This is a genomic window from Rothia sp. ND6WE1A (assembly GCF_001683935.1).
Lineage (GTDB): Bacteria > Actinomycetota > Actinomycetes > Actinomycetales > Micrococcaceae > Rothia > Rothia amarae.
The window spans coordinates 1-41245 of sequence record NZ_LXTU01000071.1 but is presented as its reverse complement, the minus strand read 5'-3'; the positions used below and the strand labels follow the sequence as shown (position 1 = coordinate 41245).

37 protein-coding genes and 1 tRNA gene are annotated in these 41245 nt (G+C 53.0%); 31 read left to right on the top strand and 7 right to left on the bottom strand.

Translation table 11 applies throughout. From position 1 onward, the window contains the following. Positions 1 to 39: 39 nt before the first annotated feature. Positions 40 to 1149 carry a mannose-1-phosphate guanylyltransferase gene (locus tag A7E48_RS09855; RefSeq protein WP_068172922.1) on the bottom strand — a complete coding sequence of 370 codons (1110 nt, stop codon included), beginning with the start codon at positions 1147 to 1149 and terminating at the stop codon, positions 40 to 42. Positions 1150 to 1468: 319 nt separating this feature from the next. On the opposite strand from A7E48_RS09855, the gene sdhC reads away from it, so the two are divergent. The 21 genes from sdhC to A7E48_RS09750 all read left to right on the top strand — a co-directional run bounded on the left by sdhC (position 1469) and on the right by A7E48_RS09750 (position 25086). Beyond that, positions 1469 to 1846 (top strand): succinate dehydrogenase, cytochrome b556 subunit, encoded by a 378-nt coding sequence (gene sdhC, locus A7E48_RS09850; RefSeq protein WP_233126067.1) that lies wholly within the window; start codon positions 1469 to 1471, stop codon positions 1844 to 1846. A gap of 7 nt (positions 1847 to 1853) precedes the next feature. Continuing rightward, positions 1854 to 2339: a succinate dehydrogenase hydrophobic membrane anchor subunit gene (locus A7E48_RS09845; protein WP_068172899.1), complete on the top strand. Its 486-nt coding sequence runs from the start codon at positions 1854 to 1856 to the stop codon at positions 2337 to 2339. A 39-nt stretch (positions 2340 to 2378) separates the two neighbouring features. Next, positions 2379 to 4142, top strand: a complete 1764-nt coding sequence (sdhA, locus tag A7E48_RS09840) for a succinate dehydrogenase flavoprotein subunit (protein ID WP_068172896.1) — start codon at positions 2379 to 2381, stop codon at positions 4140 to 4142. 1 nt (position 4143) lies between these two features. After that, entirely contained in the window at positions 4144 to 4962 is an 819-nt protein-coding gene (locus tag A7E48_RS09835; RefSeq protein ID WP_068172893.1) for a succinate dehydrogenase iron-sulfur subunit, read from the top strand. Between the two features lie 217 nt (positions 4963 to 5179). Further along, on the top strand, positions 5180 to 6436 hold the full coding sequence (locus A7E48_RS09830; RefSeq protein WP_068172890.1) for an amidohydrolase: 1257 nt from the start codon (positions 5180 to 5182) through the stop codon (positions 6434 to 6436). Positions 6437 to 6634: 198 nt separating this feature from the next. Then, positions 6635 to 7711: a BMP family protein gene (locus A7E48_RS09825; protein ID WP_068172888.1), complete on the top strand. Its 1077-nt coding sequence runs from the start codon at positions 6635 to 6637 to the stop codon at positions 7709 to 7711. Between the two features lie 109 nt (positions 7712 to 7820). Next, the gene (locus tag A7E48_RS09820) at positions 7821 to 9458 is read left to right on the top strand and encodes an ABC transporter ATP-binding protein (RefSeq protein WP_068172886.1); all 1638 of its coding nucleotides are present in this window, start codon (positions 7821 to 7823) and stop codon (positions 9456 to 9458) included. Then, entirely contained in the window at positions 9455 to 10771 is a 1317-nt protein-coding gene (locus tag A7E48_RS09815) for an ABC transporter permease (protein WP_068172884.1), read from the top strand. Before A7E48_RS09820 ends, A7E48_RS09815 begins: the two co-directional genes overlap by 4 nt. Further along, complete coding sequence (locus tag A7E48_RS09810; RefSeq protein ID WP_068172881.1) at positions 10772 to 12055, top strand: ABC transporter permease; 1284 nt, start codon at positions 10772 to 10774, stop codon at positions 12053 to 12055. Between the two features lie 89 nt (positions 12056 to 12144). Next, on the top strand, positions 12145 to 12543 hold the full coding sequence (locus tag A7E48_RS09805) for a cytidine deaminase (protein WP_068172880.1): 399 nt from the start codon (positions 12145 to 12147) through the stop codon (positions 12541 to 12543). 156 nt (positions 12544 to 12699) lie between these two features. Beyond that, entirely contained in the window at positions 12700 to 14010 is a 1311-nt protein-coding gene (locus A7E48_RS09800) for a thymidine phosphorylase (RefSeq protein ID WP_068172879.1), read from the top strand. Between the two features lie 58 nt (positions 14011 to 14068). Then, positions 14069 to 15889 carry a hypothetical protein gene (locus A7E48_RS09795; RefSeq protein WP_068172878.1) on the top strand — a complete coding sequence of 607 codons (1821 nt, stop codon included), beginning with the start codon at positions 14069 to 14071 and terminating at the stop codon, positions 15887 to 15889. A gap of 81 nt (positions 15890 to 15970) precedes the next feature. Continuing rightward, positions 15971 to 17173, top strand: a complete 1203-nt coding sequence (locus tag A7E48_RS09790) for an adenosine deaminase (RefSeq protein ID WP_068172877.1) — start codon at positions 15971 to 15973, stop codon at positions 17171 to 17173. A 60-nt stretch (positions 17174 to 17233) separates the two neighbouring features. Further along, positions 17234 to 17929 carry a MazG family protein gene (locus A7E48_RS09785; RefSeq protein WP_068172876.1) on the top strand — a complete coding sequence of 232 codons (696 nt, stop codon included), beginning with the start codon at positions 17234 to 17236 and terminating at the stop codon, positions 17927 to 17929. Positions 17930 to 18134: 205 nt separating this feature from the next. Further along, a complete protein-coding gene (gene eno / locus A7E48_RS09780) occupies positions 18135 to 19412 on the top strand; it encodes a phosphopyruvate hydratase (RefSeq protein ID WP_068172872.1) in 1278 nt (425 codons plus the stop codon). A gap of 171 nt (positions 19413 to 19583) precedes the next feature. Continuing rightward, entirely contained in the window at positions 19584 to 20189 is a 606-nt protein-coding gene (locus A7E48_RS09775) for a septum formation initiator family protein (RefSeq protein ID WP_068172871.1), read from the top strand. Positions 20190 to 20260: 71 nt separating this feature from the next. Continuing rightward, on the top strand, positions 20261 to 20899 hold the full coding sequence (locus tag A7E48_RS09770) for a DUF501 domain-containing protein (RefSeq protein WP_083147355.1): 639 nt from the start codon (positions 20261 to 20263) through the stop codon (positions 20897 to 20899). 33 nt (positions 20900 to 20932) lie between these two features. Further along, a complete protein-coding gene (locus A7E48_RS09765; protein WP_068172870.1) occupies positions 20933 to 21886 on the top strand; it encodes a Ppx/GppA phosphatase family protein in 954 nt (317 codons plus the stop codon). Positions 21887 to 22011: 125 nt separating this feature from the next. Next, positions 22012 to 23292, top strand: a complete 1281-nt coding sequence (locus A7E48_RS09760) for a S8 family serine peptidase (protein ID WP_233126066.1) — start codon at positions 22012 to 22014, stop codon at positions 23290 to 23292. A 228-nt stretch (positions 23293 to 23520) separates the two neighbouring features. Then, complete coding sequence (locus A7E48_RS09755; protein WP_068172866.1) at positions 23521 to 24906, top strand: NAD(P)/FAD-dependent oxidoreductase; 1386 nt, start codon at positions 23521 to 23523, stop codon at positions 24904 to 24906. A gap of 103 nt (positions 24907 to 25009) precedes the next feature. Beyond that, positions 25010 to 25086: transfer RNA gene (locus tag A7E48_RS09750), tRNA-Leu, on the top strand. A gap of 101 nt (positions 25087 to 25187) precedes the next feature. On the opposite strand, the gene A7E48_RS09745 is transcribed toward A7E48_RS09750, so the two are convergent. Next, on the bottom strand, positions 25188 to 26396 hold the full coding sequence (locus tag A7E48_RS09745) for an ROK family protein (protein ID WP_083147354.1): 1209 nt from the start codon (positions 26394 to 26396) through the stop codon (positions 25188 to 25190). A gap of 182 nt (positions 26397 to 26578) precedes the next feature. On the opposite strand from A7E48_RS09745, the gene A7E48_RS09740 reads away from it, so the two are divergent. The 4 genes from A7E48_RS09740 to ilvA all read left to right on the top strand — a co-directional run bounded on the left by A7E48_RS09740 (position 26579) and on the right by ilvA (position 31247). Next, positions 26579 to 27466 carry a Cof-type HAD-IIB family hydrolase gene (locus A7E48_RS09740; protein WP_141669445.1) on the top strand — a complete coding sequence of 296 codons (888 nt, stop codon included), beginning with the start codon at positions 26579 to 26581 and terminating at the stop codon, positions 27464 to 27466. A gap of 120 nt (positions 27467 to 27586) precedes the next feature. Beyond that, positions 27587 to 28492 carry a Bax inhibitor-1/YccA family protein gene (locus A7E48_RS09735; RefSeq protein ID WP_141669444.1) on the top strand — a complete coding sequence of 302 codons (906 nt, stop codon included), beginning with the start codon at positions 27587 to 27589 and terminating at the stop codon, positions 28490 to 28492. Between the two features lie 171 nt (positions 28493 to 28663). Beyond that, a complete protein-coding gene (locus tag A7E48_RS09730; protein WP_083147358.1) occupies positions 28664 to 29917 on the top strand; it encodes an AI-2E family transporter in 1254 nt (417 codons plus the stop codon). Positions 29918 to 29978: 61 nt separating this feature from the next. Next, entirely contained in the window at positions 29979 to 31247 is a 1269-nt protein-coding gene (gene ilvA, locus A7E48_RS09725; protein WP_068172859.1) for a threonine ammonia-lyase, read from the top strand. An 87-nt stretch (positions 31248 to 31334) separates the two neighbouring features. Here the strand turns inward: ilvA and greA are convergent, their stop codons facing one another. Continuing rightward, positions 31335 to 31835: a transcription elongation factor GreA gene (greA, locus tag A7E48_RS09720; protein ID WP_068172857.1), complete on the bottom strand. Its 501-nt coding sequence runs from the start codon at positions 31833 to 31835 to the stop codon at positions 31335 to 31337. A gap of 168 nt (positions 31836 to 32003) precedes the next feature. Continuing rightward, positions 32004 to 32417, bottom strand: coding sequence for a DUF4307 domain-containing protein (locus A7E48_RS09715; RefSeq protein ID WP_158004418.1), 414 nt, complete (start codon positions 32415 to 32417; stop codon positions 32004 to 32006). A gap of 186 nt (positions 32418 to 32603) precedes the next feature. Between A7E48_RS09715 and mca the strand changes: the two genes are divergently transcribed. Together mca and A7E48_RS09705 are read left to right on the top strand one after the other, a co-directional pair. After that, on the top strand, positions 32604 to 33527 hold the full coding sequence (gene mca / locus A7E48_RS09710) for a mycothiol conjugate amidase Mca (RefSeq protein WP_198924145.1): 924 nt from the start codon (positions 32604 to 32606) through the stop codon (positions 33525 to 33527). Between the two features lie 94 nt (positions 33528 to 33621). Then, entirely contained in the window at positions 33622 to 33951 is a 330-nt protein-coding gene (locus A7E48_RS09705; RefSeq protein ID WP_068172849.1) for a hypothetical protein, read from the top strand. Positions 33952 to 34083: 132 nt separating this feature from the next. Here A7E48_RS09705 and A7E48_RS09700 read toward each other — a convergent pair whose 3' ends face one another. Further along, entirely contained in the window at positions 34084 to 34785 is a 702-nt protein-coding gene (locus A7E48_RS09700; protein WP_083147352.1) for a hemolysin III family protein, read from the bottom strand. Positions 34786 to 34961: 176 nt separating this feature from the next. On the opposite strand from A7E48_RS09700, the gene A7E48_RS09695 reads away from it, so the two are divergent. The 4 genes from A7E48_RS09695 (at position 34962) to A7E48_RS09680 (ending at position 37398) form a co-directional block, all read left to right on the top strand. Then, on the top strand, positions 34962 to 35723 hold the full coding sequence (locus A7E48_RS09695) for an isoprenyl transferase (RefSeq protein ID WP_068172846.1): 762 nt from the start codon (positions 34962 to 34964) through the stop codon (positions 35721 to 35723). Between the two features lie 14 nt (positions 35724 to 35737). Further along, positions 35738 to 36265, top strand: coding sequence for an A24 family peptidase (locus A7E48_RS09690; RefSeq protein ID WP_068172845.1), 528 nt, complete (start codon positions 35738 to 35740; stop codon positions 36263 to 36265). A gap of 16 nt (positions 36266 to 36281) precedes the next feature. Then, positions 36282 to 36767 (top strand): NUDIX domain-containing protein, encoded by a 486-nt coding sequence (locus A7E48_RS09685; RefSeq protein WP_068172844.1) that lies wholly within the window; start codon positions 36282 to 36284, stop codon positions 36765 to 36767. A 67-nt stretch (positions 36768 to 36834) separates the two neighbouring features. Further along, the gene (locus A7E48_RS09680) at positions 36835 to 37398 is read left to right on the top strand and encodes a cadmium resistance transporter (protein WP_083147357.1); all 564 of its coding nucleotides are present in this window, start codon (positions 36835 to 36837) and stop codon (positions 37396 to 37398) included. A gap of 85 nt (positions 37399 to 37483) precedes the next feature. Here the strand turns inward: A7E48_RS09680 and A7E48_RS09675 are convergent, their stop codons facing one another. Both A7E48_RS09675 and A7E48_RS09670 read right to left on the bottom strand, forming a co-directional pair. Beyond that, positions 37484 to 39235 carry a pyruvate dehydrogenase gene (locus A7E48_RS09675; RefSeq protein WP_068172840.1) on the bottom strand — a complete coding sequence of 584 codons (1752 nt, stop codon included), beginning with the start codon at positions 39233 to 39235 and terminating at the stop codon, positions 37484 to 37486. Positions 39236 to 39425: 190 nt separating this feature from the next. Then, positions 39426 to 40832, bottom strand: coding sequence for a class II fumarate hydratase (locus tag A7E48_RS09670; RefSeq protein WP_068172837.1), 1407 nt, complete (start codon positions 40830 to 40832; stop codon positions 39426 to 39428). Positions 40833 to 41245 lie beyond the last annotated feature (413 nt).

Sequence of the window (41245 nt, the reverse complement as noted above, 5' to 3'; positions counted from 1 at the left end):
CCGCCACATGGCCAGTGGCGGGTTGAAATCGAAAGTATTCTAAAGAAGCTCAGTGAGGTCGCGAGATTTTAGCTCGGCGACCGTATCTTTTACTTTCTGGGCATCTTTGCGGTTGGTGACCAAGAGAGCGTCTTTGGTATCAATTACCACCACGTTTTCCATGCCGATGACCGATATGCACCGCTGGGTATCCGAAGAAATAATGCCGGTAGAAGTTTGGGTCAGAATATTCTGATTATCACCGAGAATAGTCATGGTTTCCCCGCTCTTTTCTTGGCTCAGGCGCGTGACGGCATCGAAATCTCCCACATCATCCCAGCTAAAGGATCCGGGAACCATGGCGACGTCGCCTGCAGCAGCGGCAGGTTCTGCGACGGCATAGTCAATGGCAATCTTGGGTAGAGTAGGCCAGACGGCGTTCATGACATCTTCTCGCTGGGGGGTATCCCACGCTTCGGAAATGCGTGAAATACCTGCAAATAATTCAGGCTGATTCTTCTCTAAGTGAACAAGCATGAGCTGCGCAGGAGCTACAAACATGCCTGCATTCCAGGTGTACTCGCCCGACTTGACATACTTTGTAGCAGTTGCGGCGTCAGGCTTTTCGACAAACGAATCAACAGCAAGGGCAGACGGCGCGCCCTCAATTTTGAGCGACGTCCGGGCGCGGATGTAACCAAATGCGGTCGATGGTGCGGAGGGTGTGATACCAATGGTTACGATTTTTCCGGTAGCAGCTGTTTCCACTGCCTCGCGAACAACTTTGTGAAATTCAGCGACAGGATCAATCACGTGATCGGCTGCAAAAGAGCCAATAATCGCCTCTGGATCCCTCTTGTAAAGGATCGCACAGGCAAGACCAATAGCGGCAGCGGAATCCTTGGGGGAGGGTTCCAAAACGATGTCGGAACCGCGCAGTTCACTAATCTGCTGGGTGACTGCGTTCGCGTGCGATTCGCCGGTCACGACCATCACGGTATCGGAAGCCAAATCCACTAGACGGTCATAGGTCTGGCGAATGAGGGAATCGCCACTTCCGGTGAGGTCAAGCAAGAATTTGGGGGCTTTTGCGCGCGACATGGGCCAAAGGCGGGATCCAACGCCTCCGGCTGGAATCAGCGGGTAAAATCGTTCTAGTGGAGTTCTCATCATGTAATAGAATACAGAGCTTTACGTCATAAACCTGAAAAAACAGCTTTTAATACACTCATTACACTCATGGGCTAGCTCACTCATCGCCGACTAATCCCCGCTATTACGAGCAAAAATACAATTCGCGAACAATTTAATGGCCTAATTTCCTGAATTTTAGCGGAATTTATAGTGTACAGGGTGTCAGTAAAGGTCAATCTGACCTGGTAATCTTTGACAGTAGTAGACAGTCCTTTCTTGCTGTTTAGGGAATCACATGCACCCCCATACAAAGGCGTATGTGGGTCCCCATAGGCAACTCTCAGGAGGTTATTCAGTGCCTAGCAACTCCAAAGGCACCCTATATCGCGGCCGTGAAGGCATGTGGTCATGGGTAGCCCATCGCATTACCGGTATTGCGATTTTCTTCTTCCTTTTGGTGCACGTCCTAGATACCGCAATGGTTCGTGTGTCCCCAGAGGCTTACAACGCCATCATGAGCATTTACAAGAACCCCGTGATGGGGCTTGGCGAGGCAGTGCTCGTAGCTGCCATCGTGTACCACGCATTCAACGGCGTCCGTATCATTCTGATTGACTTTTGGAAGAACGGTGCAAAAAACCAGAAAGGAATGCTCTGGGGCGTTCTTGTTCTGTGGGCAGTCGTCATGATTCCTTTCCTCATCCGCCACCTCATGAACACTTTCGGAGGTTAATCGTTCCATGGCTACTCCTCTTAAACCCCGTATTTCCGCGCCGCGTAGTAATGACAATGTGGTCAACGGCATCAAGTACAACCGCTCCAATTCAAAGCGCAATAACTTTGAAATGTTGGCTTGGTTGTTCATGCGCGTCTCTGGCGTTATTCTCGTAGTCCTCATCTTCGGTCACCTCTTTGTGAACCTGATGTTGGGCGACGGCGTTCATAGCATCGACTTCGGCTTTGTGGGCGGCAAATGGGCCAACCCCTTCTGGCAGGTCTGGGATGCGTTGTTGTTGTGGCTGGCAATGTTGCATGGCACCAACGGTATTCGCACCATCATCATGGATTACGCAGAAAAAGACAGCACTCGCTTCTGGCTCAAGCTGATTCTCTTCCTGGCAGCGGCATTCGTTCTGCTGGTTGGCACCTTGGTGATTTTCACCTTTACCCCCTGCCCCACCGGTAGCCCCGCAGAACTTCTTCCTTCGTTCTGCCCCGCACCGTAATCCGAGAGTCGAAAAAGATTTAGAAAAGAGCATTATTCAATGCAGGTACATAAGTACGATGTAGTGATTGTTGGCGCTGGTGGCGCCGGTATGCGCGCGGCTATTGAGTCCGGTCAGCGTGCCCGCACTGCTGTTCTCACCAAGCTTTACCCCACCCGTTCACACACCGGTGCAGCGCAGGGCGGTATGTGCGCAGCACTTGCAAATGTTGAAGAAGACAACTGGGAATGGCATACCTTTGACACCATCAAGGGTGGAGACTACCTTGTTGATCAGGATGCCGCAGAGGTCATGGCTAAAGAAGCTATTGACGCTGTGCTGGATCTTGAAAAGATGGGTCTTCCCTTCAACCGCACCCCTGAGGGTCGTATTGACCAGCGTCGCTTTGGTGGCCACACCCGCGATCACGGTAAGTCGCCGGTTCGTCGCGCATGCTATGCAGCGGACCGTACCGGACACATGATTCTTCAGACTCTTTATCAGAACTGCGTCAAGCACAACGTTGAATTCTTCAACGAGTACTACGTACTGGATCTGGTCATGGTTGACGACGAAGACGGAAACCGCCGTCCTGCTGGCGTCGTAACGTACGATCTGGCAACTGGCGACGTTCACGTTTTCCAGGCAAAGTCTGTTGTCTTTGCATCTGGTGGTTGTGGAAAGATTTTCAAGACCACTTCGAATGCTCACACCCTCACCGGTGACGGCATGGCGATTGCGCTACGCAACGGCATCCCACTGGAAGACATGGAATTCGTTCAGTTCCACCCGACAGGTCTTGCCGGTTTGGGCATTCTGGTTTCTGAAGCAGCCCGTGGTGAGGGCGGTATTCTCCGCAACTCCGAGGGTGAGCGCTTCATGGAGCGTTACGCTCCTACCATTAAAGACCTTGCTCCTCGTGACATCGTGGCTCGTTCGATGGCTAACGAAGTTCGCGAAGGCCGCGGTTGCGGACCCAACAAAGACTACGTTCTGCTGGATCTTACCCACCTGGAACCCGCTCATATCGACGCAAAGCTACCCGATATTACCGAGTTCGCCCGTACTTATCTGGGTGTTGAGCCCTACACCGAGCCCGTTCCGGTATTCCCCACGGCTCACTACGCAATGGGTGGTATCCCCACTAACATTGACGCCGAGGTTTTCGCTAACTCCGAAGAGACCATCCCCGGTCTCTATGCCGCTGGTGAAGTAGCGTGTGTTTCTGTCCACGGTTCAAACCGTTTGGGCACCAACTCCCTGCTCGACATCAACGTGTTCGGTAAGCGCGCCGGTATCAAGGCAGCGGAATATGCAAACACCGCTGAGTACTTGCCCGTCCCCGAAGACGCCGCAGATAAGACCTTGGCTTTGCTCTCCATGCTGCGCGATGGCAATGGCACTGAAAAGGTAGGCGAAATCCGCAAGGAACTGCAGGACGTCATGGACGCCGACATGCAGGTCTTCCGTACCGCTGAGACCATCCACAACGCCATCAACACCATTACCCGTCTTGAAGAGCGTTACAAGAACATCTCCATTCAGGACAAGGGCAAGCGTTTTAACCTTGACCTCCTGGAAGCAGTTGAACTTGGCTTCTTGCTAGAGCTGGCTAAGGTGATGTCGGTTGCTGCTCTGCACCGCCAGGAATCTCGCGGTGGTCACTTCCGTGAGGATTTCCCTGACCGTGACGATGAGAACTTCATGAAGCACTCGATGGTTTACTTGGACGAAGAAGCCGAGCTTGAGGGTATTGCAGGTCTGCGTTTTGACACCAAGCCCGTAATCTTTACTCGCTACGAACCGATGGAGCGTAAGTACTAAAATGGCATCAACAGCAGCAAACACAGCTCCCAAGAGCGATTTTGAGGCACGCGAGCCTGAGTCAAAGGTTTCGATTGCGTCGGAGAACGGCGAGGGTGAGAACGGTATCAAGTCCTACGACGTCACCGTTCAAATTCGTCGCTACAACCCAGAAATCTCTGAAGAAGCTCACTGGGACGAATTCAAAGTTCAGATGTTCGGCACCGACCGTGTACTTGACGTGTTGCACAAGGTGAAGTGGGAAATCGACGGTTCACTGTCTTTCCGTCGCTCGTGCGCTCACGGTATTTGTGGTTCGGATGCCATGCGTATCAACGGTCGTAACCGTCTGGCGTGCAAGACCTTGTTGAAGGATCTTGACTTGTCCAAACCCATCACTGTGGAACCCATCAAGGGTTTGCCCTGTGAGAAAGACCTTATCGTTGATATGGAGCCTTTCTTCCAGGCATATCGCGAGGTCATGCCCTTCTTGGTCAATGACAGCCACGAACCTGAGCGCGAACGATACCAGTCACAGGCTGACCGCGCGCGTTTCGATGACACCACCAAGTGCATCTTGTGTGCAGCGTGTACTTCATCGTGCCCCGTGTTCTGGACCGACGGTCAGTACTTTGGTCCTGCAGCGATTGTGAACGCCCACCGTTTCATCTTCGATTCTCGTGATGACGCCGGCGATATGCGTTTGGAAATCCTCAATGACAAAGAGGGTGTATGGCGTTGCCGTACCACCTTCAACTGCACCGAGGCTTGCCCTCGTGGTATTGAGATCACCAAAGCAATTGCTGAAGTGAAGCAGGCTATTTTAGCTCGCTCCTTCTAACGCATAGGCTTCTCACAGGTGCCCGCTACTCTTTGATGAGTGGCGGGCTCCTGGGTTTTAAGGGGGAGTGCTTTCCAACGCCATGCCGGGCGGAGGGTTGACCAATCGCGCCGCGGCATCCAGAAAAGCTACGCGTAACAATCTGTCATAAACTTTGCGGAAGTTAACAGATCTTCCCAAGCCAGCGAATGAAAAGCTTTCGCGCTATGGTATTTGAATGGCTCCAACATCTGCAGTAACACTTCTTGACGTATCTGGTTCGGCATTCGAATCTCGTGTGCAAGAGATTCTTCCCCAACTCATCGAGTTCCGCCGTGCCGTGCACCAGAACCCTGAGCTGTCTTTCATGGAGTTCAATACGACTGAACGCATTGTTGCGCAACTTGAGGCAGCGGGCATGAAACCACAACGGTTTGAGGGCACCGGTTGTTTCGTGGACATTGGGGGCGGCCCTTATGCGGTCGCTCTGCGCGCGGATATAGATGCGCTACCTATCCTCGAAACCACAGGGTTAGAGTTCACCTCGCAGAACCCCGGCGTCATGCATGCATGTGGGCACGATATTCACCAGACCGTCATGTTGGGAGTTGCGATTGCTTTGCACCAGCTCAATGAGGAAGCTCCGCTGGGTCGCACCGTGCGCGTCATTTTTCAACCCGCAGAAGAGCAGTTACCCGGTGGAGCAGTTCAAGTGATTGAGCAAGGCGTGCTCAAGAATATTCCCCGCGCATTCGCTCTTCACTGCGAGCCGAAGGTGGACGTAGGAAAGATCGGTACGCGCATCGGTGCCATTACCTCGGCATCAGACACCATCAAAATTAGACTCAGTGGCCACGGTGGGCACACCTCCCGCCCGCACCTGACCGAAGACCTCATCTACGCCATGAGCCAGATAGCAATCAACGTGCCTGCGGTTCTCTCGCGTCGCATGGATGTACGTTCGGGCGTATTGGTTGCCTGGGGACAGATTGAAGCGGGCGTGGCTCCCAACGCAATTCCTTCCGAAGGCTTTATGGCAGGGACCATGCGCTGCCTCGACGCCGATGCTTGGTACCGCGCAGGAGAAATCCTCGACGACGTCATCGAACAGGTTGCCGCGCCCTATGGCGTGAAGGCGGAGGTCGAGCATATTCGCGGCGTCCCTCCTGTAGTTAATACAGAAGATGAAACCACCATGGTAGAGACTGCCTCACGCGCTGAACTGGGGGAGGACTCTGTGGTGCTGGTAGAGCAGTCGATGGGCGGAGAAGACTTCGCTTGGATGTTGCAAGAAGTACCTGGATCGATGATTCGCTTGGGCACTCGTACCCCTGGCGGCCCGACCTACGATTTGCACCGCGATGACTATAATCCCGACGAGCACGCCATCAAATGCGGTGTGCAGGTCATGGCATCGACTGCGTTGCGGGCGGTCCGCTGGGAAATTGCCAAGCTCTCTGCAGAGCAGTTTCGTTCATCGAGCTACTACGGATAGAAAAAATCAACGATAAAAGGTGAGGCCAGATTACTAATCGGTATTAAAAAGATGAATAGTGGCTGTACAGAGGCGATTCACCCATTACTATTAACGTGTATCTCGAAACACAGAATGCAACTGAGCAGGTAGAGCACATACTGCCGGCATCAGCTACTCTGCACTTCTGTATCACACACACGAAGGGATAGTTCTCACATGGCTACTCGCTCACGTTTTGCAGCAACAGGTACCGTACTCGGTATTTCAGCACTTCTCTTGGCAGGTTGCGGTGCCGCACCTGAAGAATCTTCTTCCTCAAACAAAGAAGCTTCAGACTACAAGGCATGCATTATCTCTGATGAGGGTGGCTTTGACGATAAGTCCTTCAACGAGAACTCCTACAAGGGCGTTACCGCAGCTAAAGAAGATTACGGCATTCAGATGTCTGAATCACAGTCTGAATCAGCTGCTGACTTCAACCCCAACATGAGTAAGCTCGTTCAGAGCAACTGCAACACCATCATCAGCGTTGGCTTCGCTCTGGCTGATACTACCAAGCAGGCCGCTCAGGATAACCCCGACATTCACTTCGCGATTGTCGATGATGGTTCTATCGAAGCGGACAACGTTCGCCCCATCGTTTACGATACGGCTCAGGCAGCTTTCCAGGCAGGTTACTTGGCAGCAGCTCAGTCCAAGACAGGCAAGGTAGCAACCTACGGTGGCGCTGAGATGCCTACCGTTACTATTTTCACCCAGGGTTTCAAGCAGGGTGTTGACTACTACAACAAGGAAAAGAACAAGGACGTCAAGGTTCTGGGTACCGATTCCTTCACCGGTGACTTCACCGACCAGACCAAGGGTAAGACTCTAACCCAGAACTTCCTTGATCAGGGTGCAGACATCATTATGCCCGTTGCTGGTCCTGTGGGCGCCGGTACTCTCGAAGCTGTAACCGAGTACAATAAGTCCCACTCAGATGCACCTGCATCTGTTATTTGGGTTGACTCCGATGGCTATGAGACTAACCCTAACTACCAGGACATCATCCTTACCTCTGTTCAGAAGAAGATGAAGGAAGCTGTTGAATCCACCATCAAGGACGACATTGACGGCAAATTCACCAACGAGAAGTACATCGGCACCCTCCAGAACGACGGCGTTGGTCTAGCTCCTTTCCACAACTTCGAGGATAAGGTTTCCTCCGAAACCAAGTCCGAGCTCGATACCATCAAGGACAAGATTGTCTCCGGTGAAATCACCGTAAAGACCGACGGCACCCCCACCAAATAAAGTGTGAGTTCCTTATCGAAGCGGCTCGACCGGCAACCTTTTGCGCGGTCGGGCCGCTTTGATACGCTCATGCTAAACACCTCTTCCTGCTGAACAAGAAAGCGCGTCGATGAAACTCGAATTGCGACAGGTCACCAAACGTTTTGGTGATTTTACCGCGAATGACCGCATTGACTTAGTGGTTGAACCTGGAACTGTCCATACCCTCTTGGGTGAAAACGGTGCGGGTAAATCAACCCTGATGAACGTCATCTATGGTCTCTACGAGCCCACTGAAGGCCAGATTTTTATTAATGATCAGCCCGTAAACTTTAAGGGCCCCTCTGATGCGATGGTTGCTGGAATCGGTATGGTGCACCAGCACTTTATGCTCGTTCCCGTTTTCACCGTGGCTGAAAATATTGCTTTGGGCGCTGAGGAGACCAGCGGAGGCCGTCTCAACCTTGAAGCAACTCGCAAGAAAATTCGGGAAATTTCTGACCGCTACGGTTTCGCAGTAGACCCTGATGCAATCGTCGAAGACCTCCCCGTCGGCGTCCAGCAGCGAGTGGAGATTATCAAGGCGCTCGTGCGCGACGCCGAGGTCTTGATTTTGGACGAGCCCACGGCTGTATTGACCCCCGCTGAAACAGATCAGTTGTTGGGAATCATGCGTCAGCTACGCCAAGACGGTAAATCTTTGGTGTTCATTTCGCATAAGTTGCGAGAAGTGCGTGAAATTTCAGATGAAATTACCGTTATTCGCCGCGGCAAGGTAGTGGGAAACGCTGATCCCAGCGCATCAACGAACGAGCTCGCCGCACTGATGGTGGGCAAAAACGTCCAGTTGGTCGTTGATAAAGACCAGCCACACCTCACCGACCAAGCTTTCTCGGTTTCAAACCTTAATCTGGTATCAGACCAGGGCGTACCGCTGCTGAAGGACGTTAATTTCACCGTCCGGGGTGGCGAAATCCTTGCGATAGCAGGCGTGCAGGGCAACGGGCAGACAGAGCTGACCGAAACCATTATCGGTATGCACCCCAAAGCTACCGGCTCGATGAAGATTAACTCCACCGAACTGCTGGGGCTTAACACCCGTCAAGTTCTTCGCGCTGGCGTGGGATTTGTCCCCGAAGACCGTAGCACCGACGGGCTGGTCGGGTCCTTCTCTATCGCAGAAAACCTCATTCTCGATCTTTTCGACCGCAAAGAATTCTCCTCAGCAGGAACTCTCAACCGCTCTGCCATCGCTCAAAACGCTGACCATGCGGTTCAAGAGTACGACATCCGCGTGGGAAATAAATATGACGCGGCATCAACCCTCTCCGGCGGCAACCAGCAGAAGATTGTGGTCGCTCGTGAACTTACCCGCGATTTGCAACTTTTTGTTGCCTCGCAGCCTACCCGCGGCGTCGACGTCGGCTCTATCGAATTTATTCACAAACGCATTGTGGCGGAACGAGATAAGGGTATTCCCGTTATTATCGTCTCCACCGAACTCGATGAGGTTTACGCGCTAGCAGACCGTATCGCAGTCTTTTTCCACGGTGAGTTGATGGGTATTGTTCCCAACGACACTCCCCGTAACGTTTTGGGGCAGATGATGGCTGGGGCAACCTACGAAGAAGCCCGTGAATCTGTACCGGCAACTGACGCGGACTTAGAAACAACCACACCAGAGACAACAGGTTCTGTTCGAGCAGATAAAGCAGAACACACCGCTGATCAGTCCGTACTTCCCTGGGCAGAAGGAGATACCCCATGAGTACAGCAAATTCATCTGTTCCCCTCGATTCTGCGGCATCGGTAGCGCAGAGCGCTACCACCTTAGGAACTGAGAGCCAGCCAACTCCTTCTACCCCCAATCCGCAGATGCAGGAGCACGAAAAGCCTTCGCTATTTACTCGGATTGCCGGTGGCGGTATTGGTCTCTCCATTGGTGCAATGGTTGCCGCGTTGGTAGTGGGCGGTTTGCTCATTGCAATTACTGACCCTGCTACCCAAAAAGCCGCAGGTTACTTCTTTGCTCGCCCCATGGACACTCTCTCTGCAGCGTGGAAAGCAGCGTCCGAAGCTTACCTAGCGATGTTCCGCGGTTCCATTTTCAATTATGAAGCAAAATCGTTTACTAAAGCGATTTACCCTTTCATGGAAACTCTTACCGTGGCGACTCCGCTGATTTTGGCTGGCCTGGCGGTTGCAATTGCTTTCCGTACCGGCTTGTTCAACATCGGTGCGCAGGGTCAGATTATTTTGGGCGCTATCGTTTCAACTTACGTTGCGATTACCTGGCAGCTCCCCCTCTTCATTATGCTTCCGCTGATCGTTCTCGGTGGTATCCTCGGTGGCGGTCTCTGGGGCGGTCTGGTGGGCTTGCTGAAAGCAAAAACCGGAGCTCACGAGGTTATCCTTTCGATTATGCTCAACTACATTGCGGTCAATCTTCTGCTCTATTTACTCAAGACCCCGCTTTTGCAGCGCCCCGGTAACACCAACCCTATTTCACCGAGCTTCGAAGATTACGCTATCTTCCCCAAGCTCTTCGGACACAGTTTCCGGCTCAACTGGAGCTTCGTCATTGCAGTGCTGGCAGTTATCTTTGTGTCCTGGTTGATGAATCGCTCCACCATTGGTTTCCGCCTTCGCGCGGTCGGTGCTAACCCCCACGCGGCTAGAACTGCCGGTATCTCGGTAGCATCGGGTTACATTTTGGTGATGGTTATTGCCGGTGCACTGGCTGGTCTTGCCGGTAGCGCGCAGGTGGCAGGCACCGAGCGTGTGCTGACCACCGGCGTCGCGGCATCCTTCGGATTCGACGCCATTACCGTGGCGCTGCTAGGGCGTTCGACCCCGTGGGGTACTTTCTTCGCAGCTTTGCTCTACGGCGCATTCCGCGCCGGCGGTGTCTCCATGCAGGTAGAAACAGGAACTCCAATCGACCTCGTGCTCGTCGTGCAGGCTCTGATTGTTCTCTTCATTGCAGCCCCGCCGCTGGTCCGGTCTATCTTTAGACTTCCCGATCCGTCCAAGCCCAAGAAAAAGAAGGCTTCTTCAAAAGCCGTAGCGGAGGCAAAGTAAATGAGTGCAGCAACTATTGATACTGTGCCTGTGGAAGAAACCGTTGTAGTGAAAAACTGGAAAAACACCATTATTTTTGGTGTACTCGCTCTAGTTGCACTCTTGCTGGTAGCTTTCAAAGCTCCCCACAACGACGTGACATTCCGCCTTTCAGACGGCATCACCTGGGCGAATATTCCCAACCTCACCTTCTCTGCGACCGCTTTCGGTTGGATTGCTATCCTCGTTCTGCTGGCTATCGCAGCGCTTTCAGCGGTACAGATGAACTCGGGCAAGAAACTCGGTAAGGGCCTCACCGCCGTCTTCTGGGTATTCTTTATCCTCTTCATCTTGGTCTGGGCGATTGGCTCCGCTAAGAGCTCTGAAGTTTCGCTGATCAACCTGCTCTCTGGCGGTCTAGCGCTATCGATTCCTATGATTTTTGGGTCAATGGGCGGTTTGCTGTGTGAGCGTTCAGGTATCGTCAACATCGCTATTGAAGGTCAGCTACTCTTTGGCGCTTTCTCCGCTGTACTGGTAGGTTCAATCACCCATAACCCCTGGGCAGGTCTGCTGGCTGCAATGCTCGGTGGCGTTCTCGTTTCTTTCTTGCTGGCACTGTTCTCCATCAAATACATTGTGGACCAGACCATCGTGGGTGTTGTGGTGAATGTCTTGGTATCCGGTCTGACCGGATTCCTCTTTACTCGCGTGCTCCAGCCCGATGCCCAGAACCTCAACTCGGCTCCTAAACTGCCATCGTTTGAGATTCCTGTACTCTCTCAGATTCCCGTGGTGGGCCCGGTTCTGTTCAACCAGTCGGTGCTTGTGTATCTCATGTACATTGTGGTTGCTCTCATTTGGTTTGCTTTGAACAAGAGCAAATGGGGCTTGCGCACTCGCGCGGTAGGCGAGCATCCCAAGGCAGCAGATACCCTTGGCGTCAACGTCAACCGTTTGCGCTTCACCAACGTTTTGTGGGCAGGCGCGGTTGCCGGTATGGGCGGCGCGTTCTTCACACTCGTTTCGGTGAGCTCCTTCAACGCCGATATGACGGCGGGCCAAGGCTACATTGCTTTGGCGGCTTTGATTTTTGGTCGCTGGAAGCCCATGGGGGCTCTATTTGCTTCAATCCTCTTCGGATTCTCGCTCCAAATGCAGTTCATCCTGTCTATCCTGGGCACAGCGATTCCGGCAGAGTTCTTGGCAATGCTTCCGTACGTCGTCACTATCTTGGCAGTTGCCGGCGTCGTCGGTCGCTCACGCGGTCCTGCGGCGTCCGGTCAGCCCTACATCAAGGGCTAATACCTTGATGAAAATAATGCCGCGCTTTCGGAACTCTTCGAAAGCGCGGCCTTTTACTCTCAGTCCTCAACCCGAAAGAGAGAAAACCAATGGCAGATACTCCAAAAATTGACTGGGATGAGCTCACCGCCGTAGCTACAGTAGCTATGAAAAACTCCTACTCTCCCTATTCGAACTATGCAGTAGGCGCAGCAGCACTGACGCAAGACGGGCGAATCGTAATCGGCTGCAATATCGAGAACGCCTCATTAGGCATTACCCTCTGCGCAGAGTGCTCGCTCGTTTCTGATTTATTTAGGACGGGCGGAGGCAAACTGGTTGCATTTGCGTGTGTTGACGGCGATGGTCAGGCGCTGATGCCCTGCGGTCGGTGTCGGCAGCTACTCTTCGAGCATGCGGCGCCAGGAATGCTCATTCGGAGCGTGAGCGGCATCCGCACGATTGAGCAGATGCTTCCGGACGCTTTTGGTCCAGAGAAATTAGCTTAGGAGTCTTTCACCAATCCTGTACTTGCTGAGCGGCTTGAAACCTTCTGGATAAACCTCAACCTGCGTTCTGGCACTGCTCCTCAATCTTTCGTACTCTAAAAGAAATGGTCGGGCACTCGATGGATCCGGTGAACGTACAGATAGAGGAGATTACATATGAGTAACCATGAGCCCTTCAGCGCTGTAGAGGTTATTCGAGCTAAGAGAGATCACGAAGTTCTCAGCAACCAACAAATTGACTGGGTTATCGATGCCTATACACGCGGCGTCGTTGCTGATGAACAAATGAGTTCCCTTGCCATGGCAATCTTTCTCAACGGAATGAACCGGGCAGAAATCTCTCGGTGGACTGAGGCGATGATTCGATCTGGCGAGCGCCTAGACTTCTCGTCCCTGGTCGGCCCGGGAAAGAAAATTGCGACCAGTGATAAACATTCCACCGGGGGAGTGGGCGATAAGATTACGCTCCCGTTGGCACCCCTGGTGGCGGTCTATGGGGTAGCGGTTCCCCAGTTGAGCGGCCGAGGGCTGGGTCATACCGGTGGAACCCTCGACAAGCTGGAATCAATTCCCGGGTGGCAGGCGAATCTATCGAATGAGCGCACGATGGAGATTTTGGGAAGTACCGGGGCTGTCATCTGCGCGGCAGGTTCGGGGTTGGCTCCTGCGGATAAGAAGCTCTATGCCTTGCGAGACGTTACCTCAACCGTTGAGGCGATTCCGCTGATTGCAAGTTCTATCATGTCCAAGAAAATTGCTGAAGGAACCGGTTCGCTGGTGTTGGATGTGAAGGTGGGCTCTGGCGCGTTTATGAAGGATAGTGAACGTGCGCGGGAGCTTGCTGAAACGATGGTTGCTCTGGGTATGGATGCCGGGGTAAGAACTTCGGCTCTTTTGACCAACATGAATACGCCGCTGGGTTTGGCAGTAGGTAATGCCATTGAGGTGAAGGAATCTGTGGAGGTTCTTGCCGGAGGCGGACCCGCCGACGTCGTGGAGCTAACCGTAGAGCTTGCCCGTGAAATGCTGGCGGCGTCGGGCGTGGAAGAGGATCCTGCTGAGGCCTTGAAGGACGGGCGGGCAATGGACGTGTGGCGCCGTATGATTACCGACCAGGGTGGGGATCCCGATGCAGCTCTGCCGCAGCCGAAAGAAACTCATACCGTGGTTGCTGAAGAGTCAGGCACTCTCACTGAGCTAGATGCGCTGGCTGTGGGCATAGCATCTTGGCGTCTAGGTGCTGGCCGAGAACGCAAGGAAGATACGGTTCAAGCGGCAGCAGGAATCAAGTTGCACGCCAAACCCGGAGACCCCGTCGAAAAGGGCCAGCCCTTGCTGACGTTGATGACAGACACCCCGGAACGTTTCGAACGCGCGGTGGAAGCGTTGGACGGCGCCTGGTCAATTGGCGGCGAATTTGTGCCTCAGCCTCTGATTCTGGGTAAGGTCGGTGCACCAGAAAAGTAGTCTTGCCTTATAAGCTTGAAGTTATCGATTGTTCTCAACTCACAGGAAGTGAAAAACTATGGGACTTTTTAGCCGTCGTAAACGAGAGGAACCACAAGAACCGCTGGTATCGGATCGTTCCGACCAGCCCGTTGGTTCCGCAGATGCAGCCCCCACTGCGCAGACCGCTTCAAAGGTATCAGCCCCCTCCCATACTTTGGAGAAGGGTTCTGGTCTCTACGCCGTCGCTCAAATGATGCGCAAAAAAGGCAGTGGTGAGCTGACTTTGGATTTGAAGCAAAATGGTAATGACATGAACCTGACTCTGCATGAGAACGGCCAGGAACTTGAAGAAACTGTGGTTGTTCCAGGCAATGAGTGGTTCGATGGCATTGCTCAGCTGTATGTAGATGAAGAAAAAGGCGCTCGCGGCCCCTTTAACCGTGCTCTGATTGTGCTGGACGGTTCTGAGGACTCAAACGTGCAGGCGTCCTTCTTGAACACCGAGATGGGCACTAGCCATAACTTGCAGTACACGGTTCCTGCAGGCGTTGTGTCTCCTTTCGACGAGCAGGACGAGACCGAACCGGCACAGGAGCATTCTCGTTTTGCTGTAGCAGATAAAGAAGAAGAGAAGTCTGCTTTTTCTGCACAGGATCGTTTGAGCCGCGTTTCTCAGCGAATTACTACTGAAGAGGAGCCTCCTGCAGCACAGGAAAGTTTCAAGGCTGTAGCTTTCGGCACCGAGAAAAACGATGTGGAGAACGACGAACGCACATCTACGGCTGATTCTTCGGATGCATCTGCGGGCACCACCGAGGATGTCGCGGATGAAGATAACCCGTTCGTCAGCGATGGTGAGCCTGAGGGGAACGCCGGTGCGTTGAATTCCTTGAGCCCTGCTGAAGAGGAAGCAATCTCTGAGGAACTCGAGGAGACCCGTTTCGTTCAAAGTCGCGATGTTGTCGATGAGCTGGAGGACCATTCCTCCCAGAACGCCCGCATTGAATCAACTGAACTTGATACGCACAGCGCATCACATGCAGAGAAGGACATTCAGGGATCAGAGCAAACCCGCAATGACCAGCGAAGCTCCTCTGAGGCACCTGCTGTGACCTCAGCCCCCGGTATTTCTTTGGCTACTGCCACTATGCCCGACTACGTGGATGATGAGTGGGAAGAAGAGACTGCATCTGAGCAGACGAGTCAAGCCCCTCGCACTCACCAGGATAAGAACACTGCTGGCGCTGGTGAGAAGACAGTCGCAACTTCTGCAGCAGGTCGATTCACAGTTATGCAGCCACACACTCCTGCCGCTTCGTCATCCTCACAGACTGTTGCTGCTGAGGTCCCTGAGGCTGCCAGCGGAGTGGACGTAGCGCCGTCCTTCTCAGCAACCGGTGGTACTTTCTCCAAGCCGTCCACCACCAATCTTGCCGAAGGCAACCTGGTGTTGACCGAAGCAGAGGTAGTCAACCGACTTGCTGGCGTTCAAAAAGCTCTCTTCGGAGAGAACGGTTCAGCTCGCGATGTCTCTACCGTGCTGATTCGTATTCGAACTCTGGGCTCGTACTACGATGCATTAACCCACGTCCGCCAGGGCGGTTTCTGGGATCAGAAACGAACCTTTGACCTGATTCCCGAAGACGAGCTCAACGTTCTGCAACTCAAAGCTGATTCCTACAAGGAAGGTTTTGGGTCGCCGCTGGCTATGAGCATCCGCCTGACCCCCGGCATTCCGCCGCAGGTAAAGTTCGATTACCAGAATGAAGGCGCTTTCGCTAAATACTCTGACGAACTACCCGCTCAGCAGTATGTAGAGGAACTACGTATGTTCCCCCGCACCGGGGCAAACATCCCCGACCACATGAACCGCGCTTTGGCCTCGTGGACTCTCTAAAACATAGATAAGAATGGTCGGGCTATCCTTGAAAGGATAGCCCGACCATTTTAGGTTAACCGGAACGATTAACAGGACGATATGAGCACCTCACCCTCGGCAGATTTCAGCTGGATTCAGACCCTCCCTAAAGTATGTTTGCACGATCATTTAGATGGGGGACTGCAGCCCCAGACCATGATTGAAATCGCGCAGGAAATTGGATACGAACTGCCTGCAACCGACCCCGCTGCCCTCCAAACTTGGTTTGAAGAGGCATCTGATTCGCGCTCGCTGGATCGCTATTTAGAGACGTTCTCCCACACCGTGGCTCTGACTCAACGACCTGAACATCTGCGTCGTGTAGCTAAAGAGCATGTTTTAACATTGGCGGGTGACGGTGTGGTGTACGGCGAGGTACGGTGGGCACCGGAACTTCATACCGCAGGCGGCATGAGCCTGGACGAAGCAATTGAAGCCGTTGCAGACGGTCTGATGGAAGGCATGGAATTCGTTGCCGAACACGGTGGCCGCGTCTTGGTCAACCAACTAGTTTGCGCTATGCGGCAAAATGACCGCTCGCTAGAGGTGGCGCAAGCAGCCGTGCGCCATCGCCGGATTGGGGTGGTAGGTTTTGATCTTGCTGGCCCTGAAGACGGTTTTGACTGCGCATATCATCAGAGCGCTTTGGATTATGTCGCAGAAAATTTCATGCCCGTCACCTTGCATGCTGGTGAGGCAGCGGGAATTGAATCTATTCGTTCGGCGCTCTTGCAGGGTCGTGCTCTGCGTTTAGGTCACGGCGTCCGTATTACCGAAGATTTCTCTTACACCACGGTTGCCGACGTCGATCCGATCGGGGAACTAATGCCGGGCATGAATCCCACTGATCCCATTTTGCAGCTGGGGCAGGTTGCTAGCTGGGTGAAAGACCGCCGTATTACTTTGGAAGTCTGCCCCTGCTCCAATCTGCATACCGACGCCGCTTATGCTGTGCATGAAGGCAAAGTAAGTCAGAGCGAGTTCGCTCGAACTATCAAGGAACATCCGATAACTCTCTTGCGAGATGCTGGTTTCTCGGTGGCAGTGGGACCCGATAACCGCCTGATGAGTGGCACCAGCATGACCCGCGAATTCACTGAACTGGCGCAAAATTTTGGATACGGAGCCAATGAATTTTTTGAGCTGACCATGAACGCAATCGAGGGTGCTTTTATTTCGATGGACGAGAAGCAGATGCTGACGCGTTCGGTGCAAGGTCCCTATCTGAAACTCATCCAGGCGCAATCACAGGGTCAGAGTTAAAAGCACAATACTGAGTGAGTAAAAAATTAATGTGCCGTACGTCTACCGGGGAAAGAATTGATGGAAAACCACGAAAAAGTTACTCAGCAGGCCGCTCAGGAGTTTGCCCGTTTGGTGGCGGTGATGGACCGATTGCGCTCAGCCGGTGGCTGCCCCTGGGATGCGGAACAGACCCATGAATCTTTGGTGCGTTACCTCATCGAAGAAGCGTATGAAGTGATCGAAGCAATTGAGGCTCCTCAGGGCGTAAATCGAAATCTGCTTAAAGAAGAACTGAGCGACGTGCTCCTACAGGTAGTTTTTCATGCCCGCATTGCGCAGGAAACGCCGGGGGATGAGCGGTTCACCGTGGTCGATGTGATTCGTGGACTCAACGAAAAGATGGAGAGACGCCACCCGCACGTCTTTGCGGGCGAATCTTCTGACATCGACGACGTCGTGGCTCGCTGGGACGAACTCAAAAAGCTGGAAAAACCGGAGAGAACGTCGGTGTTCGACGGTATTCCGCCTCATTTGCCCGCTCTATCTTTGGCAGAGAAAACTCTCTCAAAAGCAGACAAAGGTGGGGTGGAACTGCAGGAATCCAAGCAAGCGCCGATGCTGGATGAAGTAAGCAATGAAGAAGAGCTGGGAGCGTTTTTGTTTGTTGCTGTGCAACGAGCACGCGCTCAGGGGCTTGACCCTGAACGCGCGTTGCGAGCCTATACGCGAGGGGTAATCGCTCAAGCTGAAGACGGTCTTTCTGCTTCGGAATAAGGCGGGGTGTGTGGGTATGCGTGGGAAAAAGCTGAATTGAAGGAAAGAAAATCCCGATTTAGTCGGATGGAATCACTGCGAACCTGTGTGCTTATGTGGGTTTTTTGCTAAAATAAGAAGTGGAAGAGGCTCTCGTGGTTTTTGACAACACTTGCTACGGGTTAACCAATAGCCAATCTTTGTAAGCTTCTAAGGAGCGTTTATTATGTCTGAAATTATCTCAGTACATGCACGTCAGATTCTTGATTCACGAGGCAACCCCACTGTTGAGGTAGAGGTTCTTCTGGACGACGGTTCTTTGGGAACCGCAGCTGTACCCTCCGGCGCATCCACCGGTGAATGGGAAGCCGTAGAGCGCCGCGATGGCGACAAGAAAGTTTACCAGGGCAAGAGCGTCGAAGGCGCAGTTCAGTCTGTGATTGAAGAGATTGCTGAAGAAATCATCGGCATCGACGCTATCGATCAGCGCCTGGTTGACAGTACCATGATTAAGCTCGACGGCACCAACAACAAGGGCAAGCTCGGCGCAAACGCTATCCTCGGTGTTTCCCTGGCAACCGCAAAGGCAGCAGCCGAAGCATCTGCACTGCCCCTGTACCGTTACCTCGGTGGTCCCAACGCACACGTACTTCCTGTACCTATGATGAACATCCTCAACGGTGGCTCACACGCTGATTCCAACGTTGACATCCAGGAGTTCATGATTGCTCCTATCGGTTTCGACACCTACTCTGAGGCTCTTCGCGCAGGCGTTGAGGTTTACCACAACCTCAAGTCAGTTCTTCACGACCGCGGTCTAGCAACCGGTTTGGGCGACGAAGGCGGCTTCGCTCCTAACCTCGAATCCAACGCCGCAGCTCTTGACCTCATCGTTGAAGCAATCGAGAAGGCTGGCTACAAGCCCGGTGAGCAGATTGCTTTGGCTCTCGACGTCGCATCCTCAGAATTTTTCAAGGACGGCGCATACGAGTTCGAAGGTCAGAAGAAGACCGCAGACGAAATGTCTAAGTACTACGCTGATTTGGTAGCTAAGTACCCCCTCGTTTCTATTGAGGATCCCCTGGATGAGAACGATTGGGACGGATACAAGACCCTCACCGATTCCATCGGTGACAAGGTCCAGATTGTTGGCGACGACTTCTTCGTTACCAACCCCGAGCGTCTTGCAAAGGGCATCGAAATGGGCGCAGCTAACGCTCTCCTTGTGAAGGTAAACCAGATTGGTTCACTGACCGAGACCCTCGACGCTATGGAAATGGCTCAGCGCCACGATTACCGTTGCATGGTTTCCCACCGTTCAGGTGAGACCGAGGACGTCACCATTGCTGACCTTGCTGTTGCAACCAACGCAGGTCAGATCAAGACCGGTGCTCCTGCCCGCTCCGAGCGCGTTGCTAAGTACAACCAGCTTCTTCGCATTGAAGAGGAACTGGGCGATGCCGCAACTTACGCAGGTAAGTCTGCATTCCCCCGCTTCAAGTAAGCGAAACTTTCACGATAGATTCGTGAGATAACGGTAGTGCCCTCGACTCAGCTGAGTCGAGGGCACTGCTGTATCCAGCGCAGGTTCAGTTCTAACGGGTAGAATTTCAAGAAGCACCTTAGTTTTTCACAAGAGGTGCCTTATCAAAGCGGAGTAAGGGGTACAACCACGGTGGCTCAGAAGAAGAAGCGACGCGGACGCTCGTTAGCGAGTTTTTTTGGTACCGGAAGTAAGCCCGTCGATACCACAGGCGGCACTCCTGTTGCAGCTCATGCCTTTTCAGGGCGCTTTCTCATCGCGATGGTTGTTCTCTTCGTCATTATTTTGACCACTTACGCCTCGGTTTCTACGTTTTTCCGGCAACAGGCTGAGATTAATCAGGTCAAAGACCATATTTCCCAACTCCAAGCAGAGAATTCTGATTTGAAGACTCAGCTGAGCTGGTGGAAAGATGACAATTACGTCAAACAACAGGCGAAAAGCCGCCTCTACTACGTGAGCGAGGGAGAGACTCCCTACCTGGTGGTGGGCACCGACTTTACATCCAGTCTTGCAGACGACACCTCGGCTCAAGCACAAACTGCGCCCGAGGACTCCTGGGCTAATGGGCTGTGGAATTCGTTCCAGTCTGCTGCATTAGACGGCGAGAAGAGCGAGAATACGACGGTCGATCCGTCGTCGAGCACCACCACTGCACCAGATCAGCCTTCTGTCTCTGCTGACTCAACTACCAGTACCTCAACACCCGCGGCTACGACTTCAGCATCTACCCCGTAGTAATCTTTACTTTCTAACGATTTATCCCATTTCTCAGCACTGGAAGGTGCTGAATACATTTCAAGGAAATGATGAGCACCGAACACACTAGTACTTCGCAGGAAAATTCGTCTGCGGCAGCCCTCTCTACCTCGGATACCGGTTCTCCCGGTGGATTCGGAGTGACCGCAGAAACTCTGGCCCCCAGTGCACTGGATATCCACGTACTATCGCAAGAATTAGGTCGGCAGGTACGCGACGTCGCAGAAATCCCCGCCCGTTGCGTTTGCGGAAATCCGCTGGTGGCGGCAACTGCACCGCGCCTTTCCAATGGCTCGCCTTTTCCTACCGTGTTTTACCTTGCTCACCCCGTCATTACAGCGGCAGCTAGCCGCTTTGAGGCAGAGGGCAAGATGTATGAGATGACTGATCGCATTGCAGAGGATCCAGAAATCGCCCAGCAGTATCAGGCGGCGCACGAAAATTACATTGCCGAGCGTGAGCGTATTCGCCTCCAGACTGGAACCGAAGAAGTCCCTGAGATTGACGGTATTTCAGCCGGTGGCATGCCCACCCGCGTGAAGTGCTTGCACGCCGTATTAGGGCACACCCTTTCTGTGGGTCGCGGCATCAATCCTTTTGGCGATGAAACCCTTGATTTGATTGCTGAGTATTGGACACCCGAGCAATGCGCTTGTGATCCCGCCTGGCGCGAATCATTTGAGGGCTAAAAACTACCGGCTGACAACGAAAGAGGTACTACGGTGCGTATCGGTGCCATTGACTGCGGAACTAACTCCATTCGATTACTCATTGCCGAGGTGGAGCAGACTGAAAACGGCCCTCAGCTCGTCGATTTAGAACGAATCATGAAGATTGTTCGGCTGGGCGAAGGCGTGGATGCCACCGGAAAATTCGCAGAGGCTGCACTTGAACGTACTTTTGCTGTTGCTCGTGAATACGCGGAAGTACTGGCTCGGTATGATGTGCAGAGTCTGCGCTTTGGCGCAACTAGCGCCACTCGCGACGCCCAGAATCGGCAAATTTTTATCGGGGGTATTGAAGAAATACTGGGAGTACGCCCCAAAGTCATTGCCGGAGAAGAAGAGGCAGCTCTTTCGTTTGCCGGTGCGGCGTCTGCGGTTAATAACTCGGATCAGCGCACCGTTGTGGTCGATTTGGGTGGCGGTTCTACCGAATTTGTATTGGGAAACCAACAGGGGATTGTAGCGGCGCGTTCGCTGAACATCGGATGCGTGCGGCTTACCGAACGTTATGCGGCGTCCTCGCCTCTGACGGCGGAACAGCGGGAGCAAATTCTCCTCGATGTCGATCGTGCAATTGATGAAGCCGCAGAGACAATTGACTTCTCTTCGGCTGAGCGGCTAATTGGCGTGGCGGGAACCGTCACCACAGTGACCGCCCATGCCCTCAAGCTTGATACTTATGATTCGCAGGCAATCAACGCCACCTACCTCCCGGTTAAAGAAATCGAAAAAGCAGCGCGTTCGCTCTACTCCATGGATAGGGAACAACGCGCGGCTCTGGGGTTTATGCATGAGGGCCGCATCGACGTTATTGGCACCGGTGCGCTTATCTGGGCACGTATCGTTGAACGCCTCTCGCAGCTCAGCGGGGGAAAAATTGACGGTGCCATCGCCAGCGAATTCGATATTTTAGATGGCCTGGTGCTCTCTCAAATAGATTCAACCCGCTAACCTCTCGACGCGTCCCCCCCATGTTTGATTCATTTCCCCGAAGCCACCGAACGTTACCTGCCCTTTTAGCTACGGCGGGGCTCACCTGCGCGCTCAGTCTGTCAGGTACAAGTGCAGCGCTTGCTGTGCCTACTCCTTCAGCGCCGCCGTCTTACCTGCCTTCGATTCCAGCTATCGACACTCCGCCGGGAGATTCGATTCGTGCACGCGAATACTGGCTGACTGACTATGGTTTCGATGACGCGTGGAAAGAAAGCACCGGTGAAGGTGTCACGGTAGCGGTCATTGATACAGGGGTAGACGCCACCCATCAAGATTTGAAAAACAACATGGTAAAAGGGTGGGACGCCTCCGATAAAGGTGACGACAACGGCGGCGAAGGTCTAGGCGTAGAACCGGAGCACGGGACGCTGGTGGCCTCAATGATTGCAGGACACGGGCACGACGACGGCATAACTGTTGGGGATTCCTCCTGGCCAGGGAAGCCGGCAGGGATGTTGGGCGTGGCGCCCGACGCTAAAATCATGCCTATTTCGCTTGAAATTGGAACGGTGGGGGAGAACCACAAGTCGATCGACGAGCAGATTCCTCAGGCAGTGAAATATGCGGTCGATCATCATGCCAATATTATTAACCTCTCGGTGGGGTCTAATAACACCTCCTGGCCGCAGTCATGGGACGAGGCATTCGCTTATGCCGAAGAAAAAGGAGTGCTCATCGTAGCTTCTTCGGGCAACCGGGGTTCGGGCGTGACCCAGGTGGGTGCCCCTGCCACTATCCCCGGTGTGCTCACCGTCGGAGGTGTGGACGCGCGGAGGAAGGATTCGTGGTCTTCCTCCTCGCAAGGTATTTCCATTTCAGTTGCTGCGCCCAGTGAAAACTTGATGGGGGCAATACCCGGAGATAACTACGCGGTGTGGTCTGGTACATCGGGAGCAGCCCCTCTCGTGACCGGGTTAGCAGCTCTTATTAAAGCTAAGTACCCGAACCTGACTTCCCATCAAATTATTCAGCGCATTATTGAATCTGCCGATGACGGGGGCGAACCCGGGCGTGACCCCATCTATGGATTTGGAATTATCAACCCCTCTAAGGCGCTAGGGGAGGACGTTTCCGACAATGCATCGCAGAATCCTCTGGGTTCTGTTAAAGAATGGATTGCTGTACATCGCAAAACGGAAAACCAGGAAGTTGCCGATGCCTCTGCCACGCCAACACCTGTCCACCAAAAAGGCGAGCAGGTGCACGACGTTGCTGCCCCTACCCCCTCACGCCCGGCTGAAGACTCGGGGATTCTCCCGTTTATTGTGCTCGGAGGCTTTGCTTTCTGGGTAGTTATTATCACTGCAGGAACGGTTCAGTGGCTCAAGGGCGGCAAAAATCGCGAGCCACGAAGCATAAAGTAAGAATATGTTGTGAAGTAAGGTTATCTTTCAGCTAAATCTGTGCCGCTCTTCCGCGGTGCAAATGTTATTTGTTGCTTTAAGATGGCAAGATAGCCTATGAGCAAATGTACTCATCTGCCCGAGTACACCACTATCTAAAAGGTGTTATTTTTAAAGTAAATATTTTCGGCGCAGACTATGGTATGTGCTGTCTAAAGCACCACCTAGAAGACAAGGAAGAAGCATAATATGGCATTCACCAAATTGGCTCAGGATCGTCCTCGCGTACTTATCGTAGGCGGCGGTTACGTGGGCTTCACCGTGGCACAGAAGATTCAGAAAGCTGTGAAAGAAACCGGCGGCGTTGTTACCATCGTTGAGCCTAACCCCTACATGACCTACCAGCCCTTCCTTCCCGAAGTTGCAGCAGGTTCCATAGAAGGACGCAACGCTACCGTTCCTTTGCGCCAGCACCTGCGCGACACCGAAATCGTTGGTGGACGTATCACCAAGATTAACCACGCTACCAAGACCGCTACCGTTGAGCCTATCGACGCTGGCGAAGCTTTTGACATTACCTATGACGAGATTGTTTTGGGCGCAGGCGCTGTAACTCGTGCGTTCCCCATCCCCGGTCTTGCTGAAGTAGCTATTGGCATGAAGAGCGTTGAAGAAGCTGTTGCTGTACGCAACTGGGTTCTTGAGCGTATCGAAGTTGCTTCTTTGGAAGAGAACGAAGACGCTCGCCGTCGTGCGTTGACCTTCGTTATTGTCGGTGGCGGTTTCGCAGGTATTGAAACCATTGCCGAACTCGAAGATATGGCCCGTGAAGCTGTTAAGCGTAACGATCGTCTGCGCGTTTCAGATTTGCGTTTTGTATTGGTTGAAGCTGCTCCTCGCATTATGCCTGAGGTTCCTGCTGACCGTGCAGAGAAGGTTGTTGCTGAACTTCGTGCCCGCGGCATCGAGGTTCTGTTGAATACCTCTCTTGCAGACGCAACTGATGGCCACTTGGCGCTCATCAACATGGGTGATAAGTCCCCTGCCGGTGAACTCGACACCGATACTTTGATTTGGACTGCAGGCGTTGCCGCTTCACCCATGCTCAAAGACACTGATTTCCCCATCGACGAGCGCGGTCGCGTTCGCGTAGGCGCAGATTTGCGTGTTACCGGCGATAACGGTGTTATCGAAGGCGCATGGGCAGCTGGCGATAACGCTGCTGTTCCTGACCTCTCCGGTGGCGGCGTTGGCGGCTTCTGCGTACCTAACGCGCAGCACGCCTCACGTCAGGCAGTTAAGCTTGCTGAAAACCTCTTGGCAGCTCGCCGCGGCGAGTCCTTGACCGACTACTACCACGAGAACATGGGTGCAGTAGCAGGTCTGGGCTCCTGGAAGGGCGTTGCAAACATCAAGGGCAAGAGCATCAGCGGTCCTCTTGCATGGTTGATGCACCGCGGTTACCACGGCATGGCTATCCCCACCACCGAGCGTACCGCTCGCGTGGTTGCTGGCTGGGCTATGAACCAGATCTTCGGTCGCGACACCACTTCGATTCGTCACCAGCGTTCACCCCGCCACGCATTCCAAACTGCTACCGGTACCGCTCCTGAAAAGTCAAAGGCACGTCTCTAATCGAGACGCCTTCTTACGGCGGAATATAACGTATTCCGAATTTTCTGGTATAAATAACTAGATAGTTTTCTGTGCCTACCGTTTTGGCGGTAGGCACAGCTCAGCTCCCATAGCCCAATTGGCAGAGGCAGAGGACTTAAAATCCTTGTGTTCTGGGTTCGAGTCCCAGTGGGAGCACCATGATTTCAGCCTGCAGCAGAGGCAGAGATAAAAAGCGCACCGGCTCTCATGAGCCGGTGCGCTTTTGCATATGAAACAGGTATTAGGAGAGAGATTAGTCTCTACTTGTACTCATTTGCTGGAGCGCTGATTCTAAAGTTGATGGGTCGATGGGGATAAAGCAATCCCAGTTCATGGGGATTAGCAAGCCCCAAACGTACCATCGCGAGCAGATGAGAGCCTTCACGAACACCATCACGGATAGCGCGCGCACCGTCCTCACTGACAATGATGTTGAGATCGTGCCAGGGGTATTTTTCGCTGATGAGCTCGGTGAGCAGGCTCAAGAACGCCTTATTTTCGACGGCGGGGCCGGTCAATAGAAGCGCCGAGGGGTCTGTAATAATTGCTGCGTTGACGATGCTCTCTGCAAGGCTCATGAGGTAGAGCTGGGAACTTTCGGATTCCGGATCAGCCACAATGAGTTCAGCGGTTTTCTCGAAATTGAGGTAGCCGCCGTCGTCTCGGATAAAGCTGTGCTCATCGACCACTCCGAGATGTTGCAGGCGCTGCCGCAAACTCTTGTTTTCTGCAGTAACTAAGTGGATGAGGCCGTTGCGCCCCGATGCTCCTCGATAGAGGCGACCGTTGATGGCAAGAGCTGCAGAGATTCCTTCGTTCAGATGAATACCCAGCACTACGGGGACGTGTTGGGCAATACCTTCACGAGTTTCATTCAGTAAAACCCAGTTGATGCGGTCGTCAACCATAACAGGGCAATTGAAACGTTCGGTGAGGTAACTATAGAAATCTAGAGGTTGATCGTGGTGCCCCATGTCGGGGATATTCCCCAACTGCTGGGTATTGGGATTGACAGGGGAGACCACTGCCACAGTCGCGGCAAGTACCGGAAGGGAAATGTCTTTGACCAGCTCATCAATCAGGGTTTCCAAAGCATGCTGGATGACCTCACTACTTTCCCAGTAGGTAGATACTGATGCTTCGGAAAGTTGCTCACCGCGAAGATTGTAGAGAGCGGCACTCAAGCGATCAATCTCGGCAATAACGGTGAGGAGACATCCCAAGGACTCTGAAAGGTCGTAGAGTCCTGGTACTCTACCGCGCTTGCCAGAGGCTCCGGCATCCTTTGCCAACGCCTTGATGTAGCCGCGCTCCAACAGACGCGAAGCAGCCTCAGAGGCAGTGGGGCGGGAAAGATTGTGCTCAGCTGCTATTTTTGCACGAGAACTAGGGCCATTCTCCATAATGTACTTGAAGAAAAGCCTGTCCGAAGTTGGCGCTGGAGATGATGCGCTCGGCTCATAACTCATGAGAAATCCTCTATATATGCGTGTGATATTACTCAGCCTAGCCTTATTGAGCCCTCAAAAGAGATATTGAAATCCATAAATGTGTTGAAAGCAAGTTGATATTTGTTTAAACCGTGCATATTGATGAGCTTTCAAGGTAGGTTTGGATGTAAGCTCAGACACTACTCAGGTTGGGAGAAACCTTGACGCTCAAACTTATTGCCACCGATATGGACGGAACGCTACTCACCGATGCCGAGAAGACATTCGACCATGAATATTTTGGCCGGTTACTAACGCGCATGGAAAAACTCGACGTTAAGTTCGTGGTGGCTAGCGGTAACCAGTTTCCCAAGCTATTGCAGTACATGCAAGACTTTTTGGGCAGAAACATCCTCTATGTGGCTGAAAACGGAGGCTACATAGCGCGAGAAGATAGAGATATCCTCATTTCTGCTTTTTCCCCCGAGACAGTTGCTGCTGTGGTTAAAGTTTTGGACCAGTTTCCCGATCTCGGTTTTATCATTTCCGCCCATGAGGGAGCTTTTCTGATTCGTGACCGCGCAGAACCCATCACCCGCATTGTGCGTGAACACATGGAGTTCTTAGGTGCCGAAGTACCCCGAGAATTGGACTACATCAGCTTTATCAATCGTTTCTATCCTGACACTCAGGTGATTGAGAGCTTGGATGAGATGGGAGATGCATCGGTGGTTAAGTTCGCGTTGCAAACTCACCGGCGGGATATTGAGAACATCTTGAAGCAACTGGTGGATCTGTTGCCCTCTAACGTTGTTCCTGTAGCCAGCGGTTTCGGCGCGATAGATTTGGTCTCACGTGGCGTGAATAAGGGTTCTGCTCTCAAATGGGTGGGGCAGGAGCTGGGCATTAAACCCGAAGAAATGATTGCCTTTGGCGATAATTCCAATGACCTTGAGATGTTGCAGTATGTAGGGGAGGGGATCGCCGTAGAAAACGCTGCCCCCCATGTAAAGGCTGTTGCCGACACCGTTATTGGCACGAACGAGGACGGCGCGGTACTGAAATATATCGAGGTCAAGCTCGACCAATTAGAGAGCGCCCAGCAGTAATTATTGAAAGTGAACACTGGCTGGGAATTGTTCACCAGCAGGTAAACCCTCTCGATTTGTAGGTACATTTGGGATAACATTTCATAAAATCACTGAAACTATAGAGGAGTACTGAAAGCCTTGGCTGGCAATCCCCTTATTCAATCCATGACTAATTCGCAGAAGCAAGATTCGCGCTTTGGTCGCTTCGGCGCCGATAGCGCTACTGCTGGACAAAATTATTCTGCACAACCTCACGGCTACGGTACCGGCTACGCACAACCCCAGTACGGTCAGAACCAGTATGCTCAGGGTCAATATGCTCAGCCCACTGCTGAGGATTTGAACTCGATGTATCGAGCTCCTTCGGCAGGACCTGCTGACACCAATCGGTTGACGATTAACGACGTCATCGTCAAGACCGGTTTGAACCTCGGCTTGGTCATCGTGGGCGCTGCCCTGGGTTGGTTTATGCCCATTTTGATGTTCGTAGGTGTTTTCGGTGGTCTCATTCTTGGTCTGGTGAACTCCTTTAAGAAAAAGGTTTCGCCCGCTTTGGTGATGGGTTACTCCCTTCTCGAAGGTATGGCGCTGGGCGGTATTTCGGTCTTCTTCGAGTCCGTATACCCCGGCATTGTGGGGCAAGCTGTTCTAGGTACCCTCATCGTTTTTGCTACCATGCTGGCGCTTTTCCGCTCGGGTAAGGTACGCGCATCATCCAAGGTCACCAAGGTGTTCTTGGGCGCGATGATTGCATACTTCGTGTTCTGCATGATTAACTTGGGCTCTGCAATTTTCTTCCAAACAAATATGCGCGATTCCGAGCTCTTTGGAATTCCGCTGGGTCTTATTGTTGGTCTGTTAGCTATCCTGATGGGCGCTTACTCGCTGGTCCTGGACTTCACCAACGTAAACGAAGCTGTACAATACGGTGCTCCAGAGCGCGAATCATGGCGCCTAGCATTCGGACTGGTCGTCACTTTGGTCTGGCTCTACATCGAAATTCTGCGCGTAATCTATTACGCCCGCTCATTAGCTGATGACTAATCCGAAGAGTCCTTAAAGCTCTAGAGAAGACGCGCACATCATAATGATGTGTGCGTCTTTCTCATATTGCAGAGATATTCCATCCCCTACTATAGATGAATAAGGGGGTTTCTTTATTGAGTAAATTGATTCAGCATATCTGCCCTCTCCATCGATGAAATGAATATGAATATGAATGAAAATCTAGAGCTTGATAGTCGGGATATACGAGGTGGAAGTAGCGCTCGTACAGCCGGCGCCTACATTCCTTTTGCGCTATCCACCGCAGCAGAATGGGCTTGGCGTCTGATTGTCGTGGGAATTGCCGGTTATGCCATTTTTACTGCTCTCTCTAAGGTGAGCCTGATTGTAATATCTTTGGCAGTAGCGGTTTTGCTAGCTGCTCTCATTGTTCCCGTCGTGTATTTTTTGCGACGCCATAAAATCCGTGCAGGTCTTGCCACCGCTATCGCCGAGCTCGGGCTGATTATCGGTGTCATTCTTCTGCTGACCTTGGTCGGACAGCAACTGACCAGCGGTTTTTCCTCTCTGTCTACTCAGGTGGTAGAAGGATATAACCAGCTCATGGCGTCCTTGCAGAACCTACCGTTTAACTTTGGTGCAGAACAGATTGACAGCTATATCTCGCAGTTTGCGAACTGGTTGAAAGAGAATTCTTCTACCGTTCTATCGGGTGTGGCTTCAGTAGGATCTACCGCTGCTGATTTCGGTACCGGCTTGATTATCTGCCTCTTTGCCCTGATCTTCTTCTTGATGGAGGGCGAGCGGATCTGGCTCTTCCTCGTCGGTCTATTCCCTAAAGCAGCTCGCCGTCCCCTCAATGGTGCAGGACGCCGTGGGTGGAAGTCGCTTGTGAGCTACGTACACATGCAGGTTCTGGTTGCTTTTATCGACGCCGTAGGTATCGGACTTTCTGCATTCTTCTTGGGCGTTCCTTTTGCACTACCCGTTGCCGTCTTAGTCTTTATCGGCTCATTTATTCCTATGGTGGGTGCTGTTGTGACCGGTGCGGTAGCAGTATTGCTTGCCCTGGTAGCAAACGGTCTGGTGAATGCTTTGCTCATGCTGCTGATGGTGATTATCGTTCAGCAGATTGAGGGGCACATCCTTCAGCCGCTGGTCATGGGTAAAGCTGTTTCGCTTCACCCGCTTGCTGTGTTCTTGGGTGTAGCTGGTGGATCCTTGCTCTTTGGTATTGCCGGTGCTCTGTTCGCCGTACCTATCTTGGCTGTCATCAACACCGTGATTCGCTACCTCGCTCATCGGGAATGGGAAGATGACTCTTCGATTCGCTCCGAACCTTTCCTCTTTGAACACGAAATTGAACGCCAGAAGAAGAAAGACATTGCCCAGATGGTCAGAGAACGTCTAGAAGCTTTGAGAAAAGACGGCCACGATAAAGACGTTTCATCCATTGGAATCTAATCCCTTCTGCAGGGTGACTGGGTACTATGCTTAGTTCACGTTGAAGATATGTATCCACCAGATGAAGGAACCCACCGTGGCGTATTCTGCACTTGAATTACCGGTAACTCTCGATGACGTTCAACAGGCTGCCGAACTTCTTGAATCGGTGATTGAGCTGACGCCGGTGGAACACTCGAGGGCCCTCACAAACGCGTTGGGCTCCGAGGTTTACCTCAAATGTGAGAATCTGCAACGGTCGGGTTCCTTCAAAGTGCGCGGAGCATACGTTCGTATGGCTAGGCTCTCCGCCGAGCAAAAAGCTCACGGTGTGGTTGCCGCTTCGGCAGGTAACCACGCACAAGGTGTTGCTCTAGCTGCTGAACAACTTGGCATTAAGGCACGTATTTACATGCCGTTGGGCGCGGCTCTGCCCAAGATCGCAGCTACGAAGTCCCGCGGCGCTGAGGTTATTCTGCACGGCGCTACGGTCGATGAGGCGCTCGCAGAAGCAAAGCGGTATGCCGAGGAAACCGGCGCCGTCTTCGTACATCCCTTCGATAATGCGGATATTATCGCTGGTCAGGGGACGATCGGCCTGGAAATTATTGAACAGGTCCCCGACGTCGAAACCATTATTGTTGGAGTCGGCGGTGGCGGACTTCTGGCAGGCATTTCAGTCACGGTTCGAGCGCTCGAAGAAAAATTGGGGCGAAAAATCCGAATCATCGGCGTGCAGGCAGAACATGCCGCCGCTTACCCGCCGTCGCTGGCTGCCGACGCTTTAGTGCCGCTGAAAAAAGTCTCCACCATCGCAGACGGCATTGCCGTAGGTCGACCGGGTCAAATGCCTTTTGACATCATCAAAGAGCTGGTGGACGACGTCCATACGGTTTCTGAAGACGATATTGCGCGTGCACTGATTTTCTTGATGGAGCGCAACAAACTGGTGGTTGAACCAGCCGGATCAGTGCCGGTGGCAGCAATCATGGATCGTGCAATCGAGAAAAAATACGGGAATCTGGGCACTACCGTCTGCCTGCTGTCGGGCGGAAATATTGACCCCATGTTGATGCTCAAAGTTATTCAGCGAGGTCTTTCGGCCGCTGGCCGCTATCTCACCATCAAAATGATGCTGCACGACCGACCGGGTGAGTTGACCACCATTTCCTCCATTATCTCCTCGCTGGACGCCAACGTCACCGGCGTCGACCATACCCGCGTGGGCGGTGCGCTATCCATGGGTGATGTCTCTATCACCATTGATATGGAAACCAAAGGAAATGAGCACTGCGAAGAAGTTCTCTCAGCATTAACCGATGCAGGTTACCAGCCTATCGTGGTGTATTAAGAAATTCTGAGGGATTAGTAAAGCCCGGCTGAGTGAGAACTCAGCCGGGCTTTATGTGTTCAGCGCGCTTTGAGGGCTGTCTATGCCCTATGCAGAGAAAGGCTTAGCGGTCTTAATAAGAACTTCCATGGTCTTACCATTGGGAGCTTCGTAGGAGACCTTGTCGCCTACCTTATGCCCGTTGATTGCAGAACCCATCGGTGACTTCTCAGAGAAAACCTGCAGGTCTTCATCACCCACCAGAGTTTCCGCTACTTCGCGGGAGCCCAAGAGGAACTTCATGGTCTTGCCAGCAATTTCAGCTTCAACGACCATGCCGGGCTCGACGACGCCGTCGTCTTTCAAAGGCTCGCCTACCTGTGCAGTCTCTAGCAGGTGCTTGAGCTGCGCGATGCGACCCTCATTCTTGGACTGCTCTTCGCGGGCAGCGTGGTAGCCACCGTTTTCTTTGAGGTCGCCCTCATCGCGGGCGGCTGCGATACGCTCAATGATTTCCTGGCGGTAAGGACCAGAGATACGGTCGAGCTCCTCCTGGAGACGATCGTATGCATCCTGGGTCATCCAAGCGCCTTCAGTTTCTTCAGCCATGATGTTCTCCTTCCATACAGACGGGAATCTGTAGTTACATAATAAGCGGGGCTGGCAACCAGCCCCGTTCGAATGTGCCCTATTCTACGTGCACTTAGTGTGTTTGGCTAATATTCGCAGTGGTATTAGTCTCAAGCGATATATGACGAGCTGGGGGAGGCAGCGTCTTTAGCCGGCGTTCCAGCAGCGGTCGACTGTGACCGTAGTGGCAGTGGAAAGAACTCGCACCGTTGAGGTTTGCTGGCGGACGGTAGAGTCACCCATCTCCGGCGAATTGGGGCCGATAGTGACTTCGGTCCATCCCACCGGCGCGCTGGCTTCATTCAGTGCTTTCAGCGCGCAGATTGCCGTAGATTCGGGGTCTTTGACCACCTCGAAGGTCAGCGTGACTTCGTCGTCGCTCTTGAGATTGTGGCTGATGTCCCTAAAATCTGGGCTGGATGACGCCTGATGCAGTTGAACCCAACCCACAAATGCAATACCAATCACAGAGACAATCACAGCCAGTGAAATCCAGAATGAGCGCGGTAGCTTTTGACGCCGATTCGCTGTTCCATAGCGGGAGTCCAAGGAGCTAGACATGCTCAATCTCCATTCACACTGGGTAATATCCATCGGTATATTTTCAGGTCTATTAGCTAGACTAACTATGGCGCTTTTAAAGATGCGCCCACATACCTCTTTCTACCATATCGAAGAAATCATGGAGTTTCCTTGGTGAGCGTTACAAATAATTCATTGAATACCGCAGAAGAACCGAATACATCGTTGCTCTCTGAGCTCAAGCCTCTGGCGGACGATTACTCGGGCTTGCGTATTCTTGCTGTACACGCACACCCCGACGACGAATCCTCCAAAGGCGCTGCCACTATGGCCGCCTACGCTGAGCGTGGCGCGCGCGTCATGGTTGCAACCATGACCGGTGGCGAACGCGGCGACGTTCTCAACGAAGCGGTAAAAGAGAACCCCGCAGCTTTCCGTGACCTGCCGAGCTTGCGTCGGCAGGAAATGGCAGAGGCTGCCAAAGTTTTGGGCATCGAACACCGCTGGATTGGGTTTGTAGATTCAGGACTACCTGAGTGCGATCCGCTTCCCCCGCTGCCCTGGGGTAGCTTTGCCACGCTGTCGCTGGAACACGCCGCAGCGCCACTGATTCGTCTTGTCCGGGATTTCAAGCCCCACGTTATTCTCAGCTACGACGAAAACGGCGGCTACCCCCACCCCGACCACATTATGAGTCATAAAGTTGCGGTAGAAGCATATGAAAAAGCAGGTGACGCTTCTGCATACCCCAACGAGGGCAAGCCTTGGGCGCCTGCCAAGCTTTACTATGACCTTGCCTTTAACCCTCAGCGTATTCTTGCTTTCCATGAATTTCTGCTGGAGCAGGGACTAGACAGCCCCTATGCCCAGTGGATTGCGATGCGCCAGGAGGCTGAAGAGGGGAAGATTCCGCCGGTTTCCCGCCACCAAACCACCACGAAAATTCCAGCTGTCGAGTACTTCACCCGGCGCGACCAAGCCCTGCTCGCCCACGCTTCGCAGGTAGCTCCCGGAGATCTTTTCTTCGCCGTCAGCCCCGAACAGCAGCGCGACATCTGGCCCTGGGAAGATTACGTACTCATTGATTCGCGCGTCAAAACAGAACTACCAGAATTTGACTTCGCCGATGGTATCGATTTCTCGAACTAGCGGTCAGACTCCAAATAATCTGAATAAACGCGTAAAATAAGGCTGAATAAGGGTGCTGTAGCGCCCGCGCCGTCACTGATGGGATACAAGAAACGTGATTTACCCTCTTCTAGCTAGCACAGTAATTGTTGCAGCCGATGCCACGCAACAGCAGTATAACCAGGACGGCTCGCCGACCGGTTCCCCTGGAATCATGGGATTTATTATCACGTTGATTCTGGGTATCGGGATTATTTTGCTGATGTTGGATATGACTCGACGTGCGCGCCGTCTACGCTACCGCAACGAGTACGCGATGGCGCGTGAGGCAGAAGAGCGCGCTCGCGCCCTCCAAGAGCAAGAGGGGTCGGTCTCGGTCACCACAGCTGATGATCTGAAGAATCTGGCGTTGAAATCTGAGACACGAGAAAATTTCCATTTGTAAACATAAGGGGCTCCCGATGGGAAGCCCCTTTTCTTTGCACTGCATGAGGTGATTGCTTATAACTGCTGAGCCGGGCTGGAGTTGTTTCTTTTCCTTATGAGCCGCCCCAATACTATGCCTGCGCCCAGGGATTCAGGAAGAAATCGCGAAGACAACTGCTATATAGTGCAGCGTGAAACCGATAATGGTGCACACATGAAATAGCTCGTGAAAGCCGAAATAACGCGGGGACAGGTGGGGGCGTTTGAGAGCGTAAAACACCGCGCCCAAGATATAGATGGCTCCACCTACCGCCACTAGGACGGTCGCCGGGGGAGATACCTGCCAGAAGTCGCCGAGGTAGAACACCGCCATCAACCCCATCACCACATAAATTGGGGTATAGAGCCAGCGCGGCGCGTGCGTCCATAGAACCCTAAACAGAACCACCGACAGCGCGCATGCCCAAATAATCCAGAGCAACGTGGTCTGCTGTGCATCGCTCAGAAGAGCCATAGCAAGAGGCGTGTAGGTGCCAGCTATAACGAGGGCAATGTTTGCATGGTCGAGCCGTTTGAAGAACAAGCGCAGACGCTCGGGCCAATAAGCGCGGTGATACATTCCAGAAAAACCAAAAAGCATGACGCCGGTTAGTGCAAAAATCGCGCACCCCAGCCCCAAACGTCCGCCGCCGGAGAGCGCAATCAGGACGATGCCCGCCACAAAAACGAACGGGGCGAACCCCGCGTGAAGCCATCCGCGCATCAGCGGTTTCAACTCAACACCGTTGATGACGATGGGTGCAGGAACTTTCCTGCGAGATTTCTTATTCTTTGAAGACGCAACAGTTGACATCAGAACCTCACATCTCTTTGACCAATCGTTGCACCTATTATCCCTCTATTGCGGGAAAGACTCTACTGCCTCCGCGCATCACCGCGACCGCGGAGAGACTGCGGTACGATAAAAAGTGTTGCCCAACCGTGTGTTGGTACCGCAATACGTCCATTGATGCCTAAGGAGCCAGATCCGTGAAGCTATCTCAGCCACTGTATAACGTGTACGAGCGCTCACTGGCTGGTGCAATTCCTGCAGACAAACTTCCCCAACATATTGGTGTGCTGATGGACGGCAACCGCCGCTGGGCAGCGCAACTGGGGGAGAGCACCAAACACGGGCATGAGGCGGGTGCTAAGAACGTGGTCGATTTTCTGTCATGGTGCAGGGAATTGGGCATTCCGATGGTGACTCTCTACATGCTTTCTACTGAAAACCTCAAGCGGAGCCCTGCCGAACTGGCAGATTTGCTGGACGTCATCGAGAACCTGGTGGGTTACCTCGCTGAGAGTAAAGTAGGCAAAATTCGGCCGGTGGGGCAACTGACCTCTTTGCCGGCGTCGCTGTGCCAAGCATTTGACGCAGCTGGGGAGCAAACCGAGGAAATCTCTGACCTTCAAGTGAATATCGCCGTGGGGTACGGCGGGCGGCAGGAGATTGTGGACGCCGTTCGTGAACTCCTCAAAGAAGAGGCGGCCGCGGGGCGTTCGATGCAAGAGGTAGCCGCTGGTCTTGATATCGAAGATATTAGCCGCCACCTTTACACCAAGGGTATGCCTGACCCTGATTTATTGATTCGCACCTCGGGTGAGCAACGGCTCTCTGGCTTTCTGACATGGCAATCCGCCTATTCTGAGTTTTACTTCTGCGAAGCTCTGTGGCCTGATTTCCGTCGCGTCGATTTCTTGCGGGCTCTCAGAGATTTCTCCAACCGCCAGCGCCGCTACGGCTCATAAGCTGATACTTTTTCATGCAGGTTTACCTAAACCATTATTTTGCGCAGGCTAGTGCAGGGCATGTAGTAGCCGGCGTTCAAGGCGCTTTGCTGGTGTTCGCGCTGGTTGTTTTTCTGTTTCAGGGAGTGCGCTTAAGTGTCATTGATATCCGCGAGCACCGCTTACCGGATCGAATCGTTCTTCCACTGTATCTCTGGGTGGGCATACCGATTTTTCTGATTTTCATACTGAGCGATGATTTTTGGCACGCCCGCCAGAGCACCTATAGTGCTGTCTTTCTGATGGGGTCTTACTGGATTCTACGCAAAGCTTCCCGCAACGCACTGGGTCTAGGCGACGTTAAACTTGCCGGCATTATCGGTTTGATATGCGGTTTTGTTGCTCCTCTCAATATTATTTGGGCAACTCTCATTGCTTTTGTACTGGGAGGTTTGGTGAGCGTTGCGCTGGTGGTGACCCGCAAAGCACGTGCAAAAACCCATATCCCGTTTGGCCCTTTCATGCTCATCGGCGCCACCTTCGCCCTTTTTATACCCGCCTAAACTGGAGGAGTCCTTCATGCCAACACCAGAATTTATTACCAGCTTAAGAGCAAAAATTGGTCATGAGATGCTGTGGCTCTCTGGAGCTACCGCAGTCATTCAACGCGAATCAGACGGCAAAATTCTGCTGGTTAAACGGTCAGATAACGGGCGCTGGACGCCGATTACCGGCATCGTGGACCCGGGGGAGAATCCGGCGCTCACCGTCGTCCGCGAAGCCCAAGAAGAAGCCAATGTAAGCATCGAGGTAGTGGCATTTGCCCAGCTCAAAGCAGATCCACCCCAGCAATTTTCTAATGGGGACAAATGTCAGTTCTTAGACCATACTTTCTTTTGCAGATATGTTGCGGGTGAAGCGAAAGTCAACGATGAAGAATCCTCAGAGGTTCACTGGGCAACCCGCGAGGAAATTAACGATCTGTGCGGGGAACGCATGATTGACCGCATCGACGCTGCGCTAGATTGGCGCAACGGCGCGCGTTTCGGATTTGAATCGGTCTAGAAAATACACATCAGTTGTACAGCAATTTTAGAAGGGGTTTCTAGTGCTCACTCACATAATTCAAGCCATGGGGTTATTTGTCGTCACGAACATCGACGACGTCATTATCCTTTCGCTCTTTTTTGCCCGAGGAGCCGGAAAGTCTAGAACGACCGCGTGCATTATGCTCGGTCAGATGGTGGGGTTCGTGGGTATCCTTGCCGTGGCTATTCTGACTGCCTGGGGTGCGAACACTTTCTTGCCCCCACAAGCTATCCCATATTTTGGTTTAATCCCGCTGGTTCTCGGGCTCAAAGCGGCTTGGGATGCATTTCGTGGCGAGGACGACGATGAGCTTGATAGCTCCCGAGGCGTCTCTATAGCAACCGTGGCAACCGTAACTTTTGCAAACGGTGGAGACAATATCGGCGTCTATGTGCCTGTCTTTTTAAGCGTGGGCTATCAGGGCGTGCTGGTGTATTCGTTGCTCTTCCTGCTGATGACCGTGGCACTTGTCTATCTCGCCAAATTTGTAGCGACCCGCCCAGGCATCGATGAACTGCTTGAAAAAGGGGAGCGTTTTCTCTTTCCGCTGGTGCTGATTGTGCTAGGTATTGCGATTTTGGTCAGCGGGGGAGCATTCGGGCTGTAGGTTAAAAGTTTTGACCGCCGTAGCGTGTTTTGACCAGGTATTCATGGTCAAAACACGCTACGGCGGTCAATCGATTTTTAGAAGGTTAGAACTGACGCCAAGCACGCGCGTTGCGCAGGTTCGACCGTGCCATAGCCACAGCTTCACCAGCGCCACGGTTCAGCGCAATTTTCGACAGCGACGTCGCGAATCCAACAATCTGGCTAGCTTCAACCTCAGGAGGCATTGATAGAGCGTTGGGGTCGGTAATAACCTCGACCAACGAAGGACCATTGTGGGCAAGAGCCTTCTCGTAGGCTGCCTTCAGATCCTTAGCGCGGGTTACTCGAATTGCCTGGAAGCCCATAGCTTCTGCGATGTCCGCGTAGTTAGTTGCAGGAACATCCACACCATAATCTTCAAAGCCCTGCACCAGCTGCTCGAGTTTGACCATACCCAGAGTTGAGTTATTGAACGCAACCACGGTGAGGGGCAGGTTGTACATCTTAGCAGTGAGCAAATCGCCCAGCAGCATGGAGAGTCCACCGTCGCCCGATACTGAAATTACCTGGCGGTTGGGCTGGGAAACCTGGGCACCAATTGCCATGGGCATCGCATTCGCCATCGATCCGTGGAGGAACGAACCGAGCAAAAGACGTTTGCCGTTAGGGGTGACATAGCGAGCGGTCCACACATTGCACATGCCAGTATCTGCAGTGAAGATGGCGTCTTCAGATGCAACTTCGTCCAAAATAGCCATAGCGTATTCGGGGTGAATAGGACCCTTGCGGGAAGGCTTCTCAGCGTAAGCTCCTACGACCTTGGTCATGATGGCTTCGTTCTTCTTGAGCAGGCTCTTGAGGAACTTACGGTTCTTCTTGTACTTGACCAGCGGCAGGACGGCGCGCAAGGTGGCCCCGGCGTCCCCTTCGACCATCAAACCCACGTTGGTGCGGCGGCCCATGACGGCGGCGTTGCGGTCAATCTGGATGGTGTCGGTATCGGGGAGGAACTGATCGTAGGGGAAGTCGGTGCCGATGAGAATCATCAGATCGGCTTCCTTCATGCCCTCTGCAGCTTCACCGTAACCGAGCAGACCGGTCATGCCGACGTCGAAGGGGTTGTCGTACTGAACAAACATTTTGCCGCGCATGGAGTGACCCACAGGAGCCGCAGCCTTATCTGCCAGGGCAACCAACTCGCTGTGAGCACCCTCCACACCGGCACCAGCGAAGATAGCTACCTTGTCCGCCTTGTTAATGCGATCGGCAATTTCCTGGATGGTCTGCTGATCAGGAACGATGGCGCCGCGGCGCAAATCTCCCCACTCGGGAACGTTCTCCACTGCCTCTTCCGCAGCGATATCACCGGGAATCGAAACGACGGCGACGCCGCGGTTTCCGATGGCGTGGCGCATAGCCGAATTCATGATGCGCAGGGTCTGTGCGGGATTAATCGCCATCTCTGAATACGAGGAACACTCAGCGAACAGGCGATCGGGGTGGGTCTCCTGGAAGTAGCTGGTGCCAATCTGAGCAGAAGGAATATGCGAGGCGATAGCCAGAACAGGAGCTTGCGAACGATGTGCGTCGTAGAGCCCGTTAATCAGGTGCATATTGCCAGGACCGCAGGAACCAGCACATACTGCCAATTCACCGGTGACCTGAGCTTCCGCGCTCGCTGCGAAAGCTGCAACTTCTTCGTGGCGAACGTGTACCCAGTCGATACCGCCCTTTGCGGAACCGCCGGATTCGCGGACGGCGTCCACAATTGGGTTAAGTGAATCACCCACGACGCCGTAAATACGCTTGACGCCGGCATCAATGAGCTGCTGGATTATTTGTTCTGCAAGTTTCACTGAAGTGTCCCTTTCGTTGTCTTTCTTCTATCTTTAGCAGATTAGATTGCTGAAATATTCCTATAGTAAGCCTACTGTGATTCGAAACGCTGGTGCTTATCGTTGGTATCACAGAGTTTTGTGTCATATAAAGAAATCCCCGCCCTTGAGAGCAAGGGCGGGGATTTACCTCCGGAATGTCATGGAAGGCTTAGTAGTTACCGAGCATCTTGGTGACGTCCAGCGCCTCATCGAGCTGAGTTTCGGTGACTTCACCACGTTCAACATAACCAAGCGCAATCACAGCTTCACGAACAGTGACCTTGTGCGCTACCGAGTACTTAGCAATCTTTGCTGCGGCTTCGTAACCGATGAGCTTATTCATGGGAGTTACGGTGGACGGCGAAGCTTCAGCCAAGAAACGGGCACGCTCTACGTTAGCTTCCAAACCGTCAATCATCTTGTCTGCCATCACGCGGGAGGTGTTGGTGAGCAAGCGAATTGACTGCAGGAGGTTAGCTGCCATGACGGGAATACCCACGTTGAGCTCAAACGCACCGTTGGTGGAGGAAAGCGCAATAGTGGTGTCGTTACCGATGACCTGCGCAGCAACCATGATGGATGCCTCACAAATCACTGGGTTGACCTTACCGGGCATGATAGATGAGCCAGGTTGCAAATCAGGAATGTGCAGCTCACCCAGGCCAGTGTTTGGACCAGAACCCATCCAGCGAAGGTCGTTGTTAATCTTCATGAAGGAGTAGGCGATGTTGCGCAACTGACCCGATGCTTCAATCAGACCGTCACGGTTTGCCTGAGCCTCAAAATGGTTGCGTGCTTCGGTCAGGGGCAGACCGGTTTCTTCAGCGAGAAGTTCAATCACGCGAGCAGAGAAACCATCGGGGGTATTGATGCCGGTGCCCACAGCAGTTCCGCCCAGGGGAACTTCAGCTACACGGGGCAAAGACGCCTCAATACGCTCGATGCCATAGCGAACCTGAGCTGCGTAACCGGAGAACTCCTGACCCAGAGTTACAGGGGTTGCGTCCATGAGGTGGGTACGACCCGACTTGACGACGTCATTGAACTCCTCAGCTTTACGTTCCAAAGACTCAGCGAGGTATTCCAAGGCGGGTTTCAAGTCATTGATGAGCGCCGATGTTGCTGCCACGTGTACTGAGGTGGGGAAAACGTCGTTAGAGGACTGCGAAGCGTTGACGTGGTCGTTAGGGTGAACCGAGACGTCCTTGCCTTCTAGTGCTTTATTCGCCAGGTTGGCGAGGACCTCGTTGGTGTTCATATTTGAGGAGGTTCCCGAACCGGTCTGGAAGACGTCGATGGGGAAGTGTTCATCGTACTCACCGGACGCTACCAAATCAGCGGCATCACGAATTGCTTGTGCGCGCTCAGCGTCGAGCACGTTCAGTTCTTCGTTAGCGGTTGCTGCAGCTTTCTTGATCAGGGCGAGCGCCTTGATATGCGCTGATTCGAGGGTCTGACCGGAGAGAGGGAAGTTCTCCACTGCGCGCTGAGTCTGTGCGCTGTAGAGGGCGTCTTTGGGAACTCGAACTTCACCCATGGTGTCATGTTCAATGCGGTATTCAGTGTTTTCTGCCATAGTTCTAACCTTAGTCTGTTTGGGCTCGTCCTACATGGTCGAGGGTAGAAAAAGCTGCAACTTTGCGAAATATGAGGAGCGAAGATGCTGATGCACAAGGTAGCGCTGGAGACCGACGCAGCAGGAGGCAAGCTGGCTGGGTCTGGCGTGAATTGCCTTTCTGAGCGCTAGCGAAGCAGGCAAGAGGGATTGCTTGCCGATGCTGCGTCGGTCGACAGCTTGGATACTCTATGAATACCCATCAAATTTCTCAGAATTTAGACCTGATCTGCCAGGTTTTCCGAGGCGAAGACAATCTCAACTTCACCCTCTGCCAGATGATAGAACATGCCTAAAACGGCGGTGCGGTTATCTTTGACTGCCTGGGCAATCAGGTGGGACTGCTCCAAAATACGGGCGGAGGTCTGCCTGGT

What these genes read in the sequence shown, in the direction of transcription:
- A7E48_RS09715 (WP_158004418.1), bottom strand. Translation starts at nt 32,417, where the DNA reads ATGTCTAGCTCCTTGGACTCCCGCTATGGAACAGCGAATCGGCGTCAA.
- A7E48_RS09820 (WP_068172886.1), top strand. Translation starts at nt 7,821, where the DNA reads ATGAAACTCGAATTGCGACAGGTCACCAAACGTTTTGGTGATTTTACC.
- A7E48_RS09770 (WP_083147355.1), top strand. Translation starts at nt 20,261, where the DNA reads ATGAGCACCGAACACACTAGTACTTCGCAGGAAAATTCGTCTGCGGCA.
- A7E48_RS09795 (WP_068172878.1), top strand. Translation starts at nt 14,069, where the DNA reads ATGGGACTTTTTAGCCGTCGTAAACGAGAGGAACCACAAGAACCGCTG.
- A7E48_RS09835 (WP_068172893.1), top strand. Translation starts at nt 4,144, where the DNA reads ATGGCATCAACAGCAGCAAACACAGCTCCCAAGAGCGATTTTGAGGCA.
- A7E48_RS09670 (WP_068172837.1), bottom strand. Translation starts at nt 40,832, where the DNA reads ATGGCAGAAAACACTGAATACCGCATTGAACATGACACCATGGGTGAA.
- A7E48_RS09790 (WP_068172877.1), top strand. Translation starts at nt 15,971, where the DNA reads ATGAGCACCTCACCCTCGGCAGATTTCAGCTGGATTCAGACCCTCCCT.
- A7E48_RS09680 (WP_083147357.1), top strand. Translation starts at nt 36,835, where the DNA reads ATGGGGTTATTTGTCGTCACGAACATCGACGACGTCATTATCCTTTCG.
- A7E48_RS09855 (WP_068172922.1), bottom strand. Translation starts at nt 1,149, where the DNA reads ATGAGAACTCCACTAGAACGATTTTACCCGCTGATTCCAGCCGGAGGC.
- A7E48_RS09805 (WP_068172880.1), top strand. Translation starts at nt 12,145, where the DNA reads ATGGCAGATACTCCAAAAATTGACTGGGATGAGCTCACCGCCGTAGCT.
- A7E48_RS09830 (WP_068172890.1), top strand. Translation starts at nt 5,180, where the DNA reads ATGGCTCCAACATCTGCAGTAACACTTCTTGACGTATCTGGTTCGGCA.
- A7E48_RS09815 (WP_068172884.1), top strand. Translation starts at nt 9,455, where the DNA reads ATGAGTACAGCAAATTCATCTGTTCCCCTCGATTCTGCGGCATCGGTA.
- ilvA (WP_068172859.1), top strand. Translation starts at nt 29,979, where the DNA reads ATGAAGGAACCCACCGTGGCGTATTCTGCACTTGAATTACCGGTAACT.
- eno (WP_068172872.1), top strand. Translation starts at nt 18,135, where the DNA reads ATGTCTGAAATTATCTCAGTACATGCACGTCAGATTCTTGATTCACGA.
- A7E48_RS09685 (WP_068172844.1), top strand. Translation starts at nt 36,282, where the DNA reads ATGCCAACACCAGAATTTATTACCAGCTTAAGAGCAAAAATTGGTCAT.
- A7E48_RS09825 (WP_068172888.1), top strand. Translation starts at nt 6,635, where the DNA reads ATGGCTACTCGCTCACGTTTTGCAGCAACAGGTACCGTACTCGGTATT.
- sdhA (WP_068172896.1), top strand. Translation starts at nt 2,379, where the DNA reads ATGCAGGTACATAAGTACGATGTAGTGATTGTTGGCGCTGGTGGCGCC.
- A7E48_RS09690 (WP_068172845.1), top strand. Translation starts at nt 35,738, where the DNA reads ATGCAGGTTTACCTAAACCATTATTTTGCGCAGGCTAGTGCAGGGCAT.
- A7E48_RS09755 (WP_068172866.1), top strand. Translation starts at nt 23,521, where the DNA reads ATGGCATTCACCAAATTGGCTCAGGATCGTCCTCGCGTACTTATCGTA.
- A7E48_RS09700 (WP_083147352.1), bottom strand. Translation starts at nt 34,785, where the DNA reads ATGTCAACTGTTGCGTCTTCAAAGAATAAGAAATCTCGCAGGAAAGTT.
- A7E48_RS09745 (WP_083147354.1), bottom strand. Translation starts at nt 26,396, where the DNA reads ATGAGTTATGAGCCGAGCGCATCATCTCCAGCGCCAACTTCGGACAGG.
- A7E48_RS09810 (WP_068172881.1), top strand. Translation starts at nt 10,772, where the DNA reads ATGAGTGCAGCAACTATTGATACTGTGCCTGTGGAAGAAACCGTTGTA.
- A7E48_RS09785 (WP_068172876.1), top strand. Translation starts at nt 17,234, where the DNA reads ATGGAAAACCACGAAAAAGTTACTCAGCAGGCCGCTCAGGAGTTTGCC.
- A7E48_RS09800 (WP_068172879.1), top strand. Translation starts at nt 12,700, where the DNA reads ATGAGTAACCATGAGCCCTTCAGCGCTGTAGAGGTTATTCGAGCTAAG.
- A7E48_RS09845 (WP_068172899.1), top strand. Translation starts at nt 1,854, where the DNA reads ATGGCTACTCCTCTTAAACCCCGTATTTCCGCGCCGCGTAGTAATGAC.
- A7E48_RS09730 (WP_083147358.1), top strand. Translation starts at nt 28,664, where the DNA reads ATGAATGAAAATCTAGAGCTTGATAGTCGGGATATACGAGGTGGAAGT.
- greA (WP_068172857.1), bottom strand. Translation starts at nt 31,835, where the DNA reads ATGGCTGAAGAAACTGAAGGCGCTTGGATGACCCAGGATGCATACGAT.